We start from the raw sequence: 57,671 nt of genomic DNA on the forward strand, positions 1-57,671 counted from the left end.
TCCATGCCGAACTCAGTAGTGAAACGAAACAGCGCCGATGATAGTGTAGCATTTGCTATGTGAAAGTAGGACATTACCAGGCTTCAAATTCAGTCGAAGGACTTTAATCTTAATAATTAAAAATAAGAAAATTGAAAAGAATTTTCTTGGTGACAATAGCGTTTTGGACCCACCTGATTCCATGCCGAACTCAGTAGTGAAACGAAACAGCGCCGATGATAGTGTAGCATTTGCTATGTGAAAGTAGGACATTACCAGGATTTAATTAAGAGAAACCCGTTACAGCGATGTAACGGGTTTTTTGCTTTTTGAAATTAGTAAAACTCTGCACACTAAGAGACGACACGATTAATAATAGTGTAGCATTTACTATGTGACTCTCCACCGCTGTGGGCACTACGACATTGCCAGGATTTAATTAAGAGAAACCCGTTACAGCAATGTAACGGGTTTTTTGCTTTTTGAAATTAATAAAACTCTGCACACTAAGAAACCACACGATAATAATAGTGTCGCATTTGCTATGTGACTCTCCACCGCTGTGGGCACTACGACATTACCAGGATTTAATTAAGAGAAACCCGTTACAGTAATGTAACGGGTTTTTTGCTTTTTGAAATTAGTAAAACTTTGCACACTAAGAGACGACACGATTAATAATAGTGTCGCATTTACTATGCGGCTCTCCACGGCTGTGGGCACTACGACATTATCCGAATTCAATTAAAAGAAACTCGCTGCAGTAATGTGACGTTTTTTTCTATTTAAATTTAGTAAAATCTCACCGTTAAATTCGACAACAAAACTAGGTGCACTTAATCGCGCGTGTTAAAATCCAATTTTTATGAATGACGATATAGAGGTTTAGATTGCCTACTGCGGATTATCAACGTGTATTGAATGAGGTAACTCAAGAAGTAGCACCTTTGCTATCGCAAGGAAAAGTAGCTGATTATATTCCAGCTCTCGCTGAGGTTGATCCTGAGCAGTTTTCAATTGCTATATATACTACAAATGGTGAAACAATTTGTGCTGGTGATTGTACGCAGCGTTTTACTATTCAATCTGTCTCTAAAGTAATGACACTTACAATGGCACTACAACGTTACGGTGATGAGCTGTGGCATAGAGTTGGTAAGGAACCCTCAGGTACTGCATTTAATTCGCTTACACAGCTTGAGTTTGAAAAGGGCATTCCCCGTAACCCTTTTATTAATGCCGGCGCTATTGTAACGTGCGATGCGTTATACAGCCGTTTATCTGCTCCAATGCATTCAATGCTCGAAACCTTCAGGCTATTAGCTGGTAATAGAGGGATTATTATCGATAAGAAAGTTGCCAATTCAGAATATGAGTTCAGGCATCGTAATGCTGCTATGGCGCATTTAATGAAATCGTTTGGTAATTTTGAAAATGAAGTTGATGATGTTTTGTGGGCTTACTTTAACTTTTGCTCTATTGAACTTAATTGTATTGAGTTGGCTAAAGCTTATAATTTTTTAGCTAATAAAGGTGTTGATAATCGATCAGGCAATCGTGTTTTAAGTAGTCGTCAGAATAAGCAGCTTAATTCGCTTTTATTCACGAGTGGTCTATATGATGCAGCAGGTGATTTTGGTTATAGAGTTGGTATGCCTGGTAAGTCGGGAGTGTCAGGAACTATTTTAGCCGTATTACCAAATAAGTTTACGGTAGCTGTTTATTCTCCAGGACTTAATTCGTTTGGGAACTCCGTTGCAGGAATAGCAGCATTAGAGCTGCTATCTAAAAAACTCGATATTTCTATTTTCTAGTTAACTGATGGGAGCAAAAAATTGCTCCCAACTATTAATTATTGTTCCCAATAAACCTGTTCTAGGCAATCTTCACGCTCAGGTAAACCGCGAGATAAACGCGGAGAGTGCTGAACTAATACTTCATAGCTAGCTCGGTTAGCATATTTACTAATTTGCGATAGTGACGAGTAAGTAATAGCTTGTTGCTGATGTTTAGCTGAGTTTGCTACATTAAGCTTATGGTAAACATTCGCTGACAAATCATGTAGTACAGCCGCAAGTGCGCAGTCACCTGCACCATTGGTGTTTTTTATTGAATCAGGTCCACCCATAAATGGGGCCGTATGACTATATGCTCTGATAGGTTCATCACACTCATCTTTACGCATAGCTCGTGAGAATTCGTAACGGTTAAAATCAGGTATGGCGCCTGGTAGTAACGGGTATTCGGTTTCACGCTTTAAGCTTTCGTCTACGTAGCCGGCCATAAATAAGCCTTTTTCGCCAGCGGTACAAATAACTAAGTCTACCCAATCAAGTGCTTTATCAGCAGCTAGAAGAGGATCTTCAAAACCTGTAATAGCTAAACCTTCTTCTTCGTTCATAGCAAGAATATCAACATGCTTTTCAACAAAGTTTGCCCACCAAGTAGGGTCTTGTTCAATTAAGAACTTAGTACCGAGTGTAAGCACAACTGGCACACCTGCGTCATTAGCGTATTTTACCGCTTGCATAGTGGCTTCAGTCATTGTTTCGCTACCTTGAGTACGCATAAGATAGGCACTAATCACTAAAGCTGATGAATTCTCAATAAGGTCTTTATCGATAGATTCAGGACGTAAGTGATTCATTAGGCCTGCACTTATTGCAAAAGTACGCTCACCGGTTTCATCAATTAATGTAAAACAACGGCCTACAGGCCCATCAACTGGTTGAAGGTAGTTTAAGTCTACACGGCTTGAGGTATTACATAAAAAACGGTAAGCGTAGCTACCTATTTTTATATTTTCGCTCATTACGCCCAATAAAACTGAGCGATCATCTGCAAGTACAGAGTAGTTGTGCATAGTGTTACCAATGGTTCCACCGGCAAACTCAAAATCAACCATATTGTTTAATTTTAAACGATCGTATAAGGCGTTTGTTGTATCGCTATCAATAACTTGCGACATCCCTCTACGTAGTTGAAATTCGTCAAGGAAAGCTTGATCAACTTTTGCCTCTATATCAACAACGATCTGATCGATACCCGTAATATAACTACGTTGTAATCGCTCTGTTGCGTTAAGTTGATTGGTAAGTGGATCTTTGGCTTCCACTGGAAAATAATGTTTATGCCTGCGGCGTCCAGGAAATTTCATTTGCTACCCGTGTTGTGAGCTAAATAAAAAAAGCGTGAGATTATAGCGTAAATCAGCACGAGTGAGCCATTACAAACGGGTAAATATTGTTTTATTTTTGGAATAAAGTAATGAATGGCGCACTTTAGAGTGCTAACTAGGTATAATTACAGCATAAAAGGTTATTTAAGTAGAAATAATGAACGAACCATTTGATGATTCCTACTGGATGGAACAAGCGCTTTTGTATGCAAAGCAAGCAGAGCTGCTTGATGAAATTCCGGTTGGAGCAATTGTAGTCAAAGATAACCAGCTAGTTTCAGTCGGGTATAACCGCTCAATAACGGATAATGACCCATCTGCCCATGCCGAAATGATTGCAGTGCGAGAAGCTGGAAAAGTCCTTAACAATTACCGCTTAATTGATTGCACCCTATACGTAACGTTAGAGCCATGTTCTATGTGTGCGGGATTGTTAGTGCATAGTAGAATAAAGCGTTTAGTATTTGGAGCAGTCGATGCTAAAACAGGGTCTGCGGGTTCAATTATGAATTTATTACAAGAGCCTAAGTTAAATCATCAAGTTGAGGTGTGCGGTGGTGTTTTGGCACAGCAGTGCGGGGATACTATTTCGAATTTTTTTAAACGTAGAAGAGCGCAAATTAAAGCAGCTAAGAAAGCTGCTCGTGATGATCAAATAAATAAGCCTAACTAAAGCTAACTAGCGATTGGCTCTATTTCTGATTCAGCCATTTGCTGCATAGCAAACATTCGGCGACGCCAGATGATTTTTTTGTGTAGTTTTCGCAACATAACACGACGACGTGTGGCCGTTGAATAAATGACATTGCGTTTTAATCTTTGTGTGCGTCTACGTTTTAGCATGTTTTCTCCTAATGCAAGAGTGAGAAAGGCACGGGTATATCTTATAAAATAATGATATACAATTAACACACATTAGTGATCATTTGGTGACAAGTAAACAGATATTTAATTTACTTAAATTTTGCTTACTGACATACTCAATAAACGGGTACTTATATTAATCTTAGCCATTGTTTTCACTCGACTGTTCGGGTTCGATTATAGGTTGTTGTTTTTCTGTTTGAGCTTCATCTGCCTTACTTTTTACTTCACTTTTCACTTCACTTTTTTCGTTTAGCTTTAGCTCAGTATCAGTGCTCAACTCTGTAATTGGTTCTGGCTCAGGCTCTGCAGCAATAGCATCATTTTCATCTAGCCAAACAAGTGCATCGTAATAGCGACGAATATTATCGACATATTTAACAGCTACATCGCCTCGGGCATAACCGTAGCGAGTTTTACGGTAATAGCGCTTTTTAATTAATAGCGGTAGGCGTTTTTTTACATCAGCCCATTTGTCAGGACTTGCGCCTTGCTGTTCGGTAATTATACGTGCGTCGTTAACATGCCCCCAACCTACATTGTATCCGGCCAAAGCAAGCCATGTGCGGTCGGGTTGCGGGATACGGTCAGGAATACGTTTAATAAGCTTGCTTAAGTATTTAGCGCCACCACGAATGTTTTGCTCCGGTTCTAACCGGTTAGTAACACCTACTTGTTTGGCTGTACTGCGAGTTAGCATCATGATGCCGCGCACACCTGTTGGTGATTTAGCGCGAGGATTCCACATAGATTCTTGATAGCTTAGTGCCGCTAATAATCGCCAGTCAAGGCTACCTGCATATTGTTCAAACCATGGCTGGTATGTTGGTAAGGTTTCTTTAATTGCTTCTATATAGGCTAGGGTATTTACATAGTTAAATTGGCGCACGTGACCGAAGTATTTTTCTTCAAGTACATAGAGCTGGTTACTTTGCTTAACGTCACCAAAAAATGGCACCAACAACGCATATAAAGAGTCGTCTTTAGATTTATTAAGTATCCATGCAATCGGGTCGTTATGGCTAACTGAAAAACCAATACTTAAATTTGGGTGGTAACGGCGAAACAGCGATAATGTATGCGTATCAGCAAGTGTATAATCTATCTCACCATCGATAACGGCTTGTAAAAGCTCTTCTTCGTCAAATTCTTCGCTTTCTGTCCAGGTAAGATCTGGATTGTTTTTCTTCATTTTTTGTAGAGTAAGCGAGTGGCTACTTTTAGCTATAACAGTAAAGTTGCCATCTAAGTCGTCAAATTCTCGAGGACGAACACGACCTTGTTTATAAACTAATTTTTGGCTGATTGTTCTGTAAGTCGGTCCGTAACGGTATTGCTCTGCACGGGTTTTATTATAGGTAAGTCCTGAGGCAATTAAATCTAAATCACCGCTTTCAAGGCGTTCAAACATATCAGATAAATTAAAAAATGGGACTATTTCAAGCTCTACACCTAAATAATCGGCAAAAGCTTGCGAAAGTTCATATTCAAAACCTTGCTCGCCTTGCACTGCTTGATAATAATTACTAGCGCTTGCAAGGGTACCTACACGTATTTTATTGTGTTCTTTTATTTGGGCGAGTTGAGTTGGCTGTTCTTGCATATCACATGCACATAACAGCATAACTAAAGTAATGATTATTATTAGCTTTTCTTTCAACATTGTTTGCCTCTTTAACCCATTAAACCCCGTTATAGCAAAACTTAGCCACTACGTCACTTTACCTTTTATTTTATTAACTAAAAGCGGCTATAAATAAAGCTGAAAAGTTAATTTTATGAAAAGCGTAATTTTGAGTTAAATCTCAATGCTACTTAGACTATAATGTTGCCCTAAAATATCGTTCAATCCCTAACCCCGGGTGAAATTATCTATGTTGATCCTTCGTGGTGCACCAGCACTTTCAGAGTTCAGAGTTAATAAAATTTTAGCGCGTTGCCAACAATCGCAACTTCCAGTCACTAACGTATACGCCGAGTATGCTCACTTTGCCGACTTAACGTCGCCATTAAGTAGCGCCGAGCAAACCAAGCTTGAAAAGCTATTAACATACGGCCCTACCATTACTGAGCACACTCCTGCCGGTACTCTTGTATTAGTTACGCCTCGTCCAGGCACTATTTCGCCTTGGGCATCTAAAGCAACCGATATTGCCCATAACTGTGGTTTAAAACAGGTTCATCGTGTTGAACGCGGTATTGCTTATTATGTTGAAGGTGACTTAAACGCAGAACAACTTGCACAAGTAATTGCGTTATTGCACGACCGTATGACCGAAGCCACGCATAGCGAGCTTGAAGATGCTGCACAACTTTTTCGCAGTGATGCACCGCGCCAAATGTCGTCTGTTGATATTTTAGGTGGCGGACGCGAAGCATTAGCAATAGCCAATATTGAGCAAGGTTTTGCCCTTGCTGATGACGAAATAGATTACTTGGTAGAAAACTTTATAAAGTTAGGACGTAACCCTAACGACATCGAATTGTTTATGTTTGCACAAGCAAACTCAGAGCATTGTCGCCATAAAATATTTAATGCTGACTGGACGATCGATGGAAAAGAGCAGCCAAAATCGCTGTTTAAAATGATTAAAAATACGTTTGAGTTAAATCCTGAAAATGTATTGTCCGCGTATAAAGATAACGCGGCAGTAATGAAAGGCTCAAAAGCGGGTCGCTTCTTCCCAAACGCGCAAGGTGAATATGCGTATCATCAAGAAGACATTGAAATACTAATGAAAGTTGAAACTCATAACCACCCAACAGCTATTGCGCCATTCTCTGGTGCGGCTACAGGCTCTGGTGGTGAGATTCGCGATGAAGGCGCAACTGGTCGTGGCTCTAAGCCAAAAGCAGGTTTAGTTGGCTTTACTGTATCAAACTTACGTATTCCAGGTTACGAGCAACCATGGGAAAGCGATTTTGGTAAGCCGAGTCGTATTGTTAACGCGCTTGATATAATGACAGAGGGTCCACTAGGTGGGGCTGCATTTAATAATGAGTTTGGTCGTCCTAACTTATTAGGCTACTTCCGTACTTACGAAGAAAAAGTCACAAGCCATAATGGCGAAGAAGTACGTGGTTACCATAAACCAATTATGCTTGCCGGTGGTTTAGGTAATATTCGCTCTGATCATGTTCAAAAAGGCGATATTCCTGTTGGCGCTAAATTAATTGCGCTAGGTGGACCTGCAATGAACATTGGTTTAGGCGGTGGTGCTGCATCAAGCATGGCCTCAGGTCAATCAAACGAAGATTTAGATTTTGCTTCAGTACAACGCGAAAACCCAGAAATGGAACGTCGTTGCCAAGAAGTTATCGATAAATGTTGGCAGCTAGGTGACGAAAACCCAATTGCATTCATCCACGATGTAGGTGCTGGCGGTTTATCAAATGCGTTTCCTGAGCTTGTTAACGATGGCGGACGTGGTGGTAAGTTCCAATTACGTAGCATTCCTAACGATGAGCCAGGTATGGCACCACACGAAATTTGGTGTAATGAATCACAAGAACGCTATGTACTTGCTGTTGGCGTAGAGGATTTTGATCGCTTTGAAGCAATTTGTAAGCGTGAACGTGCCCAGTACGCTGTTATTGGTGAAGCAACCGCTGAACCTCACTTAACAGTGTCAGACAGTCATTTTGAAAATAACCCTGTTGATTTACCGCTGGACGTATTATTAGGTAAAGCACCTAAAATGCATCGCGATGTAACGTCAAAGCACGTTGTTGGTAAAGCGCTTGATACTACATTAATAAATGCAGCAGATGCAGCGCAGCGCTTAATGCGTTTACCAGCCATTGCAGAAAAAACATTCCTAATAACAATCGGCGATCGCTCAGTTACGGGTTTAGTAGCGCGCGATCAAATGGTCGGTCCTTGGCAAGTACCTGTTGCTAACTGTGCAGTAACTGCGGCAACGTATGATACTTACCACGGTGAAGCTATGTCACTTGGTGAGCGTACTCCTGCAGCATTACTTAATTACGGTGCATCTGCTCGTTTAGCTGTAGCTGAGTCGTTAACTAATATTGCCTGTGCAAACATCGGTAGCCTTGAAAACATTAAGTTATCGGCAAACTGGATGGCAGCAGCGGGTCACCCAGGTGAAGATGCTGGTTTATACGAAGCTGTTAAAGCCGTAGGCGAAGAGCTTTGTCCTGCGCTTGGTTTAACGATTCCAGTGGGTAAAGATTCTATGTCGATGAAAACGACATGGAAAGATGAAGGTGACTCACAAGAGAAGTCAGTAACGTCGCCGCTTTCACTGGTTATAACTGCGTTTGGTCGTGTTGACGACGTGCGTAAAACAGTCACTCCACAACTGCGCACAGATAAAGGCGATACATCGCTTATATTAGTTGATTTAGGTGCGGGTAAAAACCGCATGGGCGCATCAAGCCTTGCGCAAGTTTATAAGCAATTAGGTGATGTAACACCTGACGTTGATAGCCCTGAGTTATTAAAAGGCTTTTATAACGCAATGCAAGCGCTTGTGGCTGATAGTAAGTTACTTGCTTATCATGACCGCTCAGACGGTGGTTTATTTACCACGGTTGCTGAAATGGCGTTTACGGGTCATACCGGTGTAACGGTTGATTTAGCTGGTTTAACAGGTTCAGACATTGAAGCGCTTTATAACGAAGAGCTAGGTGCCGTAATCCAAGTAGCAAATGCTGATTTAGATGCAGTAAATGCGGTGTTTGAACAACATGGTATAGCAGCAATTAGCCACAACATTGGCACGCTTAACAGTGACGATACGATTATATTTAACCGTGGCGAAAATACGGTACTTAATCATACGCGTACTGAGCTTCGTACTATTTGGGCTGAAACAACGTATCAAATGCAAGCACGCCGTGATAACCCTGAATGTGCTAAGCAAGAGTTTGATGCTAAATTTGATGCAAAAGATCCAGGCTTAAACGTAAAACTAAACTTTGATTTAAACGAAGATATAGCTGCACCATACATTGCAACCGGTGCTAAACCGCAAATGGCTATTTTACGTGAGCAGGGTGTTAACTCTCATTTAGAAATGGCGGNAGCGTTTAATCGCGCAGGTTTTGCAGCCGTTGATGTACACATGAGTGACATTTTAGAAGGTCGTTTAACACTAGAGCAATTTAAAGGTTTAGTGGCATGTGGTGGTTTCTCATACGGTGACGTACTTGGTGCGGGTGAAGGTTGGGCTAAGTCTATTTTGTTTAACGACATGGCACGCGATCAGTTCCAAAACTTCTTCCATCGTGAAGATACCTTTAGTTTAGGTGTATGTAACGGTTGCCAAATGTTATCAACGTTAAAAGAGTTGATCCCTGGCACTGAACATTGGCCGCGCTTTGTAACTAATAAATCAGAGCGTTTTGAAGCACGCTTTAGTTTAGTAGAAATACAAGAGAATCCGTCTGTGTTCTTTAATGGAATGGCTGGCTCNCAGCCACTAAAGCGGCGCTTAGTAGCGGCACTGTAGCGGTTAAGTTTGTAGATAACTACGGTAACCCTACTACGCAGTACCCAGCTAACCCTAATGGTTCTCCAGAAGGTATTACAGGTATTACGTCAACTGATGGTCGCGCCACTGTAATGATGCCGCATCCAGAACGTGTATTCAGAAGCGTTGCCAACTCTTGGCATCCTGATGAGTGGATCGAGGATAGCCCGTGGATGCGTATGTTCCGTAACGCACGTAAAAACGTAGGTTAATTACATTTGCGTTTATACAAGTTAGATTCATAATCTTACTGTAAAATAAAAAAGGCTGCATTGTGCAGCCTTTTTTGATTAGTATAGTTTTAGCTAAAAGCACAAAGCATTTAAGGATAGTATGTTTAAGCGAGTTGGTTTAATTGTTGGGGCTGTATTGCTAAGTACCTTGCTGCTTGGTTATGTATTTCGTTTACCTTTATTACAGTGGGCTATAGCGCCTGAGCTTAAAAAAGCAGGCATTACGTTAAGTTGTCTCGATTTTTCAATTACGTCTGAACTAAATATTCATGCTGATAAAGTGTGTGTAAATTACCAAAATCAACAGTTACAACTCACTGGTATTACTGCAAATACAAAGCGTATAGATATTAAAAATGCAGTGCTAACGGTTAATTCACTCCCTAAAAGTGATAATGCTAATCAACTTGCTAAAAATCTCGATTTAGCGCTTCCCTTAAATCGCCCATTAATCAGCATTAAACAGCTTGTAGTAAAAAGTGACGAGCTCAATAAGCCACTTAAAATAAGTATATTGGAACCCACACTAAATCAGTTTAATGTCACTGGTGATATCAACGCGAGTGCAACTTTGGCTGTTAATAAAGTAAGTGGTCAGTTTTTAATTAATGACACTTTTTTAAAGCACGTTATAAACACTAAAAATACATTAATTGCAGATGCTAACTTTAATACTCAGCAAGCATTTAGCTTTGATGGTATAGAACTTGAATTAAATGGTGATATTAGCTCCCAGTTTGCTCACACGTATGAATTTTCTCATACAAATCAGCAGTGCCAGATTAACGTATTAACCACGGGCAAGTTGGCGACTCGTTTTAATTTAAATAGCCAAGTGTTAATGTTTAATACCGATTTGCTTAATAACAAAATTAATCTAACACCAAGCTGTACTGAGTTAATTCCACCGAGTGAATACGCAGGCTTTGTTAGCAAACAAGTTCCTTTAAATTGGCAACTTAAACTCCCTCAATCTATTCGCTTAGAGGGTAGTGAGCTCAGTGTACCTGTAATAAATTTGGTGAGTGAAGGCGATAAGCTATTTGATATTTTAATAACAGATACAACACTAAATATTACATCTCCACTTGAGTACTTACAGACAAATTTATCAGCTCAAATAAATACACCCGATATAAATAATATTAGCGTTAATGCTCAGTTATCTGGCGCTGTTATTAAAGGCGATTACGCCGTTATGCTTGAAGACTTGCCTGAGTTTGCACCTGCAACAGCGAATGGGCTTAGCCTTAGTGGTCACTTTAATATAAGTGAGTTTATAGACTCAAAACCAATTGGGCTTATAAATGCTAAATTAACGCTTAATAGTGTAGATGCGTTTGATATAAGTGCAGTGCAATACCAAGGTGATTTAACAGCAAAAATGGATAAACAGTTAAACGCAGAGGTAGCGTTAACTCAGCAGTTAAAAAGCGCAGAATATAAAGAATTTAAAGTCACAGATATAAGTAACACATTAACAGCAAATGCTAATTTAGGCGTAGGTGAGTTATTTGCTGATCTAACAGCAAAAACGAATATAAAGGCTGTTAATAGCCCCGACATAAAACTTAATAATATAAAAGTAGAGTCTACGGGCTTGCAAAGCCGTGCACTAAAAGCCACGCATCACGCATTTATAAACGATGTTGAGTTAGTTGTAAATCATCATATGTCGTCGCAAGCTCATCCGTTTGAAGTCATTATTCCTGAACAAAGTACGCTGCTGTTAAATGCGCTTATTAGGCAATTTGAGCCACTTGCACAACTAACAGAGGGCGAATTTAATGGCTATATTAGTGGCGATGTAAACTTACAAAATGCATCGTTCAATATGGGGATTAGTCATACAAGTGCACTGTATAGCGATTACCTTGCGAGTGATTTAAGCAGTAGATTTAGCGGGGAATATAATTCAGGTAAGCTTAATGTAAAACCAACTACCTTTAATTTAAATGAGTTTAGAGCGGGTGCCGTAGTTAAAGCGATTGAAGGTCAATGGCAAGTTAATAACAATACCGCGCTTATAAATGATGTAAAAGGAAGTGTGTTTGGTGGCGAATTTTCGTTAGATACCTACACAATAGGGAAGCCAAACCAAGTTGCCAATGTTAAGTTTGAAAACATTGATGCAAGTAAACTCGTTACACTCGACGATAAGTCGGGCATTGTATTAACGGGGCGCTTGGCGGGGTCTTTACCTGTCCATTTTGATAGTGGAAAAATTGAAATAATTGACGGTAGTTTATTTAGCCAAGGAACAGGTAATTTAAAAATCACCAATAATGCCGCGTTTGATTCAGTAATGCAGCAACAGCAAGAATTGCAACCTGTATTAGGACTATTAACTAATTTAGATATTCAAAAACTTAATAGCAGTGTGGCATTAAAAAACGATGGCTGGTTAAAGCTTGGGGTTAATTTACAAGGCTATAATAAACAAGAGCAGCAGCAAGTTAACTTTAATTATAGCCACGAAGAAAACGTATTTACACTTTTACGCGCACTGCGTTTAAGTGACGAAATTACACAGAAAGTTGAGCAACAATACTCACAAAAAGGAAACTAATAATGAGACAGTCGTTATTGATAAAAGTACTGCTCGCGCTAGGTGCTATTAGTGCACTAAGTGCCTGTACGCACCGAGTTGAGGTGTCTGCTAAAGAGCCCATTACTATTAATTTAAATGTGAAGGTCGATCACGAAATTCGCGTAAAAGTAGATAAAGAACTCGACAGTTTGTTTAGTGACGACAGTGAGTTATTTTAAGGAGCTAAAACATGAATACGAAGAAAAAATTAAATATTATTACGTTAGTTAGTGCAGTATGTATGTCGTTCTCTGCGTGGGCTATTAGCCTTGATGACGCTAAAAACCAAGGTTTTGTAGGTGAAGATAGCTCTGGTTATTTAGGGCTCGTTGTACAAAACGCAGAAGCAAAAGCAGTTGTTGATGACATAAATGCAAAGCGTAAAGCGCAGTACTTAAAGCTGGCTAAAAAGAATAACTTGTCACTTTCACAAGTAGAAGCACTTGCTGCCGCTAAAACAATTGAAAAAACCCAAAGTGGTCATTACGTTGAAGTAAATGGCAACTGGGTTAAAAAATAAGCTTAAGTTATTGCCTTGTTTTGTAAAAAGTTTTGCACAAAGTTTTGTACAAACCAAAATAAAACCGAGCATTTAAGCGCTCGGTTTTTTACAGCCTTCAAGTAACTGCTGCCAAAAATCAATACCCTTACGCCTTGCTAGGTTTATATTATGCTCTGGAATAGATTCAGGTTCGTTATAACTATCAAGCGCTTCGCTCATACTTGCTTCGCGGATTAAATGCAGGGTAGGAAAAGGCGCTCTATTTGTGTAGTTTGCTGCATCGGTTTCATCGCTATCGGCAAATACGTAATCTGGGTGAAAGTTAGCAATTTGATACTTGCCTTCAAACCCCTGCGCGACTAAAAGCGCATTAGCTAAATCGACCAAGTCTAAAAAGTCTTCAAAATCACTAAAGCCGTTGTCAAACATGATAAGGGTTGTTTCGCGCTCTGGTTCGCGGTCAAGCTCAACACATTGCTCAAGCATATCCATTACAGCATCATCCGTACTTGTTGCTGGGCTTACTATGTAATGAATACAGTTATTTTCTACTTCTTTGCGAGCAAACGGGCAAAAGTTATATTTAACGATAACAGATGACACCCATTCGCGGGTTTGGCTTATAGCTATGTTGGTCACGGTTTTGGCTCTAAATATTGGTTAATAATGGTAAGTGTTTTTTGTATAGCACCTTGGTTTTTAGCAACGCATTGCGCAGCTTTAATACCTAAGGTTTGGCATGCTTTTGTATTTTGGCTAAACGTTATAAGCTGTTTTGCAAGTTCGTCTTTGTTATCAACCACTACAGCGCCTTTAAGCTTTATTAACTCGGGATAAACATGATCAAAATTATATGTGTGTGGACCCGTTATTACACCTACCGAAAACGCCGCTGATTCCAGTGGGTTGTGCCCACCTCTGCGGATTAAGCTGCCGCCAATAAAGCTCACATTTGCTGCGCCGTACAAACACTGCAGTTCACCGAGCGTGTCAGCAAGGAGGACTTGCTCATTGCTATAGTTATTTTGGCTGCGGCGGCTAAAACTAAGTGGGCTTTGTGTTAAAAGCTCAGCTACTTTATCAAATTGCTCTGGATGACGCGGGGCAATTATAAGTAATGCATCGGGTTGCTTTTTTAGTAACTCTTGATGGGCTGAAAGCACCAGCTCATGCTCAACAGGATGTGTTGAGCCTGATGCCCATACAAAGCATTCGTTATTGATGTGTTCATTACTACTATTTTTATTAATACTATAAAGCTGTTTAAGGTTGAGTACTTTGGCTAATTGCTCGTCGCTTGGTGTTATATCAAATTTTATAGAGCCTGTTACATAGCTTTTTGAGGTTTCGAGACCAAGCTCTATAAAACGCTCCGCATCTGCCTTGTTATGACTCGCAAGTACTGTAATTGAGCGCATAATAATATGCGTTAATTTAGCGACCTTTTGATAGCCTTGCTGCGACTTTTTAGAGAGTCTTGCATTGATAACAAGTACCGGTATATTTTTTTTGTGACTTATCGCCATTAAATTTGGCCATAGCTCGGTTTCTAAAATACATAATGCTTGTGGCTTAATACGGTTTAAAAATCGGGCTGTCGCAAACGGAAAATCAATTGGTAAGTAGCTACACGCCACAGTATTTTTAAACTGGTTAAGTATTTGCTCTCTGCCTGTTGGGGTATTACAGGTTATAAGTATATTTAAATTTGGATGCGCTTTTTGAAGAGCTTTAATAAGCGGCGTTGCGGCAAGTACCTCACCAACAGAAGCACAATGAAAAACTAAAGGTTTGGTTTTAGTCGTAAATAAAGACTTACTGACAAACCCAAAGCGCTCTTTAAAGTGTGCACGATAGCCTTGGTTTTTTTTACCTCGTAAAATATAGAGATAAAATACAATCAGTGGGCTAATAAAAATTAATGCTAGAGAGTAAAAAATGCGTGCCATACTGATCTTTCTTAAAGGGAAGTGGCGTTAGTTTACCGTGAAATAGCCGTTTTCTAAACATACTCACAATAAAATATGGTCTGGGTTCAGTTATAACCCGATAAAATGCACACAATTAAATAAAATTATGGAATAATGGATTTAATTTTTCCCTGCTATTTCAGTTCCTAGAGGAATTTTTCATGTCAATTATCGATTCAGTGGCAGCTAGCTACGTTGAAACATTAAACCGTCATCAAGCATTATTTGAAACGATGGAAGCTTATCATCAAGAATCTATGCAACTGTTAGAAGCGTGTCACAGTGCATTACAAGCTGGTGGCAAGATTGTTTGGTTTGGTAACGGTGGTAGTGCAGCAGATGCTCAGCATTTAGCAGCAGAATTTGTAGTGCGCTATAAATTAGAACGTGGTCCGCTTGCCTCTATGGCATTGACTACAGATACATCAATTTTAACAGCACACAGCAACGATTATCATTTTGATACGGTGTTTGAACGTCAAGTTCAAGCGCTATGTAAACCAGAAGACTTAGTAATTGGTTTAACTACGTCAGGCACAAGCAATAATATTAATTTAGCATTAGAAGCTGCAAATAAATTAGGCGCTTTTACCGTGGCATTAACTGGGCGTGATGGCGGTAAAGTGAAAGATATTGCTAAGTTACCTATCATTATAAAAAATGACGAAACAGCACGTATTCAAGAAGCTCACATGTTTATAGGTCACTGGTTATGTGAAGCCATGGATATGGTTGTTGCGGAGCAGCAGTAATGGATTTATCGTTATTAAAAAACTTATCAGCGGCACGAATATTGGTTGTTGGCGACGTAATGCTAGACCGTTATTGGTATGGCGATACAGGGCGTATTTCGCCAGAAGCGCCAGTACCCGTTGTTAAAGTAAGTAAATTTGAAGACAAAGCGGGCGGTGCAGCTAACGTTGCAAAAAACATAGCGCGTTTAGATGCAAAAGTCGGCTTGCTCGGTTTAATTGGTGAAGATGAAAGCGGACAAATTTTAGAAACAATTCTAAAAGGTGAAAATATTAGCTCACAGCTAGTCAGTGTGTGTGATTTGCCGACTATTTCAAAAATGCGCGTTATTAGTCGTCATCAACAACTCGTTCGTCTTGATTTAGAAGAAACGTTTACTGAGCAACACAGCCAGCTTTTATTAAACCGCTTAGAGTTGGTACTTGATGAATACGACTTTATTGTGTTTTCTGATTACAGCAAAGGATCTTTAAGCTTAATTAAAGAGATGATAAGTCTTGCTAAAAGTGCGGGTAAAACAGTTTTAATCGACCCTAAATCGCCAGATTTACATTTATATGAAGGTGCTGATTACATTACGCCTAATTTACATGAGTTTAAGTTAGCAGGTGGTCAAACCGATTCAGAAGAAGCTTTAGCAGCAAGTGCGCGTGATTTAATTAGCAAAAATGGTATTAAAGCTATGTTGCTTACGCGTTCTGAGCAAGGTATGTCGCTAATTAATGCAGATGAAAAGTTTGATTTTGCAGCACAAGAGCTTGAAGTAAGCGATGTAACTGGGGCCGGTGATACTGTTATAGCTACACTCGCGGTTATGCTTGGTGCGGGCATGGAACCTAAAGATGCTGTCGAAATTGCTAATTTAGCGGCAGGTATAGCGGTTAGTAAATTTGGTGCAGCAACGGTCTCACCAGAAGAGTTAAGTCGTAAGCTTGGTCAGTATTTACATACTAATGGTGAGCATTACCAAACACCATTTGATGATGTACTTCAGCATATTGAATTTGCAAAACAAAACGGCGAAACAATTGTATTTACTAATGGCTGCTTTGATATCTTACATGCTGGGCATGTGCGTTATTTAGCACAAGCTAAAGCCCGAGGCGATAGACTCGTTGTTGGATTAAATAACGATGAATCTATTACGCGCTTAAAGGGGGCAGATCGTCCTATTAACCCACTAGATGAGCGTGCAATGGTACTTAGCGCACTTTCATCAGTTGATTGGGTTATTCCGTTTGGTAGTCTAGATGAAAACGATACTCCCGCTAAATTAATTGAGCAAATAAGCCCTGATATTTTAGTTAAGGGTGGCGACTACACCGTAGAGAAAATAGCGGGTGCTGAGCATGTACTTCGCCATGGTGGAAAAGTTGAAGTGCTTGAATTTTTAGATGGGTGCTCAACATCAAAAGTAATTAGTAAAATTAAACAGTAATTACTTATACCAACCTGCATAAATCTTTGATCAATTTAACGAATTAAATTGCACTACAACGTCGTTAAAAATTTTTTATTTAGAACAACTAGATACAAAAATTTTTGCCTAGTTCTAGCGTGATTTTCTTAGCGTTAAATAGACCCCATATATAAGCAGGTTGGTATTATTTAGTTTGCTTAAAAAATACAAAAAAGGGATGAAAACACTGTTTTCATCCCTTTTTATTTTTAATAAAGTAACTTATTAAAAGTTATATTCGTACTTAGCAAATGCAGATGTGTCGTTATCTACGTCATCATTATTTGATGCAAATGCACCTAACGTCAAACGTCCACCCATTGTAATTAGTCTATAACGAAGTTCTAACTGTTTAGAGTTAAATCCTGTTTTAGTGATCGAATTTCCTAAATCTGGATTGTTAGGGTAAAGATCGCGATTATCGCTATTGTAATCAACACTGCGTAGTTTAACTTGCCAATCATCACCGCTTGATAGCTGACCTAATAATGTTAAAACGACAGATTGCGCATCGTTATCGTATGTTGAACCAATAGTACGACCGTGATAGCGATAACCTGATTTATAATCAGAATGTTCGTAATAACAGTTTTCATCAGTAGATTCAGGGTTGCACGAAACGCCTGTATCTGTGTACTCTAAATTTATTAATAGGTTTTGGTTGTACATACGCTGCGTTGTTTGTACGCCAAATAAGTAGGCTCTATCGGCAGGTTTAAACTGTGAGCTTGCATCTTCGCCAATAGTACTTGCGTATAAAGCATAAGGTTGGTTGAAAAGCGTATCTGACCAACGAATGTCAATTCCCGCTAACTGGTTACCAATTTTAGTGTCTAATGCGCTATCACAGCTTTCGCTGCCATCAGCACATTGTGTTTGCCCTGTAATTACATCAATAAAATCGCCAGCAGATCCCGGTTGTCCGTCTCCTGCCCATTGTGCAGACCAACTAAGTGCAACTTCTAACTGTTGAATGGGACGAAAATTAACACGAGTGCTCCACAGTAATGCATCAGGAATAACGCGTGTCGATTCAAGTTTAGCCATTTGCGCTGTAAAACCCCATTGACCAATCCAACTTAACCACGGTGTTTCAAAAGCAGTGCTTTGCTCTCTGGTTACACTTAGTGCAGGTAAAGGTTTAGCGTTACCTGACATAATTAAACTGTTATCAACCCCTGGTCCCCAAAATTGCTCAACAGCACCGGCTCTAAAAATCCAATTACCTAATCGGTAAGCTAAGTAGCTGTCGTCAAATGAGGTGTCGTTACAATCGGTTAAAGCTTGCTCATCAGTAATTATATCGTCAGCGGTTTTACCTTCAACTAAACATTTTTTTCCGTCGTCTCTATAGTTAACAGCTATTTTGGCAGCAAAATTATCACCTAAATAAGCATATGCAGCTGAAAGTTCTGACTCTTGTGTATTAGTAGCACCAAAGCTGGTGGCTATAATCGGATCTGTTGCAGCAAAAGCTGAAAGTTGAACATTATGCGAACTACTATTTTCAGATTTATAACGATGTTTTACACGCAGTAATGCATCTTGCAAGCTAGGCGAAAGTTGCTCAAGTGATGTGCTATCTACATCACCCATAAAGCTCTTCCACATTAAAGGATAAGTTGTAACGGGTGCTAAAATAACACCCGCATCAGCTAGCTGTTGAATATCGGCTCTTAGACCGTAGTCATCAGGTTTTACCCATGGCTCAGCATTAGCTGATACGCTTATCGCGCAAAAGATAGAAGATAGAAGAAAAATTCTGTTTCGCAAAGTTCAGATCCTTGTGATTAAGATTACGGCTAAGTTTAGCAACCTAAGTATGTTATTGCAGTAAATTTTCAAATTTAGGGCGTTAATTTATAGTATAAAAAATGTAACCCGGCTATCGCAATAAGTATGCGATTGATATACTGGAGCTCAAATAGGAAATTGAGAATGTAATGAGCAATAAACGACTTTTATTTATCCCAGTATCATCGCCAGAAGGGATTGGTGAATATATGCGATCGTTGTTGTTAGCTCAAAGTTTAAAAACGACATTGTCAGAACCATTAGATATACACTTTATTTTAAATAAGCACACCGCTTATGCCGACAGTTGCCCCTTTGAAACAACACTTCTTAATCATTCAGCTACTAAAGAATTAGATGGCGTGTGTGACGTAATTGAAGCGTTCAAACCGCATGTAGTTATTTTTGATTGTGCTGGACGAGCTGGACACATGAAAGCGGCAAAAAAAATAGGTGCTAAAGTAGTTTTTATTTCTCAACATGCTAAAAAGCGTGCAAAAGGGTTAAAGCTTAATCGGATTAAATTAATAGATACCCACTGGGTTGTGCAACCTGATTACTGTATTGAGCCGCTTAGTTGGATAGAAAATACTAAATTAGATATTTTTACTTTAGCACGCCCTTACAATGTGGGCCCTTTTATCGCTTTCTCTACAGCCGATCAAAGGCAGCAATTATTAAATAAATACAAGCTAAAAGCGGGTTGCTATTTTATTGTGAATGCGGGCTCTGGTGGGCATGTTATAAACGGACAAAATTGCGCAGATACTTATTTTAAAGCTGCGCTTGAAATAACTAAGCTTACAGGCTTAAAAGGTGTTGTTGTATTTGGTTCAAATTATAATAAATCGATACCAGAAACAGAAGAACTTATTTGTTTACCAAATCAACAAAGCACTGAGTTTTTAGCGTTAATGAGTGACGCTAAAGTTGCATTACTTAGTGCTGGAGATACTTTATTACAAGCTATTGCAGTCCATACTCCTGCCGTTGCTTGCGCTATTTCTAAGGATCAATATAAGCGCCTTAATAGTTGTGAAAAAACAGGCGTTGTTCTCAAAGCTGACCTTAATATTGACTCTATTGTGAGTAAGGTCGAGTATATTATTAATAAACCTTTTTATGATGATCTAACAAATAAATACACCCACCTTGAAAATGTACACAGTTTTGATGTAATAACTCAAGGTGTAAAAAGCATGTTGCTTGGAAGTCATTCGTGAACATTGTTATTGTGATTGACTCGTTAGTGGGTGGCGGGGCGGAAAAAGTAATGCTGACATTAGCTGAAAAAATCGCTCAGCAGCATAATGTTACCATTCTGTCTCTTGCTAACTCTATCGAATACAGCATACCTAAAGTACTTAACGTTGAGAGCTTATTCGCACATAGAGCATCAAAAGTTGATCGGTTTTGGCAACGTAAAAATAGTGTATTGAAACTAGAAGCGTGGTTTGAAAAAAAACAGAGCGAGATAGGTGATATTGATTTAGTACTTTCTAATCTTGATAGAAGTAATAATTTACTCTCAAAAAGTAATATCAAAAATGTTCACTTTGTTATTCATAACTCCGTTAACGCAGAACTTGCACGTCAAAAAAAGTTAGGTCCATTTTCATACTTATATCTTAAAAAGAGTAAGCAAAATTTAAATGGTAAATCACTTATTTGCGTATCAAAGGGTGTTGAAAAAGAAATAACACAAGGGGATTTAATTAACCCAAGTGCAATTGCGACTATTTATAACCCGTTCGATTTTGAAAAAATAAACCAACAAGCAAATGAGCAAAATAACAATATCCCAAATGAGCCCTACTTAATTCATGTAGGAAGGCTCGCCAAACAAAAACGCCACGATATATTATTTGCAGCATTTGCAAAGCTTGATAAAAAATACAAGTTAGTCCTTTTATGTAATAAACCCGCAAAAGCGCTAAAGCTTGCACAGCAATATGGCATAGAAAAACAGTTGGTAGTGCCAGGGTTTCAACAAAACCCTTATAACTGGATTAAGCAGGCTGAAGCATTATTGCTGAGTTCTGATTTTGAAGGGTTTGGGAATGTAATTGTTGAGGCTTTGGCTGTGGGCACCCCCGTAGTTAGCACTAATTGTACATTTGGACCAAGCGAGATTTTAACAGGCGAGCTAAGTAAATACTTAGTACCCGTTCAACAAAGTGAGGCATTAGCTAATGCTGTTAAGCAGGTGCTGGCAGATAAGCCAAATGTAGAAAACGCAGATATTTTAAAACAAGTACAGGCAGAGCAGGTTGCTCTGCAGTATTTAGCATTGGCTAACTAAGTCTAAGTTAACTTATATTAGCGAGCGCTTTTAGGTAGTTACTGTGTAGAGTTTGAAAGTCACTCACTTGCCAATTAAATACCTCGTTTCGACCTTGTTCTTTTAAAAACGAGCGCTCAAGACGTGCCATATTACTTTGTTGCCATTGTGGGTTAGGCGCTCTTATTTCACCTCTATCAAAGTCGATAATATACACATCACCAGTATCATCAAATAAAATATTATTAATGTTTAAATCGGCGTGATACACACCTTTTGAATGAAATAGCGCGATTGTTTTAGCTATTCCCTCTAACTCATCTTCAGTCAATGAGCGTTCAATTAATATGTCGAGTACACTTTTAGCGCCTTTAACAGCTTCTGTAATAATATCACCACGATAAATTAATCCGCTGCGAGTTACTTTAGCTGCAATAGGGGTTGGTACGTTTAAACCAAGCTCTATAAGTTTACTCATTAAGCTAAACTCTTTATACACACGGGTTTGTTCAAGCCCAGGGTATAAATACTGATCGCTTAGCAATTTACCCACTAAGCCACCGCGCCAATAATGCCTAAGTACGGCTGTTAATTCGTCTTGCTTAAAAAACCACGCAGTTGCTCGACCTTTTTTAGCGCCCACAATTTTATTTTGTTGTTGCCAATAATTTGCATCAAACCAATCGAGGGTAATTTGGCTTGTGTATTTAGGGTGGCTTAATACAGTGTGGTTGCCTTGCACGTGTTGTTTAAACATAGCTCTGCGTAATTGCTAAATAATGTGCCTATATTAGCGCGTTTTAAAGCTGAGGATAAGTGCTTGCAATAGCGTGATTATAATTTAAGATCGGCTTTTGTATTTAATACCTAAGGGAATGCGTGACTCAAGCTCCTAATTATTCATCTATTTGTATATTAAGACTCTCAGCCATTGGTGACGTATGTCATGGTGTGAGTGCTGTACAAGCTATTCAAAAAGCACACCCTAATGCAAAAATTACGTGGGTTATTGGCAAAATAGAAGCCATGCTACTTGCCGATTTACCGGGTGTTGAGCTGGTGGTATTTGATAAAAAACAAGGCAAAGCAGCGCTTAAAAGCTTAAAGCAACGCTTTAAAGGTCAACAGTTTGATGTACTACTTAACATGCAAGTTGCACTAAGGGCTGGGTTTGTAGCGCGTTGTATTCCGGCAAAAGTAAAAATAGGCTTCGATTGGGCGCGTTCAAAAGAATTACATAGCTTATTTATTAATAAACGAATAGCCCCAGAAGCTCAGGCGCATGTGCTTGAAGGCTTTAAAGGTTTTGCAAAAGCCATCGGTGTAGCTGATTATAAACCGAGTTGGAACATGCCATATACAGAGCAAGACCAAGCGGTTGCCGATGAACTATTAACACCAGAATACCTAACTAATAAACTATTAGTAATATCTCCAGCAGCAAGTAAAGCACAGCGTAATTGGTTAGCTGAACGTTATGCAGCATTGGCTGATTATGCAAGCGAGCAAGGCTTTAAGGTGGTATTGACGGGTGGTCCAACAGAGCTTGAAATTAACCTAGCAAATAGCATTGTAGAGCATAGCAAAACACCTATTTTAAATTTAGTGGGCAAAACGAAACTCAAAGAATTGTTGTGCGTGTTAAAGCGTGGCAGCTTAGTGCTCGCGCCCGATACAGGCCCTGCACATATGGCGGTAACTGTTGGTACGCCGGTTATTGGTTTATATGCACATTCAAACCCAGCACGAACAGGCCCTTACTTATATCAAGATTACGTGGTTGAGGTTTATCATCAAAATTTGCTTAAGCAAACAGGTAAAACAGCTAAGCAAGTACCGTGGGGTACGCGCGTAAAAGGCGATGACTTAATGAGCCAAATTACGGTTGATGATGTAAAAGCGATGTTTAACCATGTTGTACAAAAAGAGTCTTTGTAATGAATGTACAACAAAAAAATAAATCGCTTTTTTTAGATCGAGATGGCGTGGTAAACGTTGACCATGGTTATGTGTATCAAAGCGATAAATTTGAATTTATTGAAGGTGTTTTTAGCACTTGTAAAGCATTTTATGATGCGGGCTATAAAATCATAATCGTCACTAATCAATCTGGAATTGGTCGAGGTTATTACACCGAAGCTGATTTTTTAGCACTAACTGATTGGATGAAAGCCCAATTTAGTGCGCACAGTATTGAAGTTACCGATGTGTACTTTTGCCCTCATCACCCTAAAAAAGCGCACCCTGAATATTTGAAAGAGTGCAGTTGCAGAAAGCCTGCGCCAGGTATGTTATTGCAAGGCATACAAGAGCATAACATCGACCCTGCTTGCAGTATTATGGTGGGCGATAAACTCAGTGATATGCAGGCTGCAAAAAAAGCAGGGATCACTACCCGCGTTTTAGTGCGTTCAGGTCAAAGCTTTGATGAAAGTGCCAAGCAAGAGGCTGATTTAATTATCGATTCTATAAACAGTTTACCTGCGCTTTTAAAGACATAAATAAACTAAACAGATTAGCCTGTAAACTGGCAGGAATTCCTTCCAGTTTAGGGCGTTTGCGACGAACTGCAAACCGTGCATTTTCCCCATTAAACTTTTACAATACCCCCCATAATAAACAGTCGCTTAAATGTGGTTGTTTACCCGTTCAAATAAATGGAGAACACAGATGAGAGCATCTGCTTTTTTTAGCCAGCTACAACAGCAAATTGAAGACGTAAAAACCGAAGGTTTGTATAAAAGCGAACGTATTATTAAATCTCAGCAGCAAGCTCAAATCGAAGTTGCGTCAGGTAAAGTAATCAACTTTTGTGCTAATAACTACTTAGGTTTAGCTAATAGCCCAGAGCTAATTGAAGCTGCGCAAAACGGTTTAAATAATCATGGTTTTGGTGTTGCGTCTGTTCGTTTTATTTGTGGTACGCAAGATATTCATAAAACACTAGAGAAAAAAATCAGTGAGTTTTTGGAAACTGAAGATACCATTCTATATTCTTCGTGTTTTGATGCAAACACCGGTTTGTTTGAAACTATTTTAGGCGCAGAAGACGCTATTATTTCTGATTCATTAAACCATGCATCAATTATTGATGGTGTACGTTTATGTAAAGCTAAGCGTTTTCGTTATGCAAATAACGATATGGCTGATCTTGAAAAGCAACTTATTGCCGCAGATGAAGCCGGCGTTAAAACTAAGCTAATAGCTACTGATGGCGTGTTTTCTATGGACGGCGTTATTTGTAATTTAGAAGCCGTGTGTGACCTAGCCGATAAATACGATGCACTTGTAATGGTTGATGACTCTCACGCAGTTGGCTTTGTTGGCGAAAACGGTAAAGGTACACCTGAGTACTGTAATGTATTAGACCGTGTAGATATTATCACCGGCACATTAGGCAAAGCGCTAGGCGGCGCTTCAGGTGGTTATACTTCAGGTAAAAAAGAAATTGTTGAATGGTTACGCCAACGTTCGCGCCCATACTTGTTCTCAAACTCATTAGCGCCTTCAATTGTTACTGCATCAATTAAAGTACTTGAAATGCTAGAAAGTGGCGGCGAGCTTCGCGCTAAACTTTGGTCAAATGCTAAATATTTCCGTGAGCAAATGGAAGCTGCTGGTTTTACGTGTGCAGGTAAAGATCATGCAATCATCCCTGTAATGCTGGGAGATGCAAAAGTAGCCTCGTTAATGGCTGATAAGTTACTTGTTGAAGGTATTTACGTAACTGGTTTTTCATTCCCTGTAGTACCAAAAGGGCAAGCGCGTATTCGTACACAAATTTCAGCGGCGCATAGCATTGAGCAACTTGATATTGCTATTGATGCATTTACCCGCATTGGTAAAGAAATGGGCGTTATTTAATTTTATTTTAAACCGAAGCCTTGCTTCGGTTTTTTAGTTGAGTGTGAATTATGAAAGCATTATCTAAATTAAAAGCAGAACCGGGCATTTGGATGACAGATGCACCAAAGCCAGAAGTGGGTCATAACGACTTGCTAATTAAAATTCGTAAAACAGCTATTTGTGGTACCGACGTACATATTTACAAATGGGATGAATGGGCAAGTAAAACGATTCCTACTCCTATGGTTGTTGGTCACGAATATGTTGGTGAAGTCGTTGATATGGGTCAGGAAGTTCGTGGCTTTAAAGTAGGCGACCGCGTATCGGGTGAAGGTCATATTACCTGTGGGCATTGTCGTAACTGTCGTGCTGGGCGTGTACATTTATGCCGTAATACAACGGGTGTTGGCGTAAATCGTGAAGGTGCATTTGCAGAGTATTTAGTTATTCCTGCATTTAATGCATTTAAAATTCCAGATAATATTTCTGACGAACTGGCTTCAATTTTTGACCCGTTTGGCAATGCAGTTCATACCGCATTATCGTTCGACTTAGTTGGCGAAGATGTACTTATTACTGGTGCAGGCCCAATTGGTATTATGGCTGCAGCTGTTGCAAAACATGTTGGTGCTCGCCACGTTGTAATTACCGACGTAAACGAATATCGTCTAGACTTAGCCCGCAAAATGGGTGCATCACGTGCTGTAAACGTGGCAAGCGAAAAGCTTGAAGACGTAATAAAAGACTTAGGTATGACAGAGGGCTTTGATATTGGTCTTGAAATGTCAGGTGTGCCAAGCGCTTTTAATTCAATGCTTAATAACATGAACCACGGCGGTAAAATTGCCATGCTAGGTATTCCACCATCTGATATGGCGGTTGATTGGAACCAAGTTATTTTTAAAGGTTTAGTGATTAAAGGTATTTACGGTCGCGAAATGTTCGAAACGTGGTACAAAATGGCAAGCTTGATTCAATCTGGTCTTGATTTAAACCCAATCATTACACATCAGTATTCTGTGGATGACTTCCAAGCTGGCTTTGATATGATGATTTCAGGTCAGTCAGGTAAAGTAATTTTAAACTGGGATTAGTTCCTCACTAAATTACAAGAAGGGCGGCTTTAGCCGCCTTTTTTATACTATTAATTAAAGAGACTTCAATGGCATTTAAATATATTTCTATAGCGCAAACGTTAGAGCTTTTAGATAAAGAAGACGTTGTAATTGCAGATATTCGTGATCCTAATTCGTATCAAGCTGGTCGTATTCCTGGTTCAGAAGCACTTTCTAACGGTAATATTGCACAATTTATGATGGAAAAAGAATTCGATCAGCCAATTATTATTGTGTGTTACCACGGTATGAGCTCTCAAGGCGCAGCTAGTTATTTAGTTGAGCAAGGCTTTGAAGATGTTTACAGTATGGATGGCGGTTTTACTGCTTGGGAAGCGGCTTATAGCGAGAAAGTAGAGCGATGATAGAGCTTGGCAGTTTAAATAACCCGCGCGCCGCACAGGGCTTTATAGATTATTTAAAAAGCCAAGGTTTGAAAGGGCAATTACATTCAGCAGATGGCAGTAATGTCATTGTTAGTGTGCTTGAAGAGGATTTTCATCAAGTTCAGCCCTTATGGATTGAATTTACACAAAACCCTAACCATGAAAAATACCAGCAAGCATCTTGGGATGTAGGTGGCACACAGTCGCCACTTAAGTATCAAGGGCAATCACTTAATTTAGTTGAGCGTTTTAAAGCGCTTAGTTGGCTTAATCAAACGGTTAGCATATTAAGCATTGTTATTTACGTTGCTTTTTTATTAGGTGGATTTGAGCAAATTTATACGGTGCTGCAATTTAATCCAACTCAACCGCTTAGTTGGTTAACACCTGCGCTTGTGCATTTTAGCGCTATGCATATTGTGTTTAACTTAATTTGGTGGATGTCGCTTGGCGATAACATTGAAAAACAGTGTGGAAAATTAAGTTTAGTCGGGCTTTTTTTAGTAACAGCGCTGTTAAGTAATTGGGCGCAATATTTAATGGTTGGACCCAACTTTGGTGGATTAAGTGGCGTTGTGTACGGTCTACTTGGCTTTTGTTGGATTCATAGCTTTTTAAACCCTAACAAACCAGCTCTGGTTAGTACGGCTATTATTGGTTTTATGTTGATTTGGTTAGTACTTGGTTTTGCTGATGTATTGTTTGTAGGTATGGCTAATTGGGCACATTTAGGTGGGTTAATTAGCGGCATGGCTTACGCATATACCGCGAATATATTTAATGCAAAACGTTAACAGTTAAATACTAATGGTATAAATACTTAGTAAACAGGACTTCACGGATGATCTCTTTTCCTGTTTCTTCTTTTAGTAGGCTTTTAATTTTTTCTGCACATTTTGCGCGTATTTCTTCGCGACCAGTAAGGGATTTTATTTTTTCTTCAGGCTCTTTCGAAAATATTTCGACTAAGGCATCGCGTAGTAAAGGGGTATGGTGCTCAACAATGGCAATGTCTGATGTGTTATTAAGCATTAAATCAATAGTAACGCGCACATAGCCCATTTTTTTACTTGATGCGCCAATGTAATTAGTAATTATATCTGGTTCAAAGCCAAAATAACCAACAGTTGATTCTGCACGCGCTGTTAAGCTCATAAAGCTTGTTATGAATGTAAAAATGCCTACGTATACTATTTTTTTCATATTTAAAGCGTTTTCCTAAACCAGTTACAAATAGTTTATACTTAATAGAGTGTAATAAACAGCGCAGAGCAGTTATTTATGGCAGTAAATCATCACTTTTTCAAATGCATTGGCGATGTTATTATTGCCTCGGTTTTTATTAAATTGAGTTATTGTGACTACTTACCCTATTTTTTTATCCGCCAATTGGCAACATACCTCACAGGTAAATGACTTATCGGCTGTAGAATGTGATTGGTTATTTGAACAGCATTCATTAACAGCTAAATTAAAAAGTCGAGCACAGCTTTTTAGTGTAAAAGTACTTAGCGAGCAGGTTTTTAATTTATCGCAAGAGCAACAAAAGCTACTTAATTGCACTGCATCATCGGCATTAAATAGGGAAGTACTTTTAATGTGCGATGAAATACCAATGGTTTATGCACAAAGCTGGTTGCCTGATAACCAATTGTTAAACCAATCAAAAAATCCTTTGCATAATATGGGGGAGCGCCCTCTAGGCGATGTTATTTTTCAAAACCCAGATCTTGTACGTAAAGATATAGAGATAGCTCGTTTTAATACACATCATTCATTACAACAATTAGTATTAGATCTAGGTTTACCTAAACAAATGTTATTAGGTCGACGCAGTGTATTTTCGCTTAAAGACTACAGCTTTTTAGTCTGTGAAGTATTTTTACCTGGAGCATACCTTTACTCATGAAACTAGCCTATTTAACAACAAAACATCTCCCTTACTATATACAGCTTATGCGTGTAGATAAGCCTATTGGTACCTTATTGTTACTTTGGCCCACTTACTGGGCTTTATGGCTTGCTAATAACGGAATGCCGAGCTTGGTTAACTTTATTGTTTTTACGCTTGGGGTTATTGTTATGCGAAGTGCTGGGTGTGTAATAAATGACTTTGCTGATAGAAAAATAGATGGTTCTGTAAAACGAACGGCTCAAAGGCCACTTGCTTCAGGATTAGTAAGTAGTAAAGAGGCAATTAGTTTATTTGTTTTATTAATCGTTATTGCATTTTTATTGGTATTAATGCTTAGCACTAATACCATTTTACTTTCGTTTGGTGCTTTAGGTTTAGCATTTTGCTATCCATTTATGAAACGTTACACACAACTGCCTCAGGTTGTATTAGGTGCCGCTTTTGGTTGGGCAATACCTATGGCTTATATGGCATCAGTAAATGCATTGCCGGCGCAGGCATGGTTGTTATTTGTTGCTAATATTTGTTGGACAGTTGCCTACGATACTATGTATGCAATGGTCGATAGAGATGATGATTTGAAAATAGGAGTTAAATCGACCGCTATTTTATTTGGTAAATACGACCGTCATATTATTTTTTTACTTAATGCAGCATTTATTGCTTTAGTGGCTTTTATTGGTTTTGTTAATGAGTTACCAATTGTATTTTGGATTGGCTTAGGGTTAGCAACTAGTTTATTAGTTTATCAGCAAAAGTTGATTCATCAGCGTGAGCGGGATGCATGTTTTAAAGCTTTTTTGAATAACCATTATGTAGGCTTAGCTATCTTTATTGGTTTATTGTTTTCATACCCAATCACATTCTAATATGTGGGATTTTACCTTGGTGGGTCAATAATGCCACTTATAGATGCGTTTTTTCTAAACCAACCGGCTATTGAATAGCGTTTATCTACAGCGGGTAATACTTCGTGAACAAAGCGTTCGCTTTCAAATAATATTAAGGTGCCAGCCGTTGGTTTAATAGTAATTTCTACTTCTTTACTTTTAGGTTTATAAATAACAAGCTCACCACCCTCCGCTGGAGTATTTAAATAAAATACACTAGTAATAACTCTATTAGAGCGACCTTTAAAGGCATCTACGTGTTTTTTATAAAAATCGCCATGCGTGTATTTTGCATAATGACATTCGTAATCAAACAGTCCCATAAATAAAGTGCGGTTGAGTGTTGTTTTAATACTTTCCATAACGGCTTGATAAGTTAGTTGAGCTTGAGAAGTGCCATCAAACCAGTAGGTTTTATCTTTACGAATAGTATCGTCAATTTGAAGGTTATTTAAGCGACCAATGCCAGCGAGTGTAAAATGTGGATTTATACGGTAACAATCAGCCATTAAATCAACAATAAGCTGCTCATTTATTGCATTGTTAATAATGCAGTAGCCTTGTTGTTCTATTTCGGTTAGATAATTGTCGCCGGCTGGTAGGTTAAACATTCATATCAGTAATTTTTTGAAGGTGCGACAGTGTAGCCGAAAAGATTACAAAAGCTATTACTTTTATGTCGCACACATTTTAAAAATAGTGTTGTTTAATTGATTGCAGTTGCTGCTTTTTTTATAAGCGATAACAAGTGCTCTACATGTTCGCCAACCGCTGTTTGTTGGCTAGTTTGTATCACTAGTTGCTCATGGCTTAAGTCTTTATTTGTTTTTAATTGAACTAGTTCTGAATGTTCAGCTACTGTGTTTGCATGCTCGATGCTTGCAATAGCAAAATGATTAGACTTAGCAAGCCCCATCATCACTTGATCAATACTACCGACCTTAATGCTCGACGATTTATTTAAAGAGTCAATTGCCTCATTAAGCATAGTCTGTACTTGTTTTGACTGAGAAAAACAGCCAAACATAGGGTAACTATCTAAATCGTGTTTACTAATATCATTTTTGTGAGCAAGAGGATGATTTTTAGAAACAAACAAAATGAGTTGGTCAGGTAAATGTATATCACTGCCTATGCTATTAATAGCTTGTGAGTAGACGCTAATATCTATTTCACCCTGTTGTAGCTTACGGGTAAGCTCGTGTTGATCTTGCAATTGCATTTCTATTTTTACATGAGGGTACTGTGCTAAAAATTGCCCACAGGAAATAGGTACTATGCTGCTTGCTTTATTAGTATATCCAATCACTAATTTTTCATCAGTATTTCCATTAATAGATTGAAAAATACGTTTTTTGGTTAATTCAAGCTCAGACAATGTGTTTTTGGCGTACTCAAGAAAAAGCTCACCTTCAGGAGTTAGTTTTACTGAACGAGTGGAGCGTTTTACTAATTCATACCCCATTTCATCTTCAAGTGTTTGAATGCTACGAGTAAGCGCTGAAGTGCTGATTTTGGTTTGTTCAGCAGCTTGTCTAAAATGACGCAACACGCCAAGTGCTACAAATTGTTCTAATTGTTCAAATCTCACTTTATAGTCCCTTTTTATAAGTAAGTCGCATATAACGCAAACATCAATAATATTAATTTTTTACTTAAACAATTCTGTAAAATCTAATATTTAAATGTGTTTGCAAGTTTATGACAAATTTTGGTCAGGATATCCCTCTTTTGTTATTAATTAAAGGGGTAAACTGTTACAGAGTATTATTTTTTAGGCCTAGGCCTAATGATTTATTATTTACCTTGTATCCTTTTTCGGGATGAATAAATCATACTAAATACTTGTAAATCAGATTGATAAGCTTTTTATTTAAAGCTAATCATTCTATTTAATGAAAAAGTATGCCACATAATGGCGCATTGATTAAAGCATAATTTATTATCAGTTGAGCAATAATTGATTTGTATCAGCTTTTTATTTAACAAAGTTACGATTAATACGGTTGCTTAGAGGCTTGTTTTCTATGCTTTGTAATTCTATTTCTATAGCATCACACGAGATATGAATTTCAAACAAAGAGGTTAGCAGTGACAAGCTTAAACACGCTAAGCTAATCCCAAACAAAATAATCCCAGTTGTATTAAACTCAATAAACAGAGCAAACATTGATAAAGTACATAATAAAAATGATGCCACGCCATACACTTGCATTGTTCTAATTAGATTAATGCGTTTTCTTAAATTAGTGATTTGTGCAACAACTACAGGGCGTATTGATTCACCTTCACGCGCATTTAATTCTCTAATTAATTGCGCTAGTACTAAAAATCGGTTTGTATAGGCAAGTAACAACAGCGATATTGCCGGAAATAGTAAGCCGGGAGTTGTAAGTGTCATGTTTATTCCTGTGAAATATTGGCTGCTAAATAAGTTTAGTAGACTAGCGTAGGATATTGTATACCCAAAATTAATGAGGTGAAAATTGCAAAATACTAATATTAATACTGATAACTTAGCAGACAGTCAATTTCAGTGGATTACTATTTATCGTGCTGAAAATATATTAGAAGCCAATATTATTAAAGGCTTAATACAAACAGATGGTATTGAGTGTCAAATTAAAGGTGAAATGTTGCAGGGCGCATTGGGTGAAATACCGTTTGAACAAGCTCAAGTTAGTGTGCAGGTTTATACGATTAAAGAGCGCCATGCGCGCGAAATATTGGTAAACTACCAACAAGTAAAAAAATCAGCTCCAGATTGGGTATGTCCTAATTGCAATGAGCATAACGGATCAACATTCGATTTTTGTTGGTCGTGTGAGACATTAAAAAATGACAAAAGCGAATAACTTCCAGCGTATTAGAGATCTAAACTACTTACAGCAAGCTGTTTTAGCGGGTGCTTTAATTGAACGCATGTTGCCTAATTATGGTTTATTTAGTGAAGCGACTGGGTTTGGTGATGAAACTCTACTTCGTAATTCACTAAATGTATGTTGGGAAAAAATACTACTTCCTAAAAGTAAAATAGATCTTGAAAAGCAAATCGAAAAAATAGAGCCAAACGTCCCTGAACTTGCTGACTTTGATATGTTTGGTACTTACCCTGCTATTGATGCTGCTACCTCTCTACTTAGCTTAATGCATGGTTTAATGGCGCAAGACGAACAAGAATTTATTAGTATAAGCAAAATATCACAAGCAACAGTTGCTCGTTTTATTGAATATCAAATGACGGTAGAAGGTGAGGTAGCAGATAATAAGGCTATACGCGAACATCCGTTAATGCAGTACGAAATGGAAGTGCTTGGTGAGTTAATTGATTTTGTTGAAGCTATGGGGCGTATTACCTCTGATAGCATAAAAGCACTTAAAAAGTTTGCCCTTGAAGATGGTCAAACAAATATTGGTCTTTCGTTATAAAAACAACAAAGTAAAAATTTAAAAGGCAGGAGAAGTACAGTGCGAATTTTAGGCATTGAATCGTCATGTGATGAAACGGGTATTGCAATTTACGATGACGAAAAGGGTTTGTTGGCCCATCAATTATACAGCCAAGTAAAAGTACATGCTGATTATGGTGGTGTAGTGCCTGAGCTTGCATCTCGCGATCATGTTCGTAAAACATTACCACTTATTGATGCTGCATTTGCACAAGCTGGTTGCGGTCCTGAAGATTTAGACGGTATTGCTTACACCGCAGGTCCTGGTTTAGTTGGCGCATTACTGGTGGGCACGTCTATTGGTCGTTCGCTCGCGTACGGTTGGGATATTCCAGCAGTTGCAGTGCATCACATGGAAGGGCATTTACTTGCGCCGATGCTTGAGGAAAACATTCCAGAATTTCCATTTATCGCACTATTAGTTTCTGGCGGTCATACGATGATGGTAAAGGTGGCTGGCATTGGTCAATACGAAGTATTGGGTGAGTCGGTAGATGACGCCGCAGGTGAAGCATTTGATAAAACAGCTAAGTTACTTGGTCTTGATTACCCAGGTGGTCCACGTTTGGCTAAAATGGCAGAGCAGGGTGTTGCTAAGCGTTTTGTGTTTCCTCGTCCGATGACTGATAAACCGGGTCTTGATTTTAGCTTTAGTGGCTTAAAAACTGCTGCATCAATTACTATTAGGCAAAATAGCGATGACGAACAAACTAAAGCCGATATTGCTCATGCATTTCAAACAGCGGTTATTGATACGCTAGTTATTAAGTGTAAACGTGCACTAAAACAAACGGGTATTAAGCGTTTAGTTATTGCCGGTGGCGTAAGTGCAAATACACAATTGCGCTTACAACTTGAGCGAGTAATGAAGGGCATGAAAGGTGAGGTGTTTTATCCTCGGACTGAATTTTGTACCGACAACGGCGCTATGATTGCTTATGCAGGTATGCAGCGTTTAAAGGCTGGTCAGTTTGCAAGTCTTGATATGAAAACAAAACCTCGCTGGCCAATAGATAGCCTTGAGGCGATTTAATTGCCCATATTTTACAGGTTTTTGTTTTTATCAGTGGGTGCTTTTTTAGCATCCACTTTTGGTTCGTCACCAGTAAATAAGCGAATAATATTAGTACGGTGACGAAAAATAATTAATAAAGTAATAAACGTTACAGGTAATGTGTAGAGTGGTTTTATTAGCCAAGTATATAAAGGCGCTAAAGATACAGCCACAAGAGCCGCAAGTGATGAATAACGAGTTATTGCTACTACAACTAGCCAAGTACAAACAAGTAACCCAGCCAACGATAAACCAATAGGTAATAAAGATCCAAATGCAGTAGCGACTGCTTTACCACCTTTAAAGTTAAAAAATACAGGGTACATATGCCCTAAACAAGCTGCTACTGCAACTAAACCTAACTCTAGCGGTTCTAGCTTTAAAAAATAGGCTCCCCAAACTGGAATGGTGCCTTTTAAAATATCAAATACTAAAACCAAGCAAGCAGGCAACGTACCGCCTAATCTGTAAACATTGGTTGCGCCTGGATTATTAGAGCCGTTACTGCGAGGATCAGGAAGTTTGAATAACCGCGACACTAAAATAGCCGATGAAATCGATCCGAGTAAATAAGCTAAAACAAACATTAAAATCGCTAACACGCACTTCCTTAATTTTTTATCATTATACTAACCACATTTAATGTAATTGGTATTGCTTTTGGGCTATTATTGGCGGCAAAATTTATCGTGAAAATGATTATGCCTATTTAATTTTTAGCTAACAAAGTTATTTTGTTATTGTAAAAGTAATTTTTGCATATTTAAACACTGATTAAAGTATATGCAGTATTAATTTAATTGATACTTAACATAATTAGCTCAGTCATTAGGAGTATCAATGGACAAGGTATTTATATATCAATTGCATGTCGACACTATTATTGGAGTGTACGACTTTGAAAAAGAAAGTAAACAGAGCCTGTATTTTGATATTGAAATGCTAAGTGATATTAAACCAGCAGCCGCTAATGACGATATTAATTTAGCACTCGACTATTCAAAGGTGAGTGAACGCGTTATAGAGCACAGCACTGCAAAACCCGTTGAATTGCTAGAAACTTTAGTTGAGCAATTAGCGCATATTATTTTGACTGAATTTAATACCCCTCAGGTTACTATTAAAGTAAGTAAACCCGCTGCAGTACCACAAGCTCAAACAGTGGGTGTTGAAATTACACGTACTAAGGCAAAAGACTAAATGCCGCAAATTTACATCAGCCTAGGCTCAAATATAAATAAAGCGCACTATATACAATGTGCATTGATTGCACTTAAGCAACACTTCAAAAAAATTGTGCATTCGTCTGTTTTTGAAAGTGAAGCGGTTGGTTTTGCTGGCAATAATTTTTATAACTCAGTCGTTGCTGCAACTACTGATATGTCATTAGCTGATGTATGTATTTTACTAAAAAACATTGAACGTGATAATGGTCGTATGGCTAGCGATAAAAAATTCAGCCCACGGACGCTCGATTTGGATTTACTGTTTTATGATGATGTGATTTGCGACTCCCCAGCGCAATTACCGCGTGACGAAATAACTAAAAATGCATTTGTATTACAGCCATTGAGCGAGGTTGCACCTGATTTTTATCATCCTGTAGCTAAACAAACAATTGCTCAGTTATGGAATGCATATAATAACCCTCAACAAAAACTATGGAAGGTGGAGTTTTCTAACCCATGAGTATTATCGAAATAATTATTTTAGCCCTCATACAAGGGTTTACTGAATTTTTACCTATATCGAGTTCGGCGCACTTAATTTTACCATCGCAAATTTTAGGCTGGGAAGATCAGGGCCTCGCATTTGACGTGGCAGTACACGTTGGTACTTTAATTGCTGTTGTTATTTATTTTCGTAAAGAAGTAGTAGATATACTAAGTGCATGGTTTAAATCATTTGGTAAGCAAGGCGCTACCGATGACAGTAAATTAGGCTGGTGGATAATTTTAGGTACTGTTCCTGCCGCCATTTTAGGTTTACTTTTAAAAGACTTTATTGAGTTATACCTGAGAAGCGCATGGGTTATTGCAGCAACGACCATTATTTTTGGTTTGCTGCTGTGGTACGCCGATGCAAAAGGTAAACAAATTAAAACCATTTACCAACTAAATTGGAAAACAGCGCTTATAATTGGTTTTGCACAAGCGGTGGCTATGATCCCAGGTACCTCGCGTTCAGGTATTACTATGACTGCTGGTTTAATGTTGGGTATGAATAAACAAAGCGCAGCGCGTTTTTCGTTCCTACTGGCAATACCTATTATTTCTATGATGGGGCTTTACTACACTATAGAACTTGCATTGGGTGACCATGTTGTTGATTGGAACACGTTATTGTTAGGGGTGGTGTTATCGTTCTTATCGGCTTATGCATGTATATTTATGTTTTTAAAAGTAATAGAGCGAATGGGGATGTTGCCATTTGTAATATACCGTTTATTGCTCGGTGTTGGTTTAATCGTATTTTTAACTTATAGATTAACATAAACAAAAAAAGCACCGAGAGGTGCTTTTTTACTTTATAAATCAATATTATAAATTCAATAAGTAAGCTTTAATAAACCGCCCTTGGTTAGGAGCTTCAGATGATGTTTTAAACGTTAACGTTTTATCTAATTTACGTAACTTTAGCTGATCAGTAAACTCGCAGTTAATGGTACTAACATCTGCTATTTTACTTTTAAAACTATTGTCTTCTTTACACATATAAGCAATTTCTTTTGCTACTTGCGCGCAGAAGGAACCCACTGCATATTTTTGTAAGCTTTTGTCATCAACCGTTTCCCAATCAACATTGGTCTTTATTGTTGAACCGCATTGTTTATTAACTTGCTGGTCGGCGTCAGTCATATTCATTTGCTGATAATTTAAATGTTTATCACGATTAAATATGGCAAGTTTAGCTTGAATTTCCTTACTTACTTGCTGTTCGTATTGCTTTTCTAAACTTTCAGTTATACCTGATGTAGATTCTTCGTTTTTTCTTAAATAAACTCCATCTCGGCTATCAGGAATATTTAGAGTATATGAGCAGCAGCGGTAGTTATCATTAACAGTAACAATGCTGCGTTTAGAACCATCAAACGTATATTTATAAGCTTTATTGCTACCGTGAGGTTCTAGGTTAGTTAAAAATACAATGTCATCAATTTCGTTATTAATGCCTTTAACTCTTACTAACGCTTGTTTTTTATCTAGCGTAGTTGCAATAACTACATTGATACCCTCTGCAGAGCTAAGCTCTATAGGATATTTAGTAAGTTCTAAAGCAAAGATTTTTGTTGATAAAAGAATACAGGCTACAAAGAATAGCTTTTTCATATTATGTCCCTTTAAGTATAAAAAAAATAAGCATTTAAAAACGGTGTATTTTATAACATTTATAAGCGTTTCTTAAAAGTAAGCCATGCTTTTTACTTAATTTTAATGATGTATTCGTGTTCTTTGTACCAACCTTTTCTGGCTACCGTTCAATTTAAAAATGACTTAGTTGCGCTATAACATAAATGTTTATTTGTTAGGGTGGTTAAACCTTAGATTAAAGCTCTTTTGGCAAGAGTGAAATGCTTACCTGCAATGGTAACTAAGCGCAAATTTTGGCATTATAGCGCCATTAAACTTTGCAGAGCTGTAAAGTAAGCGCACGATTTAAGGAAAGTATATGCATATACATATTTTGGGGATTTGTGGCACGTTTATGGGCGGTATTGCAGCCATTGCAAAATCGCTGGGTCATAAGGTTACAGGCTCTGATCAAAACGTTTACCCTCCGATGAGTACGCAACTAGAAGAGCTTGGTATTGAGTTGACTCAAGGCTACGACGTGTCTCAATTAGAGCCTAAGCCAGATATGGTGGTTATTGGTAATGCAATGAGTCGTGGAAACTTATGTGTTGAATATGTTTTAGATAAAGGCTTACCTTATACCTCTGGTCCTGAATGGCTCAAACATAACTTATTGCAAAACTCATGGGTACTTGCTGTAGCTGGTACCCATGGCAAAACCACAACAGCAAGTATGCTCGCATGGATATTAGAGTACGCTGGCTTAAAACCAGGATTTTTAATTGGCGGCATAGTCCAAAATTTTGGTGTGTCGGCAAAAGTGGGCGAAACACCATTTTTTGTTATTGAAGCGGATGAATACGATACAGCCTTTTTTGATAAGCGCAGTAAGTTTGTGCATTACTTACCTCGTACACTCATTTTAAATAATCTTGAATTCGATCATGCTGATATTTTTGAAGATTTAAACGCAATAAAAAAACAATTTCATCACTTAATGCGTACATTACCTCAAAGCGGCAAAGTAATTTGGCCAAAGCAAGATATAGCGCTTAATGATGTAATAAAGCAAGGGCTTTGGAGTGAGAGCGAAACTCTTGGCGATGATTGGAATTATGAGTTATTAAAAGCAGATGGCAGCGAGTTCGATGTATTGCTAAATAACGAAAATCAGGGAACTGTGCGCTGGCAAGCAATAGGCGAGCATAATGTTAAAAATGCAATTATGGCGATAGCCGCTGCACGTCATGTTGGTATCGCGATTGACCATAGTATTGATGCTTTAGGTGAGTTTATTAGCCCCAAGAGGCGAATGGAGCTCAAAGCTGATATTAATAACATAAAGGTCTATGACGATTTTGCGCATCATCCAACAGCTATTAAAACAACGCTTGCGGGGTTACGTGCAAAAGTGGGCGATGAAAAAATTATCGCTATTTTAGAACCTCGTTCAAACACGATGAAAATGGGCGTGCACCAACATACATTATTAGATTCATTACGTGATGCTAACGATGTGCTACTTCTTGAGCCTGATAATCTAAATTGGTCGCTCAAAGAGCAAGCAGAAAAAGCCGATATGCAATGCTTTAGTTCTACACAAACAATTATTGATACAGTGCTTGAAAGTATTGAGCCTAATCAACATATTTTAATTATGAGTAATGGTGGGTTTAATGGCTTACATCAACAACTTATTGATGGTTTAGCTGATAAATACAGCGGAGAATAATGTGCAATTTAAAGATAGAATTACGTTAGCTTTTAGCGGTGCATCGGGTGCGCCTTATGGTTTAAGATTACTCGAAGTATTGTTAGAACAGCAATTTCAAGTATACGTACTCATCTCAAGTGCTGCGAGAGTCGTGCTTGATACAGAATCAAACATAAAGCTCTCAGGTAATGAAGATAAAGCAACTGAGCAGCTAAGTACGCTGTTTAATGCCAAGCCTGAACAGTTAAAAGTATATGGTAAAGATAACTGGTTTAGCCCTGTGGCATCGGGCTCTGCGGCGCCTAAAAAAATGGTGGTATGCCCGTGTAGTGCAGGATCGGTTTCTGCAATTGCGGTAGGGGCGTCAGATAATTTACTAGAGCGCGCCGCCGATGTTGTAATAAAAGAACGCGGGCAGCTAATTTTAGTACCGCGCGAAACACCATTTAACGAAATTCATTTAGAAAACATGCTTAAGTTATCTCGTTTAGGGGTAACTATTATGCCAGCAGCACCTGGTTTTTATCATAAGCCACAAAGTATTGAAGACTTAGTCGATTTTATGGTGGCAAGAATTTTAGATCATTTAAACATTGAACATAACCTAACAAAACGTTGGGGTTATGGTGAGGGTAAGTAATGGTTAAGCAAAATATTGCTTTAAATATAGAAGGCCTTACTAAGGTTTATAAAAATGGTGTTGAGGCCATTAAAGGCGTTGATTTACAAGTTTACGAAGGTGATTTTTTCGCCTTGCTTGGCCCAAATGGAGCTGGTAAATCAACCACTATTGGTGTTATTTCCTCACTTGTTAATAAAACGAAAGGCAAAGTAGAAGTATTCGGTTGCGATATTGATACTGATTTAGAAGCCGCAAAAGCGCATTTAGGCTTAGTGCCGCAAGAGTTTAACTTTAGTCAGTTTGAAACGCTTAGCCAAATACTTGTTAATCAAGCTGGTTATTACGGTGTTCCACGCGCTGAAGCCCATAAGCGTGCTGATAAATACCTAGCTCAACTTGGTTTACTTGAGAAAAAAGACAAGCAAGCGCGTACGCTTTCAGGTGGTATGAAACGCCGCTTAATGATTGCACGTGCGCTTATGCACGAACCAAAGTTGCTTATACTTGATGAGCCAACAGCAGGTGTAGATATAGAGCTTCGTCGTTCAATGTGGGATTTTTTACGCCAAATAAATCAGCAAGGCGTTACCATTATTTTAACCACACATTACCTTGAAGAAGCAGAGTTACTGTGTAAAAACATTGCGATTATCGATAATGGTCGAATTGTTGAAAACACCACAATTAAAGCACTGCTTGCAAAGCTTGATAAAGAAACGTTTATTTTAGATTTAAAAACGCCTGCAAATCCTGTAACGCTTGATGGCTATAAATTTACCATGACAGACGATCGCACTGTTGAGGTGGAAGTTGCTAAATCACAAGGGTTAAATGCTGTGTTTAGTGCATTAACAGCTCAAGGTAATACTGTATTGAGTATGCGAAATAAAGCAAACAGACTAGAAGAGTTATTTGTAGGATTACTAGAGCAAGGGCGGGGCGAATAAATGTTTAAATATGGCGTAGCCTTAAAGAGTTTATGGATTAAAGAGTGTATTCGTTTTTTACGCATTTGGGTGCAAACCTTAGTACCGCCAGCAATTACAATGAGCTTATATTTTGTTATTTTTGGTAACTTAATTGGTTCACGAATTGGCGATATGGGAGGTTTTAGTTACATGGAGTTTATTGTACCTGGCCTTATAATGATGTCGGTTATTACAAACTCATACTCGAACGTAGCCTCTAGTTTTTATTCAACAAAGTTTCAAAAAAGCATTGAAGAGCTTTTAGTTGCACCTGTACCTAACTACATAATAGTACTGGGTTATATGGGCGGCGGTATGACGCGTGGCATTATGGTGGGATTTATAGTTACCTGTGTATCGTTATTATTTGTTGATATTCAAATACATAATGTTTTTGTGATTATGGCTACGGTTATTTTAACTTCTGCGGTATTTGCTTTAGGTGGTTTGATTAATGCAATTTACGCAAATAGCTTTGATGATATTAGTATTATCCCAACCTTTATTTTAACGCCATTAACCTACTTAGGGGGTGTGTTTTATTCCATTACATTACTGCCAGAATTTTGGCAAAATGTATCGCAAATTAATCCTATAATTTATATGGTTAACGCGTTCCGTTATGGCTTTTTAGGTGTGTCGGATGTTGATTTAAGCGTGGCTCTTGGGGTTATTTTAGTATTTATAACAGCGTTATTTACATTAGCGCTTACATTGATCAAAAAAGGTGTGGGGCTAAGACATTAATGAATGATGCAAATTCACGTAGTATTGTATCTAACCAAGCGGGTATTCACGAAAAGCTTGATGAAATAGTAAATAAGCATTTAAGTGCTGAATTTAAAAAGCCAATTGCAGAGCATACACAACTCGCGTTTGATGAAGTTAACGCTAAAGTACACGCTTTTAAAGGTCCGCTTATTTTAGATTCGTGTTGCGGTGTTGGCGAAAGTACGGCTAATTTGGCTAAGCATCATCCCGATGCGCTTGTTATAGGTATTGATAAATCGTCGCACCGCCTTGATAAACATGATGTTGAGTACAAGCAAACCGACAGTGGGCAGTACATATTAGTACAAGCCGATTTAAACGACTTTTGGCGTTTAGCGGTTGATGCTAATTGGCAGCCTAGCCATCATTACTTGTTGTATCCAAACCCATGGCCAAAGTCTAAACATATTCGCAGGCGCTGGCATGGCGCAGCTATCTTTCCATTTATTGTTAAGTTAGGTGGTTTGTTAGAGGTAAGAAGTAATTGGGATATTTACGTTAAAGAGTTTGCAAGAGCACTTGAATTAACTGGTAACTCTTGCGATGTAGTACCTTATGAATCAGATGATGCTATTACGCCTTTTGAACGTAAATATTGGGCCAGTGGCCAGCAAAGCCACCGGCTTATTATTAATTTAGCTGATCGTTAATACGTCTTCATTTTGTGAGTTAACATGTGGCGCTGGGTGAGCAAAGTAATTACCTTGCATCAGCGTCACATTCGCTTTTTTAAGTGCAGTTACAATTGTTTTGTTCTCTACCGATTCGGCTATTAGTTGTAAACCTAACTGATTAGCAAAACTCGCTATGTGCTCTATAAATAAGTAAATGTCTTTATCGTTTACAATTTGCTTTATTAAAGCGCCATCTAGTTTAATGCCATCTACTTCAAGTTTTAATACGTTTGATATGTTTGAATAGCCACTACCAAAGTCATCAATAACAACTTTTACACCCTTCGTTTTAACCATGCCTATAAATGCTTTTACTTCTGAAAAGTTAGCAATTGCTTGTGTTTCTATAAGCTCAAGAGTGATATTACCCGGATGCGGGTAACGTTTTAATTCATAAGCTATATATTCACTTAAACTGGGATCAAGCATGTCTTGGGCTGTTATATTTAAGCTCCAGCAAATATTTGTTTTTCTAAATCGGCTAACACATTGTGAGAAAATAGTACGCGTTAATAAACCATCCATTCTTGAGCGGGTTACAACATTTAAAAATGCGTCAGGTTTTAATATTTCACCTGTGCTAGTTACCATGCGAGCTAGGCATTCATACTGCACTATTTGATTTGTATCTATATCAATAATAGGCTGAAAATAAGGCACTATACGGTTGTTATCAAACGCCTCGCGTACTTCTTTAGCCATTTCTACGTTGTATTGATATTGCACTTTTACATCGTGTAGTGCTTTGGAGTAATTAACGACTGTATGCCGACCTTGTTTAGCCTGTAAAGCCGCGATATGTGCATTCTCTAGTAAGAGTGACTTATTACCACTGGCAATGCCTGCACATAGCGTAATATAAATAAAAGGGTCGGTTAGTAATGGGGTATTAAAGTTATAGGTTTCGATAAGATCGTTAAATTCGATATACGGAATTTCTTTTGGTGCAAGGAGCACTAGTTTATTTGTTGCTAAGCGATAAATATGACAGCGTGTAGAACAGCGGTTTTTAAAGTGTATTAATAAGTTTTTCATCACTTTATCGCCAACTTCTGTACCGTAAAAACTATTTATATCTTCTATTTCGTTAATCCAAATAACCGCTAACTGCATATGATGAGCGCTACTCTTTTTAAGAAAGTACTCCAGAGCTATATGATTCGCAAAACCAGTGCTTGAATCAGTTGCTAAAGAACGTTTGAGTAAATATATATAAATAGCAGCAACGAGTATCGCAATAAAAAAGAAGAAGCTTGCCATGGCTGCAGCTTTAGATACGCTTTCTTTCAGTTTTTGATTCAAATCGTAAATAGTTATATCGGCACCGGTTAAATAGGTTTTGCCGTTAGTTTCATCAATATAAGGAATAAAAATAGTTTTAAAGTGTCCCCATTGATCACTCGATATTTCAAATACGGGTTCTGTTGAATAAAAAGCACTTATATTTGCTTCTGTTGCCTCTGGGTAAAGGTCTAAAAATTGGGTTACTTTTCCGTTATTTTGATCGTCTTGTGTGTAACTAGACGCACCAAAATAAACTTTTCCATTTTTTAGTATCATCGAGTAAACATACGCAATGTCTAATGCTTGCGCGAACTCTGAAAGCTTTTTGCTTTTATCTTGATAGTCAGAAAAACTAATCGTGTCATTTTGATTAACAGCGTTAAGGTACTCATCACCTAAAATATGTTTTACGCTGGTGGCTGCATTAAGTAGGCGAGTGTCGACCGATTGCATTATTTCTGCACGGGTAGTTTGGTAGGTGTAATAAACGTAGGCGAATAAGCTAATTAAAAACACACTAAAACCAGCCATTAACCAACTTATTCTTACTCTTCCTTTAAGCATATATGTCCCTTTTTTATTATCGTTTTATTATACGCAAAATATATAAATGCCCAATAATTAATTCGAATTTATTATCTTGAGCTGAATATTAATTAAATTATCATTTTTTTGTCATGCATTTGACTGCTTTTATGGCTTTATGCGAGACATTTTGGTTGGATTGCAGTAAAGTTAGCGCAATTATTTAAAACACTATTCTTTAAAATAGTGCCAAAATATGGCCTTTTTTATAGATAAACATGTTTTTTAGCTACACACACTAGGTATTAAGATGGATCAAAAGCGTTGTGCCGTCGCCTCTAAAGAAAGCCTTAAGCGTATATTTACTGTACCTGAAGCGCCAGACTCAACTTTAAGCAAAATCGAGCTTGAAATTTCGAGTAATTTAGCAGGTTTCTTAAACGAAAATATAGCGGCAATTGAAAAGCCATTGCATGAAATCGAAAAAGATTTTCAATCAGCTGTGATCCCCGAGGATCCAACGTTTGTATCTGCTTATGCACAAGACATAATGGAGCAACTTGTTGCGCATTCTGTGCATACCGCTGCTCCTAGTTTTATTGGTCATATGACCTCTGCCTTACCTCATTTTTTATTACCACTGTCAAAATTGATGGTAGGGCTAAATCAAAACTTAGTAAAAATAGAAACTTCTAAAGCATTTACTCCTCTTGAGCGCCAAGTTTTGGGGATGATGCACCATTTAGCTTATGGGCAAGAAGACTCGTTTTATTCTAAATGGATGCATAGTGCTAAAACATCATTAGGTGCTTTTTGCTCCGGTGGTACGATTGCTAATATTACTGCGCTTTGGATTGCCCGAAATCGTTTATTAAAACCAGATGGTGATTTTAAAGGTATTGGTGCACAGGGCCTTATTGCTGGCATGTTGCATTATGGCTATAAAGGTTTGGCTGTTTTAATATCTGAGCGCGGACATTATTCATTAGGCAAATCAGTTGATTTATTAGGTATTGGTCGTGAAAATTTAATTGGTATAAAAACCTGCGATAACAATAAAGTAGATGTTGATGCTATGCGTGAAAAAGCGCTTGAGCTTGAAGCTAAAGGCATTAAAGTTATGGCCATTATTGGTGTCGCGGGTACTACCGAAACCGGTAATATTGACCCATTAGATGCAATGGCTGATTTGAGCGAAGAAATTGGGTGTCACTTTCATGTAGATGCTGCATGGGGAGGAGCAACTCTTTTATCTAATACGCACCGTCCTTTATTAAAAGGAATTGAACGTGCTGATTCAATTACTATTGATGCACATAAGCAAATGTATGTGCCAATGGGCGCAGGTTTGGTTTTATTTAAAGACCCAGCTGCAACTGACGCTATAGAGCACCACGCAGAATATATTTTACGTAAAGGCTCTAAAGATTTAGGTAGTCATACGCTTGAGGGTAGCAGACCCGGTATGGCAATGTTAGTACATGCTTGCTTACGAGTTATAGGTCGTAAAGGCTACGAAATGCTAATTGATCGTAGTATTAAAAAAGCACATTATTTTGCCGATTTAATTAAAGCAGACGAAGACTTTGAACTTGTTTCAGAGCCTGAGCTGTGCTTATTAACGTATCGTTATGTACCAAAAAAAATCAAACAAGCAATAGCTGATGCTGATGCCGCAACTAGGTTAGATATATTTGCCTCATTGAATCGTTTTACGGCCAGTATGCAAAAGCGTCAACGTGAATCGGGACGTTCGTTTGTGTCGCGTACACGTTTAACACCTTCTAATTATGATAATCAACCTACGGTTGTATTTAGAGTTGTGCTTGCAAATCCGCTTACTTCAGGTGCTATTTTAAAAGATATTTTAGCTGAGCAAAAAGAGTTAGCTAAAACCGATCCTGTATTTAAAAAATACCTAAGAAAGTACATGTAGTTTAAAAGGGTCTATAAGGACCCTTTTAATATCAAAAGTATGGTATTTATTAATGAAGAATACGTGCTCTAATTGTCCCTTCAACAGCGCTTAATTCTTTAAGTGCGACTTCAGAGTGATCTGTATCTACATCAATAACAACATAACCAATAGCTGCGTCTGTTTGCAGGTATTGCGCGGCAATATTAATACCGTGCTGTGCAAACGCTTGGTTAATTTGTGTTAGTACGCCAGGACGGTTGTGGTGTACGTGTAATAAACGACTACGATTAGCAAGCTCTGGCAGCGATACCTCAGGGAAGTTAACCGCTGTAATAGTTGAGCCGTTATCTGAATATTTAGCCAATTTACCAGCTACTTCAATACCAATGTTTTCTTGTGCTTCTTGGGTTGAGCCACCAATATGCGGCGTTAAAATAACATTGTCGAATTGGCGCAGTGGCGATACAAATTCTTCATCGTTAGATTTTGGTTCAGTAGGGAATACATCGATTGCTGCACCGCTGAGTTTTTTCTCGGTAAGGGCTTCTGCAAGCGCATCAATATCAACCACGGTGCCGCGTGAAGCATTGATCAAAATAGCTCCTTGCTTCATAACAGCAAGTTCAGCTGTGCCAATTAGATTTTTAGTTTGCGGTGTTTCTGGAACGTGTAAACTAATAATATCAGAGCGTTGCAATAGTTGAGTTAGGTTATGTACTTGCTTTGCATTACCAAGCGATAACTTATCTTCAATATCATAATATTCAACGTTCATACCGATATTTTCAGCCATAATACCCAGTTGAGTACCAATGTGACCGTAGCCAATAATACCTAACGTTTTACCACGGGCTTCAAAAGAACCATTCGCTGTTTTTAACCAACCGCCACGATGCGCCGCTGCATTGCGCTCTGGAATACCGCGCAATAAAAGCAAAATTTCGCCAAGTACAAGCTCTGCAACAGAACGAGTGTTAGAAAACGGTGCATTAAACACGGCAATACCGCGTTCGCGTGCGCTATCTAAATCAACTTGGTTTGTACCAATACAAAAACAACCAACTGCAACAAGCTTTTCAGCGGCGTCTAATACAGCTTCATTTATATGAGTGCGAGAACGAAGACCCACAAAGTGCACATCTTTAATACGCTCTTTTAGTTCGTCCTCAGGTAAGGATGTTTTAACATAATCGATGTTACTGTAACCATTACGTTTTAACGTTTCAACAGCGCTTTGATGAACACCTTCAAGCAAGAGAATTTTAATTTTGTCTTTTGCTAACGATACCTTACTCATAACCTCATCCTATTTAATTTGAGGCCCATTTGTAGTGCCGATAATGACTTTATCAGCGCCACGCTCTGCAAATAGGCCGTTGGTAACTACGCCAACAATTGAATTTATTTGTGTTTCAAGTTGTTTAGCATTGGTAATTTTTAAGTTAAATACATCTAATATAACGTTACCGTTATCGGTAACTACACCTTGGCGATAGACTGGGTCGCCACCCAATTTTAATAACTCTCGTGCTACGTAACTGCGTGCCATAGGAATAACTTCTACCGGAAGCGGGAAGTCGCCTAATGTTTTTACTAATTTAGTGTCATCAACAATACACACAAATTGTTTAGCGACAGCAGCAACTATTTTCTCGCGAGTAAGTGCGGCACCGCCACCTTTAATCATTTCGTTTTGAGCGTTAATTTCGTCAGCGCCGTCAACGTAAACATCTAAGGCAGCTATATTATTAAGTTCAAACACTTCAATGCCTAACGCTTCTAAACGCGCAGTGGAAGCTTCTGAGCTCGAAACTGCACCTACAATAGTGTCTTTTATTGAGCCAAGAGCATCAATAAAGTGATTAACAGTAGAGCCTGTACCCACGCCTACAATTGTGTTTTCTTTTACAAACTCGAGTGCTGCCCAGGCAGCTGCTTTTTTTAATTCATCTTGTGTCATTGCTATGTGCTCATGTATGTCAGAAATATGCGGCTAGTAATTAAATTTAATTGTTACCAGCAGTAGATTTTATCTGGAGTGATAATTGTTTTAAGTGGTACGTCCCACGATTCTATTGGTAACAAATCAACTTTTTGGCATTCATGTGCTAAGCCAATAAGTTGTGGTTTTTGCCAATTTTGTTCGTGCAAACGTGCCAGTGTTCGGTCGTAAAACCCACCCCCCATTCCTAAGCGATTACCTTGTTTATCAAATGCAACTAACGGCATAAGGAGGTAATCAAGCGCTGGTAACGGGCATATCTCAGAGCAGTTCAGCTTAGGCTCCAAGATACCATAGCGATTTGCCTTCATGGGTGAGTTTTTTTCATAACGGTGAAAGAGTAAATTAGCCCCGTTAAAAGGGTGTATTACAGGGAGGTAAATTTCATGATTTAAGTTCCATAGTTCATTAATTAACAATGAGGTATCTAACTCTCCGTCATTCACTAAATAAATTGCTATATGCTCTTTTTTATTTGATTTTTTGCTTTTTAATTGTTGAATAAAATTCATTTTAAGCGATTGAGCTGCAAGTAATTGCTGTTTTTTTGATAAATTATTACGCATTTCACGGACTGATGTTCTGATCTGTGTGCGCTTATTGCTCATGTCAGTGCTTCGCTAAGTAATTAAAAAGAAAATAAGTTAGGAAAAGCTAAATATGCCGCCAATACAATTAGTAATGTTACTACCGTAACTATAAGCGAATATAAAAGAGCATTACTGCGCTTTTTAGGTGTGCTAATAAGTTCTTCATCAAGCATTAAGTCATCATCTTGCCATTGATCAATATTTTCATCTGGCGTTTTTGATTCAAGGGCTGGGAGGCGTTGTTCTAAATCATCTAGCTTTTCTTCAAGGCGAATTAAACTACTGGTGATGTAATCAAGGGCATCAAAAATACGCTCATCACGCTGGTTATTTGCTTTCTCGATACTTGCTGCTGACGTATTAGGGATGGCTTGTAATTTACTTTTTATACCAAGACCAACAAGTAGTTTTGCTTGCTTTAATGCTTTATCTTTATTGCTTGGTGCAAACAGAGGTTTACCTTTAAAAAAAAGCATTACTTTTTCTTCTGAGGTCTTAAGCCGCTGGGCTAAGTTTGTACACGCTATTTTTGTATCAACGTCATCTGCAAGCCCTGCAAATATAACGCGAAAATTGTCGGTCATTTAATTATCCCTCAAGCTTTTATTATTAAATGAGTATATACCTAAAGTACAAAACAATTCGAGGTCGATTTTATAGTTATTTTATTTATAAACAATACTACAAATAAACTCTAGATGTAAAAACGGCCCTTGAAAGGGCCGTTTATATTATTACATTATAGGCTTAAAGGCCAGCAGCTGCGCGAAGTGCGTCTGCTTTATCTGTACGTTCCCAAGGGAACTCGTCGCGACCAAAGTGACCGTAAGCCGCTGTAGGAAGGTAGATAGGGCGCTCTAAATCAAGCATTTGAATTAAGCCGTAAGGGCGTAAGTCAAAATGTTCACGAATAAGCTCAATTAAACGGCTTTCTTCTAGCTTGCTTGTACCAAACGTTTCAACGCTGATAGAAGTAGGCTCTGCAACACCAATTGCGTAAGAAACTTGTAGCTCACACTTGTCAGCAAGACCAGCAGCAACAATATTTTTAGCAACGTAACGTGCAGCGTATGCTGCTGAACGGTCAACTTTTGATGGATCTTTACCAGAGAAAGCACCACCACCGTGACGAGCCATACCACCGTATGTATCTACAATGATTTTACGACCAGTTAAACCACAGTCACCCATTGGTCCACCAATAACAAAGCGACCTGTTGGGTTAATGAAAAACTTAGTTGCACTTGTAATAAGTTCTGCAGGAAGTACCGGCTTAATGATTGTTTCCATCACAGCTTCTACTAAATCTTTTTGCGAAATGTCTTCGCTGTGCTGAGTAGAAAGTACAACAGCATCAATACCTACTGGCTTGCCGTTTTCGTATGCAAAAGTAACTTGAGATTTTGCATCTGGGCGTAACCAGTTAAGCTCGCCGCTTTTACGTACTTGCGCTTGGCGCTGTACTAAACGATGTGAGTAAGTAATTGGGGCAGGCATTAGTACTTCTGTTTCGTTACATGCGTAACCAAACATTAAGCCTTGGTCGCCAGCGCCTTGTTCTTCTGGGCTAGTACGGTCAACACCTTGGTTAATGTCTGGAGACTGTTTACCAATAGTGTTTAAAATAGCACATGAATCGGCATCAAAGCCCATGTCTGAATTTGTGTAGCCAATGTCACGAATTGTTTTACGTGTAATTTCTTCGATATCAACCCATGCGCTAGTAGTGATTTCACCACCAACCATAACCATACCGGTTTTCACGTAAGTTTCACACGCTACGCGAGCCTGAGAGTCTTGCTCTAGGATTGCATCAAGTACCGCATCAGAGATTTGATCGGCGATTTTATCCGGATGACCTTCAGAAACTGATTCAGAAGTAAATAAATGTTTTGCCATTGTATTTCTGCTCACAAATATTGCGCTTCACAAATGTCGGTATTAGCGCTAAAAAATTAAGGGGCGTATTTTATCGAAAACAAAACTAATTGCATAGTGTTTTTACGCCTAGACGTCTAAATAAAATTACTAATGTCGTTCTGGTCTCAAAAAAAATTCATAATGCTCCCTTTTCTGGGGTTTTTAATTGCACACCGCCCCCACATTAAGTAAGAATGGATGTATAGCAGTATCCAAGATATTTGGTTACATAAACGATTACATAAATACCCGCGCAAATACACATATAAGGTAGGAGAATTCATGCCATCTCGCAAAGAACTTGCAAATGCTATTCGCGTCTTGTCAATGGACGCAGTACAAAAGGCCAAATCTGGTCACCCTGGAGCCCCTATGGGCATGGCTGATATCGCAGAAGTATTATGGCGCGATTATCTAAAGCATAACCCAACAAATCCAGAGTGGGCTGACCGAGATCGATTTATATTATCGAACGGCCACGGTTCAATGCTTATATATTCTCTATTGCACCTAAGTGGTTATGATTTACCACTAGACGAAATTAAAAACTTCCGTCAAATGCATTCTAAAACACCAGGTCATCCAGAATATGGTTATGCACCAGGAATCGAAACTACTACGGGTCCATTAGGTCAAGGGATCACAAATGCCGTAGGTATGGCAATTGCCGAAAAAGCACTTGCTGCACAGTTTAACCGTGAAGGTCACGATATTGTTGATCACTTTACCTATGCATTTATGGGCGATGGCTGCCTTATGGAAGGTATTTCTCATGAAGCAGGTTCACTTGCAGGCACATTAGGTCTGGGTAAACTTGTTGCATTTTGGGATGACAACGGCATCTCTATCGATGGTGAAGTGGAAGGTTGGTTTACCGATGATACGCCAGCTCGCTTTAAAGCGTACGGTTGGCATGTAGTTAGTGGTGTTGATGGTCACGACAGCGACGCTGTAAGTGCTGCAATTGCAGAGGCTAAAAGCGTTACCGATAAGCCATCACTAATTTGTTGTAAAACAATTATTGGTTACGGCTCACCTAATAAGTCGGGNCGGGTAGCCACGATTGTCATGGCGCACCACTAGGTGATGACGAAATTAAAGCATCTCGCGAATTTTTAGGTTGGACTGGCGATGCTTTCGAAATTCCTGATGATATTTACGCACAATGGGATAGCAAAGAAAAAGGTCAACAGCTTGAATCAAGCTGGGACGAAAAGTTTGCAGCATACGCAAAAGCATACCCAGAGCTTGCAGCTGAATACAAACGTCGTATTAATAACGAGCTTCCTGGTGATTGGGCTGAAAAATCTCAAGCGTATATTGAGCAATTGCAAGCAAACCCTGCAAATCCTGCTTCTCGTAAAGCGTCACAAAATGCATTAAATGCATTTGGTCCGTTATTACCAGAATTTATGGGTGGCTCAGCCGATTTAGCTGGCTCAAACTTAACAATTTGGGATGGCTCTAAAGGTTTAACACGCGATGATGCAAGCGGTAACTACATTTACTACGGTGTACGTGAGTTTGGTATGTCGGCAATTATGAATGGTATTGCCCTTCATAAAGGCTTTATTCCTTACGGTGCTACGTTCTTAATGTTTGTTGAATATGCAAAAAATGCCGTTCGTATGGCTGCATTAATGAAGCAACCAAGCATTTTTGTATACACGCACGATTCAATTGGTTTAGGTGAAGATGGTCCAACTCACCAACCAGTAGAGCAAATTGCAAGCATGCGTTTAACGCCTAACTTATACAACTGGCGTCCATGTGACCAAGTTGAGTCGGCAATTGCATGGCAACAAGCTATTGAGCGTAAAGATGGTCCTACATCGTTAATCTTTACTCGCCAAGGTCTTGAGCAACAAGCGCGTGACGCACAGCAATTAAGTGACGTTAAAAAGGGTGGTTACATCCTTAGCTGTGACGGCAACCCAGAGATTATATTCATTGCAACGGGTTCTGAAGTGCAACTAGCACAAGATTCAGCTAAAGAGTTACGCAGCCAAGGTAAAAAGGTACGTGTTGTGTCTATGCCATGTACTGATGCCTTTGAAGATCAAAGCGCAGCATACAAAGAAAGCGTATTACCGGCATCTGTTTCACGCCGCGTAGCAGTAGAAGCAGGTATTGCTGACTACTGGTACAAGTACGTTGGTTTAAACGGCGCAGTAGTAGGTATGACCACCTTTGGTGAGTCAGCACCAGCTAATGAGTTGTTTGAACACTTTGGTTTTACAGTGGCAAACATTGTAAGCAAAGCAAACGAGCTTTTTTAATCGCTTTTGATTAAATAAAGTAAGTAATTGAAAAACCCGCACATGTTGCGGGTTTTTTTATGCCCTTACATGAAGCAACTTCACCTTGATCAATGCAGCTTTCCTTGCAAGAAAGTAAGCTATCAGGCAAGGTAGTGCGATAAAATTTATAAATAAAAATCTTAAATTAATAGCAGGAGCTAAAAATGCCAAAGTTCGATAACGTAAGTGTAGTAAAAAAAGCCAATGTATATTTTGACGGAAAAGTGTCGAGTCGTACCGTTATTTTAGGTGATGGCGAAGCGAAAACATTAGGTTTTATGCAACCAGGTGAGTTTGTTTTTGATACAAACCAAAAAGAATGCATGGAGCTTTTAGCTGGTCAATGGGATATTTTATTACCAGGTGCGAGCGAGTGGAAAACATTTAACGCAGGTGAGTCGTTTAACGTAGATGCTAATGTAAGCTTTAAAGTGAAAGTATCTGATTTTGCTGACTACTGTTGTTCGTACACAGATTAACCAGTACAGCTAGACGTCTGAAAGCCCATGCACTATGGGCTTTGCATAAACTTTGCGCAACGCATGATTTAAATCACCAAAAACCGTAAATAAACCTCAAATATCTCTATTTTTTCCTTGTGTTAATCTAAATAGCCCCCAATACTATTTATGAGGTAACAAATAAAAGGATACCCTATGAAAATTAATCTTTCTGGTCACCATGTTGAAGTTACTGACTCTATTAAAGAGCACATCAACGAAAAATTTTCAAAAATCGAGAGCCATTTTCCATCGCTTATTGCACTCGATATTATTTTGTCTAAAGAACATCATAAAATCCAAGCTGAAATTAGCACTAATTACGAAGGCACGCGCATATCGGTAAAAGGGGAAAACGAAGTTATGTACCCAGCCATTGCAAGCGCAGCTAAAAAACTCGATGCGGCACTAAAACATCGAAAAGGGCAGATAAAAGCAAACCTACACGAAAAGCCTGTAAGTACAACACCTGAAATCGCACACGAGATCATCCAAGAGATGGATCTTAAATAAAATTTAGTCACAAAGTATTGTAAAAAAGAGCCGTACGGCTCTTTTTTATTGCCTGTAATTTAGGTAAGTTATGCGTTCTTGCAGTTTATTAATTATAAAAATTGATAAAAAGAACACACAACACACATATTTTGAGAAATTAATGCACAAAACAAAAGCAGTATGGAAATCTCGACTAGGTGCGCTTGGGCCTGGGATCCTAATGGCAACGGCCGCTATTGGCGGNGGCTGGAGCAATATTTGGCTGGCAACTATTTTGGTTAATCCTCGTTGTTAATGTTTTAAAATACCCGTTTTTTCGTTTTGGTATGGAATACACACTTGCCACTAAAAATAGCTTAGTAGAGGGTTATAAAAGCAAAGGACCGTTTTATTTTTATAGCTTTATTGGTTTAAACATTGTAGCTGCCGTAGTTAATACCGCCGGCGTATTACTACTTACTGCAAGCCTGCTGCATTACGCCTTACCTATTGTTATTGAAGTAACCTTGCTTTGTTGGATGCTGCTGGGTGTATGTTTAGTTATATTGCTACTTGGGCACTTTAAAGCGCTCGATAACGTTGCCAAAGGTATTATGGGGCTGCTTACGCTCGCTACTTTGATTGCCCTTGCCATTGCATTTAGTAACGGTCCAATGGCACCTGCTGATTATGTGGGTCCTTCACCGTATGAACTTGCAATGCTTAGCTTTATGGTCGCTTTAATGGGCTGGATGCCAGCCCCTATCGAAATATCTGCATTAAGTTCTTTATGGCTAAAAGAAAAGCAAGCGCAGCAAACAGTCACTAAAAGCCAAGGCCTGTTCGATTTTAACGTAGGTTACTGGCTTACAGCTGGCTTAGCCTTGGTATTTTTTAGCTTAGGTGTATTGGTACAGTATGGGCAAACTAGCAGCATAGAACTCGGCGGTGTCGCGTTTGCCAAGCAGCTTATTGATATGTACGCGTTAACAATAGGCGAGTGGGCAAGACCGCTGGTATCAGCAATCGCTTTTTTATGTATGTTTGGTACCACACTCACCGTGCTTGATGGCTACGCCCGCACGCTTAATGAGTCTCATAAACTACTTGGCTTTAAGCAATCAAAACACAGCCTAAATATTTGGTTAATACTACAAGCACTTGCCGGTATGGCGGTTATTTTATTTTTTAAATCAGCCCTTGGCCCAATGCTTACGTTTGCAATGACGCTTTCATTTGTTACAACGCCTGTATTTGCATGGCTTAACTTTAGCCTTGTACGCTCAGAGCCCGCCATTAAGCACAGCGTGTTACTGCGCAGCTTAACGTGGCTAGGTTTAGTGTATTTAGTAGGTTTTGCTGTTGCGTTTGTAGTGTGGAAACTAGCATTCTAAATATAGCCACTTACTTTAGGGTTTTAATTAAAGCCCTAAAGCTTAAAATTTAAATGAGGTATAAATGGATATTAGAACAGGCGAGCTTTCAAACTCACACGTTATAAAGTTACTACAAGCACACCATAACGATATGCTAAAACACTCACCCGTTGAGAGCGTGCATGCACTTGATGTGAGCAAACTCACTCAGCCCGATATAACTTTTTATAGCTTATGGATTGATAATAATTTAGCGGGTGTTGGCGCTTTAAAAGCACTAAATACAACGCATGGCGAAATTAAATCAATGCGCACATCAAGCAACTATTTACGCCAAGGCATAGCCGCTAAGTTACTCACGCATATTATTGAGCAAGCAACACTGCGAGGTTATAAAAAGCTAAGCCTAGAAACCGGCACTGCAAAGGCATTTTTACCCGCACAAAAGCTTTATACTCAGTTTGGTTTTAAAGAATGTGAACCGTTTGGTGATTATGAGCTAGATCCGTACAGCTTGTTTATGAGTAAAGGGATCTAATTTTCACTACAGTAAAATTAAATTAGCCTTTCAAGAGATAGTTTTCTCTTCATATTTGTTGAGCTGATTTTTGCTCATTACGAAATCGTCAGTTTTAAAGTTGTTCGTAATAACTACTAATTTTATTGTAAAAACCTTAAAGTTGCTACAGCAGCAATATTTATTCAATTATACCTGCTGTGATTGATGCTTAATAAATTCAAGGGATAATATGAATGCGTAAAAACCCATTTAGTGATTTGCAAGGGATGCTTAACTTAATAAAAGCATCGAAAAACCCTTTTTCTCCAATAGTTGAAGCTCTTAATAATTCTTTAGAGTCCATCTTTAAGCTTGACGAAAGCGGCGACAGGAATATAACGATTGAACTTTGCTTTAACGATCAAGATGAAAACTCCAAGCAACTTGAATTTATTGAGATAACAGACTCTGGTGCTGGATTTAACAAAGAGTCATTTGAACGTTTTGAAAGGCTTTTGGATAGAAGTAAGGGGTTCAATAACAGGGGATCGGGTAGGCTTCAATACTTACATCGGTTTGGTGAAGTATCTGTAAAAAGTATTTACCGTCAAAATGAAGGTTATTATTTAAGGAAATTTAGCAGTTGTAAGGATAATTTTATATATGACGACAGTGTATCGGAATTAATTGATAAAAATAATTTAAAAACTACAGTAACGTTGAAGCAACTAAGAAACCATAAAAAAGATAATACTTCTTATTCAAAACTTAAATTTAGCAGTTTCGTCTCATGGGTTAAGTCGCAATTTGCTTTAAGGGCCTATCTTGAATTAACCAAAGGAAAGGTATTTCCCACGATTAATTTAAAATTCACTTATCAAGTTGCTGAATCTGAAACTTTGACTATAAAGCCTGATGACTTTCCAAAACCCACCAACAGTGGTGATTTTTATGTGAATTATCAAGAATCTTTTGATGATAATGGAGAAGTTGGTTGGCGCAAGCCCAAAGGCTTTAAACCTGAAAAATTTAGTTGGTGTGTGTTTAGTTTTCCTGCTGATGATGTTGATATTCATGGTGCATTTTTATGCAGTAAAGACATTCCAGTTGAAGAGGTGAAAAACTCTGTTTTGAAAAAAAGTAATGGCCATTTAGGTAATAAAATGATTACTGCTTTTTATGGTGATTTTTTGGATAAGCCAGATAATGTTAATCATTCAGTAGATTCCTTTACTATACCTAATAAAGCTGATGTAAAAGAGTTATCAAACTCAATTTTTGATGCCGAAGCTGAGGTTTATATTGATGACATAATCGAGCAGGCTAATAAACAACTGAAACTCATATATAAAGAAATAGAGCTAGCTCAAGAAAGTGCAGAAAGAAAAGTTATGTTATTGGCTAAAGAGTTAGGAATCTCAAGTCATATTGCTATGAGTGTTAAAAAGATAGTTAAGTTAAGTGATAATGAAGAAATCATCACTAAAAACTTACACATCGAAGAAGCGAAATATATTGCAGATAAAAGCAATAAAGCCAGAAAAGTAATTGAACAATTAGAACTAATGGACCCTACAGCAACAAACTATCAAAAGGATTTAGAGAAAAAATCAGAAGAATTGTCTTCATTGATTGACGCTCAAAATAAAGAAGAGCTTTCTAAATATGTTGTCAGAAGAGAATTAGTTGCAAAATTACTTGATAAAATTTTAAATAATGATTTGGTAGCTCAGAAAAAAGATCTTTCCGCAGGGAAAAGTAGAAGAGATAAAGAAGGCTTTATCCATGATTTGGTATTTAAACGAAAATCTAAAGGTAACCTAAATGATCTTTGGATTTTAGACGAAGAATTTATATATTTTGACAGTTTTTCTGATGTCCCTCTGAATAAGATTAAATCTGAGTCAGGGCTATTTATGCTGAAAGATATTCCATTAGAAGAAATTAAGAAACTTCAGCTTAAGATAGCTAAACGACCCGACATTTTTATTTTTGCAGATGAAGGGAAGTGTGTACTTGTTGAGTTTAAAGCTGCTGATATTGATTTGTCTGAACACTTACAGCAAACTGAAAAATACTGCACATTAATTGCAAATTTTAGTACTAAAAAGATCGAGAAATTTTATTGTTATTTAATTGGTGAAGATTTCTCACCTTTTGATCTTCCTTCTGAATACGACCAAACAGTTAATGGGACTTGGTTAAGAGAAAAAATAAAAATTATTGATAAAACAGCTATGAGAAATGTTATTGCATATGGTCAACAAGAATTAATTAAGTTATCTGACATTGCAACTAGAGCACATAGGCGTAATAAAAGCTTCGCAGAGAAGCTTGGCATGGATACTTTTATGGATTGAAAGGTTTTATAGTAATTCTCTGGTTAAGTTGTAGGACCACGAAATATTTTGTGGTCCTTTTGTTCGGGGATGAGGTACTTAGCAGGATAAAGCTTCAATGATAATATTGTTACTAAGAATTGACT

The 57,671-nt window shown here is 38.3% G+C and carries 52 protein-coding genes, 1 rRNA gene and 3 pseudogenes; 37 read left to right on the forward strand and 19 right to left on the reverse strand.

The features are described from left to right. Positions 1-145 precede the first annotated feature (145 nt). Both rrf and glsB read left to right on the forward strand, forming a co-directional pair. Positions 146-260, forward strand: a 5S ribosomal RNA gene (gene rrf / locus L647_RS0111535). Between the two features lie 609 nt (positions 261-869). Beyond that, positions 870-1,793: a glutaminase B gene (glsB, locus tag L647_RS0111540; protein ID WP_024611238.1), complete on the forward strand. Its 924-nt coding sequence runs from the start codon at positions 870-872 to the stop codon at positions 1,791-1,793. Between the two features lie 38 nt (positions 1,794-1,831). Here glsB and L647_RS0111545 read toward each other — a convergent pair whose 3' ends face one another. Then, on the reverse strand, positions 1,832-3,136 hold the full coding sequence (locus tag L647_RS0111545) for an inosine/guanosine kinase (RefSeq protein ID WP_010554383.1): 1,305 nt from the start codon (positions 3,134-3,136) through the stop codon (positions 1,832-1,834). Positions 3,137-3,314: 178 nt separating this feature from the next. On the opposite strand from L647_RS0111545, the gene tadA reads away from it, so the two are divergent. After that, the gene (tadA, locus tag L647_RS0111550; RefSeq protein ID WP_010554384.1) at positions 3,315-3,830 is read left to right on the forward strand and encodes a tRNA adenosine(34) deaminase TadA; all 516 of its coding nucleotides are present in this window, start codon (positions 3,315-3,317) and stop codon (positions 3,828-3,830) included. A gap of 2 nt (positions 3,831-3,832) precedes the next feature. On the opposite strand, the gene L647_RS1000000126120 is transcribed toward tadA, so the two are convergent. Together L647_RS1000000126120 and mltF are read right to left on the reverse strand one after the other, a co-directional pair. After that, on the reverse strand, positions 3,833-4,000 hold the full coding sequence (locus L647_RS1000000126120; protein WP_007584688.1) for a hypothetical protein: 168 nt from the start codon (positions 3,998-4,000) through the stop codon (positions 3,833-3,835). Positions 4,001-4,163: 163 nt separating this feature from the next. Beyond that, a complete protein-coding gene (gene mltF, locus L647_RS0111560; RefSeq protein WP_024611239.1) occupies positions 4,164-5,684 on the reverse strand; it encodes a membrane-bound lytic murein transglycosylase MltF in 1,521 nt (506 codons plus the stop codon). 211 nt (positions 5,685-5,895) lie between these two features. On the opposite strand from mltF, the pseudogene purL reads away from it, so the two are divergent. The 4 genes and pseudogenes from purL (at position 5,896) to L647_RS0111580 (ending at position 12,862) form a co-directional block, all read left to right on the forward strand. Beyond that, positions 5,896-9,731: pseudogene (gene purL, locus L647_RS01000000124100) on the forward strand (phosphoribosylformylglycinamidine synthase). 121 nt (positions 9,732-9,852) lie between these two features. Next, on the forward strand, positions 9,853-12,321 hold the full coding sequence (locus L647_RS0111570) for a YdbH domain-containing protein (RefSeq protein WP_024611240.1): 2,469 nt from the start codon (positions 9,853-9,855) through the stop codon (positions 12,319-12,321). Positions 12,322-12,323: 2 nt separating this feature from the next. Next, positions 12,324-12,521, forward strand: a complete 198-nt coding sequence (locus L647_RS0111575; RefSeq protein ID WP_007584699.1) for a YnbE family lipoprotein — start codon at positions 12,324-12,326, stop codon at positions 12,519-12,521. A gap of 11 nt (positions 12,522-12,532) precedes the next feature. Next, positions 12,533-12,862 carry a YdbL family protein gene (locus tag L647_RS0111580; RefSeq protein ID WP_007584701.1) on the forward strand — a complete coding sequence of 110 codons (330 nt, stop codon included), beginning with the start codon at positions 12,533-12,535 and terminating at the stop codon, positions 12,860-12,862. 72 nt (positions 12,863-12,934) lie between these two features. Here L647_RS0111580 and L647_RS0111590 read toward each other — a convergent pair whose 3' ends face one another. Beyond that, positions 12,935-13,483, reverse strand: coding sequence for a DUF1415 domain-containing protein (locus tag L647_RS0111590; protein ID WP_024611241.1), 549 nt, complete (start codon positions 13,481-13,483; stop codon positions 12,935-12,937). Further along, a complete protein-coding gene (gene waaA / locus L647_RS0111595) occupies positions 13,480-14,793 on the reverse strand; it encodes a lipid IV(A) 3-deoxy-D-manno-octulosonic acid transferase (protein WP_024611242.1) in 1,314 nt (437 codons plus the stop codon). The genes L647_RS0111590 and waaA overlap by 4 nt, the downstream gene beginning before the upstream one ends. A 182-nt stretch (positions 14,794-14,975) precedes the next feature. Here waaA and L647_RS0111600 point away from each other — a divergent pair, with 182 nt between their 5' ends. Both L647_RS0111600 and hldE read left to right on the forward strand, forming a co-directional pair. Then, entirely contained in the window at positions 14,976-15,566 is a 591-nt protein-coding gene (locus L647_RS0111600; protein WP_024611243.1) for an SIS domain-containing protein, read from the forward strand. After that, complete coding sequence (gene hldE / locus L647_RS0111605; protein WP_024611244.1) at positions 15,566-17,005, forward strand: bifunctional D-glycero-beta-D-manno-heptose-7-phosphate kinase/D-glycero-beta-D-manno-heptose 1-phosphate adenylyltransferase HldE; 1,440 nt, start codon at positions 15,566-15,568, stop codon at positions 17,003-17,005. Before L647_RS0111600 ends, hldE begins: the two co-directional genes overlap by 1 nt. Positions 17,006-17,251: 246 nt before the next feature. On the opposite strand, the gene L647_RS0111610 is transcribed toward hldE, so the two are convergent. Continuing rightward, a complete protein-coding gene (locus L647_RS0111610) occupies positions 17,252-18,799 on the reverse strand; it encodes a capsule assembly Wzi family protein (protein WP_024611245.1) in 1,548 nt (515 codons plus the stop codon). Between the two features lie 170 nt (positions 18,800-18,969). Here L647_RS0111610 and L647_RS0111615 point away from each other — a divergent pair, with 170 nt between their 5' ends. After that, entirely contained in the window at positions 18,970-20,043 is a 1,074-nt protein-coding gene (locus L647_RS0111615) for a hypothetical protein (protein ID WP_024611246.1), read from the forward strand. Beyond that, positions 20,040-21,122, forward strand: a complete 1,083-nt coding sequence (locus L647_RS0111620; RefSeq protein ID WP_024611247.1) for a glycosyltransferase — start codon at positions 20,040-20,042, stop codon at positions 21,120-21,122. Before L647_RS0111615 ends, L647_RS0111620 begins: the two co-directional genes overlap by 4 nt. A 7-nt stretch (positions 21,123-21,129) precedes the next feature. Here L647_RS0111620 and L647_RS0111625 read toward each other — a convergent pair whose 3' ends face one another. Continuing rightward, positions 21,130-21,858 (reverse strand): 3-deoxy-D-manno-octulosonic acid kinase, encoded by a 729-nt coding sequence (locus L647_RS0111625; protein ID WP_024611248.1) that lies wholly within the window; start codon positions 21,856-21,858, stop codon positions 21,130-21,132. Positions 21,859-21,980: 122 nt separating this feature from the next. On the opposite strand from L647_RS0111625, the gene L647_RS0111630 reads away from it, so the two are divergent. From L647_RS0111630 to glpG, 6 genes are all read left to right on the forward strand, one after another. Further along, positions 21,981-23,039: a glycosyltransferase family 9 protein gene (locus L647_RS0111630; protein WP_024611249.1), complete on the forward strand. Its 1,059-nt coding sequence runs from the start codon at positions 21,981-21,983 to the stop codon at positions 23,037-23,039. After that, a complete protein-coding gene (gmhB, locus tag L647_RS0111635; protein WP_024611250.1) occupies positions 23,039-23,602 on the forward strand; it encodes a D-glycero-beta-D-manno-heptose 1,7-bisphosphate 7-phosphatase in 564 nt (187 codons plus the stop codon). The genes L647_RS0111630 and gmhB overlap by 1 nt, the downstream gene beginning before the upstream one ends. Positions 23,603-23,771: 169 nt before the next feature. Further along, a complete protein-coding gene (locus tag L647_RS0111640; RefSeq protein WP_024611251.1) occupies positions 23,772-24,965 on the forward strand; it encodes a glycine C-acetyltransferase in 1,194 nt (397 codons plus the stop codon). Between the two features lie 50 nt (positions 24,966-25,015). Next, positions 25,016-26,041: an L-threonine 3-dehydrogenase gene (gene tdh, locus L647_RS0111645; RefSeq protein ID WP_007584716.1), complete on the forward strand. Its 1,026-nt coding sequence runs from the start codon at positions 25,016-25,018 to the stop codon at positions 26,039-26,041. Positions 26,042-26,109: 68 nt separating this feature from the next. Continuing rightward, a complete protein-coding gene (glpE, locus tag L647_RS0111650) occupies positions 26,110-26,427 on the forward strand; it encodes a thiosulfate sulfurtransferase GlpE (protein WP_024611252.1) in 318 nt (105 codons plus the stop codon). After that, the gene (gene glpG / locus L647_RS0111655) at positions 26,424-27,242 is read left to right on the forward strand and encodes a rhomboid family intramembrane serine protease GlpG (protein ID WP_024611253.1); all 819 of its coding nucleotides are present in this window, start codon (positions 26,424-26,426) and stop codon (positions 27,240-27,242) included. The genes glpE and glpG overlap by 4 nt, the downstream gene beginning before the upstream one ends. Positions 27,243-27,252: 10 nt before the next feature. Here the strand turns inward: glpG and L647_RS0111660 are convergent, their stop codons facing one another. Then, complete coding sequence (locus L647_RS0111660; RefSeq protein ID WP_024611254.1) at positions 27,253-27,651, reverse strand: flagellar basal body-associated protein FliL; 399 nt, start codon at positions 27,649-27,651, stop codon at positions 27,253-27,255. A 154-nt stretch (positions 27,652-27,805) separates the two neighbouring features. Between L647_RS0111660 and L647_RS0111665 the strand changes: the two genes are divergently transcribed. Continuing rightward, positions 27,806-28,357 (forward strand): chorismate lyase, encoded by a 552-nt coding sequence (locus L647_RS0111665; protein ID WP_024611255.1) that lies wholly within the window; start codon positions 27,806-27,808, stop codon positions 28,355-28,357. Further along, positions 28,354-29,232, forward strand: a complete 879-nt coding sequence (ubiA, locus tag L647_RS0111670; RefSeq protein WP_024611256.1) for a 4-hydroxybenzoate octaprenyltransferase — start codon at positions 28,354-28,356, stop codon at positions 29,230-29,232. Before L647_RS0111665 ends, ubiA begins: the two co-directional genes overlap by 4 nt. Positions 29,233-29,243: 11 nt before the next feature. On the opposite strand, the gene L647_RS0111675 is transcribed toward ubiA, so the two are convergent. The 3 genes from L647_RS0111675 to L647_RS0111685 all read right to left on the reverse strand — a co-directional run bounded on the left by L647_RS0111675 (position 29,244) and on the right by L647_RS0111685 (position 31,654). Next, positions 29,244-29,864, reverse strand: a complete 621-nt coding sequence (locus L647_RS0111675; RefSeq protein ID WP_024611257.1) for a 2OG-Fe(II) oxygenase — start codon at positions 29,862-29,864, stop codon at positions 29,244-29,246. 95 nt (positions 29,865-29,959) lie between these two features. Further along, the gene (locus tag L647_RS0111680) at positions 29,960-30,844 is read right to left on the reverse strand and encodes a LysR family transcriptional regulator (protein WP_024611258.1); all 885 of its coding nucleotides are present in this window, start codon (positions 30,842-30,844) and stop codon (positions 29,960-29,962) included. A 387-nt stretch (positions 30,845-31,231) separates the two neighbouring features. Beyond that, positions 31,232-31,654, reverse strand: a complete 423-nt coding sequence (locus L647_RS0111685; RefSeq protein WP_024611259.1) for a DUF2721 domain-containing protein — start codon at positions 31,652-31,654, stop codon at positions 31,232-31,234. Between the two features lie 85 nt (positions 31,655-31,739). On the opposite strand from L647_RS0111685, the gene L647_RS0111690 reads away from it, so the two are divergent. Genes L647_RS0111690 through tsaD form a run of 3 tightly spaced genes read left to right on the forward strand, consistent with a single transcriptional unit; the run spans position 31,740 to position 33,735 of the window. Continuing rightward, complete coding sequence (locus L647_RS0111690) at positions 31,740-32,108, forward strand: DUF2007 domain-containing protein (RefSeq protein WP_024611260.1); 369 nt, start codon at positions 31,740-31,742, stop codon at positions 32,106-32,108. Further along, positions 32,092-32,682: a YjaG family protein gene (locus L647_RS0111695; protein ID WP_024611261.1), complete on the forward strand. Its 591-nt coding sequence runs from the start codon at positions 32,092-32,094 to the stop codon at positions 32,680-32,682. The genes L647_RS0111690 and L647_RS0111695 overlap by 17 nt, the downstream gene beginning before the upstream one ends. A 39-nt stretch (positions 32,683-32,721) precedes the next feature. Continuing rightward, the gene (gene tsaD / locus L647_RS0111700) at positions 32,722-33,735 is read left to right on the forward strand and encodes a tRNA (adenosine(37)-N6)-threonylcarbamoyltransferase complex transferase subunit TsaD (RefSeq protein ID WP_024611262.1); all 1,014 of its coding nucleotides are present in this window, start codon (positions 32,722-32,724) and stop codon (positions 33,733-33,735) included. A gap of 11 nt (positions 33,736-33,746) precedes the next feature. Here tsaD and plsY read toward each other — a convergent pair whose 3' ends face one another. Next, the gene (gene plsY / locus L647_RS0111705; protein ID WP_024611263.1) at positions 33,747-34,358 is read right to left on the reverse strand and encodes a glycerol-3-phosphate 1-O-acyltransferase PlsY; all 612 of its coding nucleotides are present in this window, start codon (positions 34,356-34,358) and stop codon (positions 33,747-33,749) included. Positions 34,359-34,596: 238 nt separating this feature from the next. Here plsY and folB point away from each other — a divergent pair, with 238 nt between their 5' ends. From folB to L647_RS0111720, 3 genes are read left to right on the forward strand one after another with little or no spacing between them, the layout of a single operon-like run. Continuing rightward, complete coding sequence (gene folB, locus L647_RS0111710) at positions 34,597-34,956, forward strand: dihydroneopterin aldolase (RefSeq protein WP_024611264.1); 360 nt, start codon at positions 34,597-34,599, stop codon at positions 34,954-34,956. Next, positions 34,957-35,445: a 2-amino-4-hydroxy-6-hydroxymethyldihydropteridine diphosphokinase gene (folK, locus tag L647_RS0111715; RefSeq protein WP_024611265.1), complete on the forward strand. Its 489-nt coding sequence runs from the start codon at positions 34,957-34,959 to the stop codon at positions 35,443-35,445. It begins immediately after the preceding gene. Beyond that, the gene (locus L647_RS0111720; RefSeq protein ID WP_024611266.1) at positions 35,442-36,251 is read left to right on the forward strand and encodes an undecaprenyl-diphosphate phosphatase; all 810 of its coding nucleotides are present in this window, start codon (positions 35,442-35,444) and stop codon (positions 36,249-36,251) included. The genes folK and L647_RS0111720 overlap by 4 nt, the downstream gene beginning before the upstream one ends. Before the next feature lie 45 nt (positions 36,252-36,296). On the opposite strand, the gene L647_RS0111725 is transcribed toward L647_RS0111720, so the two are convergent. Next, a complete protein-coding gene (locus tag L647_RS0111725) occupies positions 36,297-37,085 on the reverse strand; it encodes a hypothetical protein (RefSeq protein WP_024611267.1) in 789 nt (262 codons plus the stop codon). A 340-nt stretch (positions 37,086-37,425) separates the two neighbouring features. Between L647_RS0111725 and mpl the strand changes: the two genes are divergently transcribed. The 5 genes from mpl to L647_RS0111750 are packed head-to-tail and all read left to right on the forward strand — an operon-like array spanning position 37,426 to position 41,774. Then, positions 37,426-38,781: a UDP-N-acetylmuramate:L-alanyl-gamma-D-glutamyl-meso-diaminopimelate ligase gene (mpl, locus tag L647_RS0111730; protein ID WP_024611268.1), complete on the forward strand. Its 1,356-nt coding sequence runs from the start codon at positions 37,426-37,428 to the stop codon at positions 38,779-38,781. Position 38,782: 1 nt separating this feature from the next. After that, the gene (locus L647_RS0111735; RefSeq protein WP_002961027.1) at positions 38,783-39,403 is read left to right on the forward strand and encodes a flavin prenyltransferase UbiX; all 621 of its coding nucleotides are present in this window, start codon (positions 38,783-38,785) and stop codon (positions 39,401-39,403) included. Then, positions 39,403-40,332 carry an ABC transporter ATP-binding protein gene (locus L647_RS0111740; protein ID WP_024594076.1) on the forward strand — a complete coding sequence of 310 codons (930 nt, stop codon included), beginning with the start codon at positions 39,403-39,405 and terminating at the stop codon, positions 40,330-40,332. The genes L647_RS0111735 and L647_RS0111740 overlap by 1 nt, the downstream gene beginning before the upstream one ends. Then, positions 40,333-41,100, forward strand: coding sequence for an ABC transporter permease (locus L647_RS0111745; RefSeq protein ID WP_024611269.1), 768 nt, complete (start codon positions 40,333-40,335; stop codon positions 41,098-41,100). Continuing rightward, positions 41,100-41,774, forward strand: a complete 675-nt coding sequence (locus L647_RS0111750) for an SAM-dependent methyltransferase (RefSeq protein WP_024611270.1) — start codon at positions 41,100-41,102, stop codon at positions 41,772-41,774. Before L647_RS0111745 ends, L647_RS0111750 begins: the two co-directional genes overlap by 1 nt. On the opposite strand, the gene L647_RS0111755 is transcribed toward L647_RS0111750, so the two are convergent. Beyond that, positions 41,760-43,646: a GGDEF domain-containing protein gene (locus tag L647_RS0111755; RefSeq protein WP_024611271.1), complete on the reverse strand. Its 1,887-nt coding sequence runs from the start codon at positions 43,644-43,646 to the stop codon at positions 41,760-41,762. The two genes, L647_RS0111750 and L647_RS0111755, sit on opposite strands and share 15 nt — an antisense overlap. A gap of 271 nt (positions 43,647-43,917) precedes the next feature. On the opposite strand from L647_RS0111755, the gene panP reads away from it, so the two are divergent. After that, positions 43,918-45,543: a pyridoxal-dependent aspartate 1-decarboxylase PanP gene (gene panP / locus L647_RS0111760; RefSeq protein ID WP_024611272.1), complete on the forward strand. Its 1,626-nt coding sequence runs from the start codon at positions 43,918-43,920 to the stop codon at positions 45,541-45,543. A 49-nt stretch (positions 45,544-45,592) separates the two neighbouring features. Here panP and serA read toward each other — a convergent pair whose 3' ends face one another. The 5 genes from serA to metK form a co-directional block, all read right to left on the reverse strand. Next, complete coding sequence (serA, locus tag L647_RS0111765; RefSeq protein WP_024611273.1) at positions 45,593-46,822, reverse strand: phosphoglycerate dehydrogenase; 1,230 nt, start codon at positions 46,820-46,822, stop codon at positions 45,593-45,595. Between the two features lie 9 nt (positions 46,823-46,831). Then, entirely contained in the window at positions 46,832-47,485 is a 654-nt protein-coding gene (gene rpiA / locus L647_RS0111770) for a ribose-5-phosphate isomerase RpiA (protein WP_024611274.1), read from the reverse strand. A 53-nt stretch (positions 47,486-47,538) separates the two neighbouring features. After that, a complete protein-coding gene (locus tag L647_RS0111775; RefSeq protein WP_024611275.1) occupies positions 47,539-48,135 on the reverse strand; it encodes a 5-formyltetrahydrofolate cyclo-ligase in 597 nt (198 codons plus the stop codon). Between the two features lie 20 nt (positions 48,136-48,155). Beyond that, positions 48,156-48,701, reverse strand: coding sequence for a hypothetical protein (locus L647_RS0111780; protein ID WP_024611276.1), 546 nt, complete (start codon positions 48,699-48,701; stop codon positions 48,156-48,158). Positions 48,702-48,864: 163 nt separating this feature from the next. Continuing rightward, positions 48,865-50,016 carry a methionine adenosyltransferase gene (gene metK / locus L647_RS0111785; RefSeq protein ID WP_024600601.1) on the reverse strand — a complete coding sequence of 384 codons (1,152 nt, stop codon included), beginning with the start codon at positions 50,014-50,016 and terminating at the stop codon, positions 48,865-48,867. A 303-nt stretch (positions 50,017-50,319) separates the two neighbouring features. Here metK and tkt point away from each other — a divergent pair. The 6 genes and pseudogenes from tkt (at position 50,320) to L647_RS0111815 (ending at position 57,546) form a co-directional block, all read left to right on the forward strand. Beyond that, positions 50,320-52,316: pseudogene (gene tkt / locus L647_RS01000000124105) on the forward strand (transketolase). 185 nt (positions 52,317-52,501) lie between these two features. Next, positions 52,502-52,816 carry a pyrimidine/purine nucleoside phosphorylase gene (locus L647_RS0111795; protein ID WP_002958974.1) on the forward strand — a complete coding sequence of 105 codons (315 nt, stop codon included), beginning with the start codon at positions 52,502-52,504 and terminating at the stop codon, positions 52,814-52,816. Positions 52,817-52,993: 177 nt separating this feature from the next. Then, positions 52,994-53,350 (forward strand): ribosome-associated translation inhibitor RaiA, encoded by a 357-nt coding sequence (gene raiA, locus L647_RS0111800; protein ID WP_024611277.1) that lies wholly within the window; start codon positions 52,994-52,996, stop codon positions 53,348-53,350. Between the two features lie 142 nt (positions 53,351-53,492). Next, positions 53,493-54,705: pseudogene (locus tag L647_RS01000000124110) on the forward strand (divalent metal cation transporter). 64 nt (positions 54,706-54,769) lie between these two features. Beyond that, the gene (locus L647_RS0111810; RefSeq protein ID WP_024611278.1) at positions 54,770-55,225 is read left to right on the forward strand and encodes a GNAT family N-acetyltransferase; all 456 of its coding nucleotides are present in this window, start codon (positions 54,770-54,772) and stop codon (positions 55,223-55,225) included. A gap of 215 nt (positions 55,226-55,440) precedes the next feature. Beyond that, positions 55,441-57,546 carry an ATP-binding protein gene (locus L647_RS0111815; protein WP_024611279.1) on the forward strand — a complete coding sequence of 702 codons (2,106 nt, stop codon included), beginning with the start codon at positions 55,441-55,443 and terminating at the stop codon, positions 57,544-57,546. The last annotated feature ends 125 nt before the right edge of the window (positions 57,547-57,671 follow it).

Source organism: Pseudoalteromonas sp. TB64, from assembly GCF_000498095.1.
Lineage (GTDB): Bacteria > Pseudomonadota > Gammaproteobacteria > Enterobacterales > Alteromonadaceae > Pseudoalteromonas.

What these genes read in the sequence shown, in the direction of transcription:
- L647_RS0111725 (WP_024611267.1), bottom strand. Translation starts at nt 37,085, where the DNA reads ATGAAAAAGCTATTCTTTGTAGCCTGTATTCTTTTATCAACAAAAATC.
- gmhB (WP_024611250.1), top strand. Translation starts at nt 23,039, where the DNA reads ATGAATGTACAACAAAAAAATAAATCGCTTTTTTTAGATCGAGATGGC.
- tadA (WP_010554384.1), top strand. Translation starts at nt 3,315, where the DNA reads ATGAACGAACCATTTGATGATTCCTACTGGATGGAACAAGCGCTTTTG.
- L647_RS0111685 (WP_024611259.1), bottom strand. Translation starts at nt 31,654, where the DNA reads ATGACACTTACAACTCCCGGCTTACTATTTCCGGCAATATCGCTGTTG.
- tdh (WP_007584716.1), top strand. Translation starts at nt 25,016, where the DNA reads ATGAAAGCATTATCTAAATTAAAAGCAGAACCGGGCATTTGGATGACA.
- L647_RS0111600 (WP_024611243.1), top strand. Translation starts at nt 14,976, where the DNA reads ATGTCAATTATCGATTCAGTGGCAGCTAGCTACGTTGAAACATTAAAC.
- L647_RS0111545 (WP_010554383.1), bottom strand. Translation starts at nt 3,136, where the DNA reads ATGAAATTTCCTGGACGCCGCAGGCATAAACATTATTTTCCAGTGGAA.
- L647_RS0111745 (WP_024611269.1), top strand. Translation starts at nt 40,333, where the DNA reads ATGTTTAAATATGGCGTAGCCTTAAAGAGTTTATGGATTAAAGAGTGT.
- L647_RS0111720 (WP_024611266.1), top strand. Translation starts at nt 35,442, where the DNA reads ATGAGTATTATCGAAATAATTATTTTAGCCCTCATACAAGGGTTTACT.
- L647_RS0111580 (WP_007584701.1), top strand. Translation starts at nt 12,533, where the DNA reads ATGAATACGAAGAAAAAATTAAATATTATTACGTTAGTTAGTGCAGTA.
- folB (WP_024611264.1), top strand. Translation starts at nt 34,597, where the DNA reads ATGGACAAGGTATTTATATATCAATTGCATGTCGACACTATTATTGGA.
- ubiA (WP_024611256.1), top strand. Translation starts at nt 28,354, where the DNA reads ATGAAACTAGCCTATTTAACAACAAAACATCTCCCTTACTATATACAG.
- mltF (WP_024611239.1), bottom strand. Translation starts at nt 5,684, where the DNA reads ATGTTGAAAGAAAAGCTAATAATAATCATTACTTTAGTTATGCTGTTA.
- L647_RS0111795 (WP_002958974.1), top strand. Translation starts at nt 52,502, where the DNA reads ATGCCAAAGTTCGATAACGTAAGTGTAGTAAAAAAAGCCAATGTATAT.
- L647_RS0111615 (WP_024611246.1), top strand. Translation starts at nt 18,970, where the DNA reads ATGAGCAATAAACGACTTTTATTTATCCCAGTATCATCGCCAGAAGGG.
- waaA (WP_024611242.1), bottom strand. Translation starts at nt 14,793, where the DNA reads ATGGCACGCATTTTTTACTCTCTAGCATTAATTTTTATTAGCCCACTG.
- glpE (WP_024611252.1), top strand. Translation starts at nt 26,110, where the DNA reads ATGGCATTTAAATATATTTCTATAGCGCAAACGTTAGAGCTTTTAGAT.
- rpiA (WP_024611274.1), bottom strand. Translation starts at nt 47,485, where the DNA reads ATGACACAAGATGAATTAAAAAAAGCAGCTGCCTGGGCAGCACTCGAG.
- serA (WP_024611273.1), bottom strand. Translation starts at nt 46,822, where the DNA reads ATGAGTAAGGTATCGTTAGCAAAAGACAAAATTAAAATTCTCTTGCTT.
- raiA (WP_024611277.1), top strand. Translation starts at nt 52,994, where the DNA reads ATGAAAATTAATCTTTCTGGTCACCATGTTGAAGTTACTGACTCTATT.
- L647_RS0111750 (WP_024611270.1), top strand. Translation starts at nt 41,100, where the DNA reads ATGAATGATGCAAATTCACGTAGTATTGTATCTAACCAAGCGGGTATT.
- panP (WP_024611272.1), top strand. Translation starts at nt 43,918, where the DNA reads ATGGATCAAAAGCGTTGTGCCGTCGCCTCTAAAGAAAGCCTTAAGCGT.
- folK (WP_024611265.1), top strand. Translation starts at nt 34,957, where the DNA reads ATGCCGCAAATTTACATCAGCCTAGGCTCAAATATAAATAAAGCGCAC.
- L647_RS0111695 (WP_024611261.1), top strand. Translation starts at nt 32,092, where the DNA reads ATGACAAAAGCGAATAACTTCCAGCGTATTAGAGATCTAAACTACTTA.
- L647_RS1000000126120 (WP_007584688.1), bottom strand. Translation starts at nt 4,000, where the DNA reads ATGCTAAAACGTAGACGCACACAAAGATTAAAACGCAATGTCATTTAT.
- L647_RS0111575 (WP_007584699.1), top strand. Translation starts at nt 12,324, where the DNA reads ATGAGACAGTCGTTATTGATAAAAGTACTGCTCGCGCTAGGTGCTATT.
- glpG (WP_024611253.1), top strand. Translation starts at nt 26,424, where the DNA reads ATGATAGAGCTTGGCAGTTTAAATAACCCGCGCGCCGCACAGGGCTTT.
- hldE (WP_024611244.1), top strand. Translation starts at nt 15,566, where the DNA reads ATGGATTTATCGTTATTAAAAAACTTATCAGCGGCACGAATATTGGTT.
- L647_RS0111815 (WP_024611279.1), top strand. Translation starts at nt 55,441, where the DNA reads ATGCGTAAAAACCCATTTAGTGATTTGCAAGGGATGCTTAACTTAATA.
- metK (WP_024600601.1), bottom strand. Translation starts at nt 50,016, where the DNA reads ATGGCAAAACATTTATTTACTTCTGAATCAGTTTCTGAAGGTCATCCG.
- L647_RS0111755 (WP_024611271.1), bottom strand. Translation starts at nt 43,646, where the DNA reads ATGCTTAAAGGAAGAGTAAGAATAAGTTGGTTAATGGCTGGTTTTAGT.
- L647_RS0111675 (WP_024611257.1), bottom strand. Translation starts at nt 29,864, where the DNA reads ATGTTTAACCTACCAGCCGGCGACAATTATCTAACCGAAATAGAACAA.
- L647_RS0111570 (WP_024611240.1), top strand. Translation starts at nt 9,853, where the DNA reads ATGTTTAAGCGAGTTGGTTTAATTGTTGGGGCTGTATTGCTAAGTACC.
- mpl (WP_024611268.1), top strand. Translation starts at nt 37,426, where the DNA reads ATGCATATACATATTTTGGGGATTTGTGGCACGTTTATGGGCGGTATT.
- L647_RS0111625 (WP_024611248.1), bottom strand. Translation starts at nt 21,858, where the DNA reads ATGTTTAAACAACACGTGCAAGGCAACCACACTGTATTAAGCCACCCT.
- L647_RS0111775 (WP_024611275.1), bottom strand. Translation starts at nt 48,135, where the DNA reads ATGAGCAATAAGCGCACACAGATCAGAACATCAGTCCGTGAAATGCGT.
- L647_RS0111740 (WP_024594076.1), top strand. Translation starts at nt 39,403, where the DNA reads ATGGTTAAGCAAAATATTGCTTTAAATATAGAAGGCCTTACTAAGGTT.
- L647_RS0111660 (WP_024611254.1), bottom strand. Translation starts at nt 27,651, where the DNA reads ATGAAAAAAATAGTATACGTAGGCATTTTTACATTCATAACAAGCTTT.
- L647_RS0111780 (WP_024611276.1), bottom strand. Translation starts at nt 48,701, where the DNA reads ATGACCGACAATTTTCGCGTTATATTTGCAGGGCTTGCAGATGACGTT.
- L647_RS0111640 (WP_024611251.1), top strand. Translation starts at nt 23,772, where the DNA reads ATGAGAGCATCTGCTTTTTTTAGCCAGCTACAACAGCAAATTGAAGAC.
- L647_RS0111810 (WP_024611278.1), top strand. Translation starts at nt 54,770, where the DNA reads ATGGATATTAGAACAGGCGAGCTTTCAAACTCACACGTTATAAAGTTA.